We start from the raw sequence: 57,671 nt of genomic DNA, 5'->3' as shown, positions 1-57,671 counted from the left end.
AGGAGATGAGCTGACTTCAGTGATTATGCAGACCATACGGGCTTATCAGTACAACGGGCTGGCTCCTCAGGGGGAGACGCGCAAGCTGCGCCTTGGCTTTTTTCAGGATGGAGGAGACATTCTTATCTCCTTCGAAGGCGAGGGGGAGCATGGCAATCCCGAGCTGCTCAAAGGGCAAATTTATAATATAGTACAAGGAAAAATCATGAAAGCAGAGCAGTTTAAGCCTAGCAGGGCTTATGTAGAGCTGCGATTACCGCTTGAAATGTGAGGAAGGTGAACATTTATGTTCGTAGATAAAGCTAAGATTTATGTTAAAGGCGGTGACGGCGGGGATGGTCTCGTTGCATTTCGCCGGGAGAAATATGTACCGGAGGGTGGTCCTGCCGGTGGTGACGGAGGCCGTGGAGGCGACGTTATTTTCCGTGTAGATGAGGGACTGCGCACGTTGATGGATTTCCGATATCAGCGCCACTTCAAAGCTGACAAAGGGATTAAAGGACGGAACAAAAGCCAACATGGAGCGAATGCGGATCATATGATCGTTCGTATTCCGCCAGGAACCATTCTGATTGACGATGATACGCAAGAGATCATTGCCGATATGACGCGTCATGGACAACAGGTTGTAGTTGCACGTGGAGGCCGTGGAGGCCGGGGTAACACCCGTTTTGCCACAGCTAATAATACAGCACCAGAGCTTGCGGAGAACGGTGAAGAAGGCCAAGAGCGTTATGTGGTTATGGAACTTAAGGTAATGGCTGATGTAGGGCTTGTAGGCTTCCCGAGTGTGGGTAAATCTACGTTGCTGTCGGTTGTGTCCGCAGCTCAGCCCAAAATCGGAGCTTACCATTTCACAACAATTACACCGAATTTAGGGGTAGTGGATGTTGGGGATGGCCGAAGCTTTGTGATGGCGGATCTGCCAGGATTAATCGAGGGAGCTAGTGAAGGCATAGGTCTGGGTCACGAATTCCTGCGTCACGTTGAACGTACGCGTATCATCATTCATGTAGTTGATATGTCTGGCTCTGAGGGTCGTGATCCCTTCGAGGATTGGGTTCTAATTAATGATGAGCTGAAGCAGTACAATGCTAGTCTAATCGATCGTCCGCAGATTGTGGCGGCGAATAAGATGGATATGCCTGAATCAGAAGAGAATCTTATTTCTTTCCGTGAACGCGTAGCTGAGGTGCGGCCGGATTTAGAAATCATGCCAATTTCATCCCTTACCCGTCAGGGTGTTCAGGAGCTCTTATATCGTGCAACGGATATTCTCGACAGTATTCCGGTTGCTCCGGTGGTTGAGGAAGTTGCTGAAACTACTGAACGTAAGGTGTATAAGCTGGAAGCAGAAGAGGATAATTCGTTTACTATTACACGTGATAACGAGGCATTTGTGGTCACAAGCCCACGTATCGAACGTATGCTGAAGCGCATGCAGCTTAGCACACATGATGCGATTCTCAAGCTGGCACGGACTTTGCGTCATATGGGTGTAGATGCAGAGCTTCGTAAACGCGGTGCTGTAGAAGGAACAATTGTCCGTATCGCTGATTTCGAATTCGAATTCGTTGAGAACAGCAGCTACTATTAATATTTAGCTGACTATGAAGCGCCAACTATGGTTTTCCTGTAAAGGGATGGCATAGTTGGCGCTTTTTTTGTGAGGAGATCAGTAATTTTTTTCAATAAAAGAACCCAAAACACGATATATATCGTATACAATAAATATCGAAATACACTAATTCCCATTTGGGAGCATACACGTTATTTATATATAAGATAATGAAAGAAGGAATAGCAGATGGCAATTATAGAAGTGGTGAAGTATGACGGTCCTCCAGGTATATTTGCATGGAAATATCCTAACCAGGAGCTGGGAACATGGACACAACTAATCGTTAATGAATCCCAGGAAGCGATTCTATTCAAGGGCGGACAAGCGCTTGATTCCTTTACAGCTGGGCGGCACACCCTTAGCACCGCTAATATACCTATTTTATCCAATATCGTTAATCTTCCTTTTGGTGGAAAATCACCATTTACGGCTGAAGTATGGTATGTGAATAAGACGAATTCGATGAATGTCAAATGGGGAACAAGCTCGCCTTTACAGCTTCAGGATCCTAAATACAAAATCATGATTTCTGTTCGCTCTTTTGGGCAGTTTGGTGTAAAAATCGATGATCCGCGAAAATTCTTGCTGAAGCTCGTAGGGACACTCCCGCAGTTTGATCATGAAACGCTTATCAGTTATTTCCGCGGACTGCTGATGTCGAATATAAATGAACTTATTTCTTCTTACCTTGTGCACAAGCAAATCAGCATACTGGAGATTAATGCTTATGTTGCAGAGATCTCCAAACATATTCAGGGCCGACTAGCCTCGGCTTTCTTGGATAATGGCATTGAGCTGAATAATTTCTATATTGATTCGATCAATATTCCAGAGGATGATCCGGCAACGATTCGTTTGAAGGAAGCTTTGGCTAAAAAAGCAGAAATGGATATCATCGGATTCACCTATCAGCAGGAGCGTGGTTTTGACACGATGGAAGAAGCGGCAGGTAATCCCGGCAATCTTGGAGTGGGCATGATGAACACCGGGATGGGGCTTGGACTTGGAATGGGATTTGCTGGACCGGCTATGGATATGGTGAACCGTATGACTAGAGGGATGAATTTGGATTCAGGGACTACAGTTATACGTCAAGAGCAGCGTTCCTGCTCTAAGTGTGGAGTTATGAATCCAGTAGAGGGACGGTTCTGCAGCGGTTGTGGGCAGGCGCTTGGAGGCAACCCGCAAGGTTCTCCGTCTGCGAACAAGATCAAATGTTTTGAATGTGGGCATGAACTAAATGCGGGAGCTAAGTTCTGTCCAGGTTGCGGAAATCCTTATCGTGCTTGCCCATCCTGTAAAGCAGATAATCCTGAGGGAGCGGCTTCTTGTGTCTCCTGTGGAAAAGAAATGCCTAAAGCTTGCGGTAAATGTGGGACTATGGTAGCGCCAGGGGTGAAATTCTGTCCTCATTGTGGAGACAGCATGGTGATTAAATGCAGCGGCTGTGGACATGAGCTGAAAGCTGGACAAAAATTCTGTGCAGAGTGCGGAACAAAAGCAGGCTAAGGAGGACCTAATGAACAAAAGCAGGAGATATATATACATTATTACCGTCATTTATGCGGTAGCTATAGTACTGACAGTGTTCTCGTTTATTGGATTAGGTTTCTCCGACTCACTGTTTCGGTTCATAATTTCTTTATCCGCGGTTCTGCTAGCAGAGAGTGTAATCTATGGCTATTGTATTTTTTGGCTCCGAACTGCAAGTAGCATTCAGCAGACTCCGCCTGTTCTTATCAGCGGTGCAATCATTACGGGAATCTATGCAGCGATCGTATTTGTATCGGCCTTATTATTCGATTGGCTGCTGGAGTTACCCGCCTTGTGGTACGCAGCCGAACAACTGCTGATTCTTGTGTTAGGGGCGATCACTTTGGCCGCGATAGGGCTTTACGGGTGGAATGCCGGGGCAGGGGAACAGCAAGCTAATAAGTCTTTACAAAAGTTTCGGCGGTATCAGAACGAATTAACTGAAATGAGTGAGCTGGCTAGTAGCTGGAAGAATTCCGAATCTGGGCAGCTAGTGAACGTGCTAGATATGTTGGAGGAAAAATTTAAGTACAGTGATCCGATATCAGAACCGTCTTTATATGCTACAGAGGATATTCTGCAGCAGCAGATTTCCTTGTTACATGATCACGTGAAGCTACTGCTGGCGACCCAAGAGCCACATGAGGGCTGGCAGGTAGAAATAAATGAGATGTCAGAGAGCATAAAGTCTACACTTCAGCGGCGTAACCGTGAATTAGCGGCACTTAAATAGGAGGAGTTTACTACATGAACAGTTTGAACCTACAAGAGCCGTCACCGCTCCCGAGAGGAAATGCAGCCGTTCCCCGGCTTAAATACGAACGTACCGGGTTTGATTATGTTATTCTCGCGGCGGCTTATCTGCTGATGCCCGTTGGACTTGTGCTTGCCTTGTTACGTTTGATGACAACGCATTACAAAAATTACCGCAGACCGACTAACCTCAACCTGCTGATGCATGTATTTATTGGTGGGTTTGTTGAACTTTCTATTGCCATGTTTTCTAGTGCGCTCAATGGGGAATTTGGAACTTCTGAATTAGTATCAACGCTTATTTTAATTGCAATCATGTTTTTGACTCCAGCTTTTATACTGGCCAGTGTGACAGCGAAAGCTAAATATACCCTTTCTAAGCTTAACACTTCTTATATAGAGCTGATTCAAAATAAGAATATCCGGCATATTGGCAGTATATCTGAACGAATAGGCCAAAGTGAAAGTGATGTACGAAGAGATGTCCAGTATCTGAAGGATAAAGGACTGCTTGATATTGATATCTCGTTATCCGAAGGGCGCCAGACGCCAGAGTCATCAGCAGCTAATCAAGGTTACCCTGGAAGTACTTCGGGCTTCGAAGGAACGGGGAGAACCCAAGCATCGGGGCAGCAGATACCTGCGCAGCCTCAGTCTCCACCGCAACTGCCTAAGTCTATCCGTTGTCCGGGGTGCGGAGCCCAGAATACTGTGCTCCCAAGCCAATCTAAAAGCTGTGATTACTGTGGAACGAAGATCCCGTACAATTAATGCCGTCAACCAATAGATTAGCTGCATCGCATATAGGATTACATAAATAAGGGGATTAAAGACAAAATGAGTGGATTGGATATACGCAGACAGCCGCCGACATCGGGAAAACCCGTGTACAAGCATGAATATGAGCGGACGGCGTTTGATTATACGACTATTGTGTTTGCGTATGTATTTGCTCCGGTTGGCTTTATATTGGCTGCCATTCGGTTATTATCTACACATTCCAAGAGACAGCGCAAAGCAAGCAATATTAACCTGTTTTATCATGCGTGTATGGGTGCCTTTGTAGAATTGGCGATCTATTTCATTATTAGCAAGCTACTCGGTCAAATCGATTATGTCGCACTCTTGATCAGGCTGGTGATTATCTACGCATTGTTTAGGATTCCCGCCATCAAATTATCCGTTAGAGCCGTAGGATGGAGAGAGGGATTCACCTATCTTTGCAATGACTATATCGCATTGGTTCTTGTGGACGGCATAAGGCATATCGGCAGCCTATCCGATATTCGCGGATTCAGTGAAGAGAACGTCCGCGAGGTTTTGGAATATTTAAAAGATCAGGGAGTACTTTCTCCAGATATTGTTTATTATGAAGGACGTGTAGATAACCCATTTGTAAAATTGCCGCCGAAGCTTATTTATTCTAAACGGGCACAAGCACTGGTGCGTGCGCCTGAGAATAACCTTCGCTATCGTAACAAGCGAGACCGGACAGTGTTTGATCGAATCATCATGGCGATTGCCTATTTGTTTGCTCCGCTTGGGTTTGTACTTGCGATGCTTCGTTTTGTAAGCACTCATTATAAGAATGAGCGGAAATCATTTAACTATAAATTGCTCTATCATGTATGTATGGGAGCTTTTATGGAACTTGCCGTCCTCTTCGCCGTGGGGACCTACAAAGGGGATTTTAAGTGGTTCACTTTATTGATCATTCTGGTGGTCCTCTACTTGATCTTTATAATTCCGGCGGACAGCTTTGCAGGGAGGGCTACCTTCGCAACAGAAAACTTTGATTTTCTGTGCAAGAAGTATCTCATGCTGATCATAGTGGATGATGTTAGACATATCGGTAATTTAGCTGATATCACGAAACAAAGTGAAGATGATGTACGTAGAGACCTACGGTATTTAGTGAGATGGGGGTTACTTGCTTCTGATCTTGTCTATTATGAAGGACGTGTTAAGCTCTTAGATAAACAACCGCCCAATCTTGTGCATCCTGACCGGGCACAGCCCTCCGCGGCATCAGAGAACCAGCCATCATCTGGGCGGCAGTCATTGCCGGAGAATAGGCCTAAACCACCTGTCCAACTGCCCAAATCCATCATTTGTCCGAGTTGCGGTGCTAAGAGTAGAGTACTTCCAGGGCAGGATAAAATCTGTGACTATTGCGGGACGACGATTCCATACAGTTAGTGTACATACGATTGCCAACTGCCCCCGGGAATCCGGGGGTTTTATTGCGTCTAACTCCCCGACCTCAGAGTATCCAGATAAAGTTATTGCAATTTACAGGCTTTTTCCGATATAATGTCCACTAAGAAAACACAAAAGTCTTTGAGGTGAGGACGTTCGTGAAAGAACGCTATTATTTGGTCCGGGAGGACATATTACCTGATGCTGTACTTAAGACTATGCAGGTTAAACAATTGCTTGAGGCCGGGGATGCGAAGACCGTAAATGAAGGTGTAGAGCAGGTGGGATTAAGCCGAAGCGCTTTTTATAAATACAAGGATGGAATTCATTTGATCCATCAGCTCGAACGGGAGCGGATCGTTACGATTTCCATGGATTTGGAGCACGAATCTGGAATGCTTTCCAAGGTACTAGGCTCTGTAGCGGGACATGGGGCTAATGTGTTGACGATTCACCAGAGTATTCCGCTGCAAGGGCGGGCAAATGTGGTGATCTCCGTAGAAATTTCACACTTAAATGAGGAACTCGGGGAGATGCTGGATAGTCTGAAAGAGATTCCAGGAGTGAAGCGAGCTTTAATCGTTGGACAGGGATAGGAACTATATTCGTAAACTTTTAGGAGGAGACAGATGAAGCCGGTTAAAGTGGGGTTGCTGGGCCTGGGAACAGTAGGCACAGGTGTAGTTCGTATCGTGGAAGGGAATCAAGAGGATTTAAGCAGCCAGGTAGGCTCTTCAATTGTCATTGAACGTATAGCTGTGAATAATTCTAATAAACCACGCGAAATCGAGGTTGATCCTGCTAAAATAACGACAGATCCATGGGATGTGATTCGTGATCCTGAAATTGATGTCATCGTTGAAGTTATGGGTGGAATCGCGGGAACCAAAGAATATATTCTTGAAGCTTTGGAACGCGGTAAACATGTCGTAACTGCGAACAAGGATTTGATGGCGCTGCACGGATCAGAGATTCTTGCTAAGGCGCAGGAGAAGCAATGTGATGTCTTTTATGAGGCTAGCGTTGCAGGAGGCATTCCGATTATCCGCACACTTATCGAGGGCTTTTCCTCGGATAAGATTATGAAAATTATAGGTATCGTGAATGGAACGACTAATTACATACTAACCAAAATGAGCCAAGAAGGCGCATCCTATAATGATGTGTTAAAAGAAGCGCAGGATCTGGGATACGCAGAGTCTGATCCAACCTCGGATGTGGAAGGACTGGATGCAGCCCGCAAAATGGCGATTCTCGGAACCTTAGGTTTCCGTACTAACGTGGAGCTGCATGATGTAAGTGTGAGTGGGATTTCTCAGGTGAGTAAGGCGGATATCGCCTTTGCGAAACGTCTCGGATATGAAATTAAGCTGTTAGGCATCGCTGAACGTCAGGATGAAGAATTCAGCATCAGTGTTCAGCCAACCTTGATTCGGGCTAGTCATCCCTTGGCTTCCGTCAATGGCGTGTTCAACGCAGTTTACGTATACGGGGAAGCAGTGGGAGAGACTATGTTCTACGGTGCGGGTGCGGGCGCTATGCCAACTGCAACCTCAGTGGTAGCTGATTTGGTAGCTGTCATTAAGAACCTTAAACTAGGTGTTAATGGATTGAAGCAAAAAGTACCTTACAAGCAGAAAAAGCTTAAGAGTGATGAAGCTATCTTTTATAAAAACTTTTTACTTCTGCATGTTGATGATAAAGCAGGGGTATTGGCTAAGATTACTCAAGTGTTTGCCGAATATGATGTAAGTTTGGATTCAGTAGTTCAGCAAGCCAATCCCAATAATCCTGATGCGGAGATCATTATTGTCACTCATAACGCTAGTAAAGCAAGCATGAACAAAGTGCTGCGCCATTTCGAGGAGCTGAAAGTCATCCGCCGGATCAAGAGCCATTATCGAGTGGAAGGTTAACCACGTCACTGAACTAATACTTTCATATTTCAAAACATAGTAAGGAGATTGTACCTGTTATGAGTATTTACGGAAGAGCTAGGGTTAAAGTGCCTGCTAGTACTGCCAATCTTGGTCCGGGCTTCGATACTCTAGGTATGGCTTTGCCGCTATATGCCTGGATTGAGATGGAGGAAGCAGAGGAGACTGTTTTTCATCTATATGGTGATGAGATGAATGGAGTGGCTCAGGATAAGAGCAATTTACTCTATAAGGTCGCTCAAATGGTATTTGCAGAGGCAGGCGTTACGGTGCCTGAATTATCGATATCGATGTACTCGGAGATTCCCCTTACGCGCGGACTCGGCAGCAGTGCCTCAGCTATTATTGGCGGCATGGCTGCGGCGAACACAATGATTGGCTCTCCGCTGGATAATGGCAAGCTATTTGATATGGCTACCCAGCTTGAGAAACATCCCGATAATGTGGGTGCCTCCTTGTTTGGCGGCATTATTACTGCTGTGTGGGATGGTGAACATGCGGATTATGTTCGGCTAGAACCACCACAAAATCTTGAGGTGCTGGTGGTTATTCCTGAATTCGAACTGGAAACCACAAAAGCGCGGGGATTGCTTCCAACAGAAATCTCAGTTAGTGATGCTGTGTACAACATCAGCAGAACCTCTCTATTGACGGCTTCGCTGGCATCAGGTCGGCTTGATCTGCTTAGCAGAGCGATGCAGGATCGCCTGCATCAGCCGTATCGTGCACCGCTTATACCGGGCATGGAGAAGCTGCTTGCAGAAGCTCCTGAACACGGTGCTTTAGGGATCGCACTTAGCGGTGCTGGACCGACTCTGCTATGTTTAGTGGATCGCCAAGAGACCCGCAAGAGTGAGCTTGAGGCCTTCTTGAAGAATACGATGCAGGAACATGGCATTTCCGCTCGGACCTGCTGGTTAACACCTTGTGCTTCTGGAGTGACTACAGAGCTGCTCGAAATAAACGAGATGCAAAACGTATCATTTTTGGATATGATAAAAGGAGTACGGTCATGAAATCAATAGCGGTATTGCCGCAGGGCTCGGTATCCCACGAAGCGCTGCTGCATTTGTTTAACGGTGAACCTGTAAAGCTTGTGCATCACAAGTTAATTTCCGATGTATTTCTCTCTACGGCGGGTGGAACCACCGATTACAGCGTGATTCCGATTGAAAATACCATTGAAGGCTCAGTTAGTCTTCACATCGATTGGCTCATCAATGAAGTGGATCTGCCAATGCAGACGGAATGGATTTTTCCATCGATACAGAATCTTATCGGTAACCCAAGGGAATTCACAGATACAGACGGCAACAAGGATTTCACCAAGATGGTAAAAATCCTTTCGCATCCCGTAGCAATGGCACAATGCATGCAATTTGTTCGTAAGCATGCCCCTTGGGCTGAACTGGAGTCGGTCGGAAGCACCTCTGAAGCTGTGGAAATCGTCAAAAACAATCCCGGCAAGGGCTGGGCTGCTATCGGTACCGCTCTTGGCGCCGCTACGCATGGGCTGGAGATTGTAGATCGGCAAATTACAGATCACAACAACAACTACACACGGTTTGTCCTGGTCGGCCCACAGAAGATAAATCTTCCGCGGAGCAGCACCGGAGTAAAGACGAGTGTTCTAGTAACGCTGCCAGAGGATTTTCCAGGTGCCTTGCATCAGGTGCTTGCTGCTTTTTCCTGGCGGAAACTGAATTTATCGCGGATTGAATCACGACCAACGAAGAAGAAGCTGGGTACTTATTATTTTTATATTGATGTGCTGGAACCGATAGAATCTGTTCTGCTGCCAGGGGCTATTGAAGAAATTAGTGCTTTAGGCTGTCAGGTAAGGATTCTGGGCTCGTATCCCACATACACCTATGAGGAAGAGAAAGCGGAGGTGCAGTAAATTCATGGCTGAGCAATGGATCTATTTGGATGGACAACACGTAACGAAGGAAAATGCAAAGGTATCCGTTTTTGATCACGGTTTTTTGTATGGAGACGGTATTTTTGAAGGTATCCGTATCTATAACGGCAATATTTTTAAATGTAAAGAGCATTTGGACAGACTGTATGATTCGGCAAAATCGATCATGCTGGACATTCCGCTAACGTATGATGAGATGCTGGAAGCTATGGCTGAAACGATTCGTCTTAACGACATGCGTAACGGCTATATTCGACTGATCGTCTCCCGGGGACCAGGGAACTTAGGTCTTGATCCGCGCCGTTGTCCAAAAGCTAGTGTAATTATTATCGTTGAACAACTGGCTATTTACCCAGAACAAGCGTATTTGAACGGACTTCGTGCAGTTTCTGTATCCCAGCGCCGTAATATTCCGGATGCACTCAATCCAAAGATCAAATCGCTTAATTACCTAAACAATATCCTAGTAAAAATCCAATCCAACTTGGCAGAAGCCGACGAAGCAATCATGATGAACGCTCAAGGTTATGTTACTGAGGGATCGGGCGATAACATTTTCATCATCAAAAATGGTGTAGTTTTCACTCCTCCATGTTACTTGGGAGCCCTTGAAGGAATTACCCGTCTGGCGATCATTGAGCTCTGCGAGAAATTAGGTATTAAACTGAAAGAAGAACCGTTCACAATGCATGATGTTTATATAGCGGACGAGGTGTTCTTCACTGGCACAGCTGCTGAGGTTATTGCTGCACGTGAAATTGACGGCCGGATCATTGGTGAGGGACAAGCGGGTCCAATCACTTTGAAGCTGCTCGAAGAGTTCCGTAATGTGGTTGATAAAGATGGCTATAAGGTTTGGGAATAAAGACTAATCATACAACGTAAATAGCATTGAATACGCATCAGAAGTCCTTTTATGCATACATGCAGAAGAAAACGGGAGTCTCCGGTTAATCTTTTCATGGATCATGAAAGGATTTTTTTTATTTCGGGGATGTCATTCGCCCATGGGCTGCATAAGATGTAGTAACGAAGGAGGCGGCTGTACCGCATATAACTTTGTAAGAGAGCAATGTTCCATGAAAAGGGTGTTTGCTTTCGAAGTCAGTTTTGCTGTGTAGCTGTAAAGAAAGCAATACTCCACAAAACTTTTAGGAGGTTAATGCTACGTGAAAATACACATTGTCAAACAAGGCGATAGTTTGTATGCATTATCGCAAAAGTACGGAGTGCCGTTACAAAAACTTATTGAAGCTAACCCGCAGATCAGTAATCCGAACGTATTAGCGATTGGAGACAAAGTAAAAATACCTACGGCCCCAGTATCCGTACCGGAGAACAGTGAAGTTTACTACAAGCACACCGTTAAACAAGGAGATACCTTGTGGAAATTATCTAAAGCCTGGGGAATTCCTTTAAAGGATATGGTTGAGGCCAATCCCCAATTAAAGAATCCAAATGTACTTATGCTAGGGGAAGTAGTTAATATTCCTAAAAAAGTATCCAATACCTCACCCACACAGCCCGGGTATACACCTTCTAACGCCTCAGAGAAAACACAAGTGGGTGGCAAGGAATATACAGGTCCCAAAGAACAGCCTGCTGCTGAAGTAGTGCCTGCACCTAAACCGGAAACTAAACCAGAGACCAAACCAGAGACCAAACCAGAAATAAAGCCAGAAGCTAAACCAGCACCTAAACCAGCACCTAAACCAGTGACAAATATCTCACCTGAATCTAATTCTGCACCACACCCATCGCTAAACATCGCCCCTATTAATACACAAAATATTGCACCAAATCCTGCGCCTAATATGCAAATGGAAGTTGCTCCAGTGCAAGAAATTGAAATGCAGAGTTTATTTGTTCAGATTACGGTTCCAAATCAAGAACCGGTTGCTCAACAAGAAGCACCTAAAGCTGAGAAGAAAGCAGACAATGATTGCTCATGGGATAATTCCAACGGATACCCGGGCTTGGGAGGAAATCCTTATCTCTATGATTCATATCAAAATAGCCCTAATATGAACATGAACTGGGCACCAAGTTATGTTCAGCCAATGGCTTATGCACCAGAATGTATTTCCCCATGTTATTTTTCGGGCAATATGTATTCTAATATGAGCCCAGAACAGTGGAATCCCAATCCCGCGCCTAATATAAGCCCGGAACAGTGGAATCCCAATGCCGCGCCTAACATAAGCCCAGAGCAATGGAATCCAAATGCAGCGCCTAACATAAGCCCAGAACAATGGAGTCCCAATGCTGCCCCTCCAGGACAGTGGAATCCGATGGAGGCTAATGTTGCTGGCATGAACGTAGGCGGGGATTTCTCCCCGTATGCTGTTCCTCAATATGGAGGACAGACGCCGAATCTTCCTTGGCCAACTTGTGGGTGCGGAGGCGTGCATATTCAACCAGTGCAAACTTATTCATATGACATGCCTGTATACAACACCTATCCTGAATATGGGAATCCAAACGCTTTTTCTGCATATGGAGCAGGAATGCCTAATCAGGGAATGGTTCCTACTTCTACGCTTGGAGCATTTGGCGGACAGGATAACTCTAATATTCCATCCAATCCGCAGTATCCAGGGATAGGTAATTATTCGCAGCATAATCGGGTGCCGGAAATTCAAGAACCTGAAGCGTTCGTGCAGGAATCTCCTGAAGCGGCTAGAACAGAGACTGATGAGTCAACTTCTAACGCTTCTCTCAAGAATAAGGGGAGTGTAGTAAAGGAAACAGCAACAGGCAAAAAAGCAAAGACCTCAGGTCAACCTAGCAGCAAGAAAAGCAAAGCTGCTACGAAATCTCAAGGTTCAGCAGCGAGTACTAAAAAACGTAGAAATCCTTGGATTTCAAACTAATAAATTTATAAAACAAGCCGCTGTCCGGACTCACGTGTAGATTCTGTATCCTTAGAATCTACACGTTTTTTATAGGTAGATAGGGATAAAAGATGTTAAATTAAGTGGGGCAAAAGCACTTATTTATAAAATATAAATTTTTAAGTATTGTTTTTATATAGGGATATATGGTACATTATAAATCCAGTCGCAAAGAGGAACTATAAAGCTTTCGGTTGGTGAATGTTAATCTGAATTAGATTGCAAAAAAACTTTGAAAAAAAGAGTTGCAATAAATCAGAAAGCATGATATATTATAAGAGTTGCTGCTGAGACATTAAACGGCGCCAACGAGAACTTGATCTTTGAAAACTGAACAACGAGTGAGTAGGAAATCACGTAAGTGATATCCAAAATTAGAGAATTAATTTTCTCGTCAGATGTTTCAAAATGAGCATATCGCTCTTTTCAATACTAATTGGAGAGTTTGATCCTGGCTCAGGACGAACGCTGGCGGCGTGCCTAATACATGCAAGTCGAGCGGAGTTATTTTGAAAGCTTGCTTTCAAAATAACTTAGCGGCGGACGGGTGAGTAACACGTAGGCAACCTGCCCTTCAGACTGGGATAACTACCGGAAACGGTAGCTAATACCGGATAATTTCTTTTTTCTCCTGAGAGAAGAATGAAAGACGGAGCAATCTGTCACTGAGGGATGGGCCTGCGGCGCATTAGCTAGTTGGTGGGGTAACGGCCCACCAAGGCGACGATGCGTAGCCGACCTGAGAGGGTGAACGGCCACACTGGGACTGAGACACGGCCCAGACTCCTACGGGAGGCAGCAGTAGGGAATCTTCCGCAATGGGCGAAAGCCTGACGGAGCAACGCCGCGTGAGTGATGAAGGTTTTCGGATCGTAAAGCTCTGTTGCCAGGGAAGAACGTCCGGTAGAGTAACTGCTACCGGAGTGACGGTACCTGAGAAGAAAGCCCCGGCTAACTACGTGCCAGCAGCCGCGGTAATACGTAGGGGGCAAGCGTTGTCCGGAATTATTGGGCGTAAAGCGCGCGCAGGCGGCTATTTAAGTCTGGTGTTTAAACCTTGGGCTCAACCTGAGGTCGCACTGGAAACTGGGTGGCTTGAGTACAGAAGAGGAAAGTGGAATTCCACGTGTAGCGGTGAAATGCGTAGATATGTGGAGGAACACCAGTGGCGAAGGCGACTTTCTGGGCTGTAACTGACGCTGAGGCGCGAAAGCGTGGGGAGCAAACAGGATTAGATACCCTGGTAGTCCACGCCGTAAACGATGAGTGCTAGGTGTTAGGGGTTTCGATACCCTTGGTGCCGAAGTTAACACAGTAAGCACTCCGCCTGGGGAGTACGGTCGCAAGACTGAAACTCAAAGGAATTGACGGGGACCCGCACAAGCAGTGGAGTATGTGGTTTAATTCGAAGCAACGCGAAGAACCTTACCAGGTCTTGACATCCCTCTGAATCTGCTAGAGATAGCAGCGGCCTTCGGGACAGAGGAGACAGGTGGTGCATGGTTGTCGTCAGCTCGTGTCGTGAGATGTTGGGTTAAGTCCCGCAACGAGCGCAACCCTTAACTTTAGTTGCCAGCAGGTAATGCTGGGCACTCTAGAGTGACTGCCGGTGACAAACCGGAGGAAGGTGGGGATGACGTCAAATCATCATGCCCCTTATGACCTGGGCTACACACGTACTACAATGGCCGGTACAACGGGAAGCGAAGCCGCGAGGTGGAGCCAATCCCATCAAAGCCGGTCTCAGTTCGGATTGCAGGCTGCAACTCGCCTGCATGAAGTCGGAATTGCTAGTAATCGCGGATCAGCATGCCGCGGTGAATACGTTCCCGGGTCTTGTACACACCGCCCGTCACACCACGAGAGTTTACAACACCCGAAGTCGGTGGGGTAACCCGCAAGGGAGCCAGCCGCCGAAGGTGGGGTAGATGATTGGGGTGAAGTCGTAACAAGGTAGCCGTATCGGAAGGTGCGGCTGGATCACCTCCTTTCTATGGAGAATCGTCTTCTGCAATGAAGACATTCAAATCGGAAGCTAAGCTTCCAAACTCAGGTTTAGGCCTGTTACTCACTCGTTGCTCAGTTTTGAGAGTTTAAGCTCTCAAGTAAGACTTGATCCTTGAAAACTGGATACCGAAACGAATTTGCGTTTTAGAACATCTTTTAGCAACTTGTGTAAACAAGTAAATGTTATTAGTGAGATGATTCCAAAAGAGAATGTCATCGTATGATATTTTCCTGCGGAAGAATCAAGGTTAAGCTAATAAGAGCACACGGAGGATGCCTAGGCGCCAGGAGCCGACGAAGGACGTGGCGAACAACGAAACTGCCTCGGGGAGCTGTAAGCAAGCTTTGATCCGGGGGTGTCCGAATGGGGAAACCCAGCTGTGGTAATTCGCAGTTACTCATACCTGAATACATAGGGTGTGTAGAGGCAGACCAGGGGAACTGAAACATCTAAGTACCCTGAGGAAGAGAAAACAATAGTGATTCCGTCAGTAGCGGCGAGCGAACGCGGAACAGCCTAAACCAAGGGGCTTGCCTCTTGGGGTTGTGGGACGTCTCACATGGAGTTACAAAGGAATATGGTAGGTGAAGAGGTCTGGAAAGGCCCGCGATAGAGGTAAAAGCCCTGTAACCTAAACTGTGTTCTCTCCGAGACGGATCCCGAGTAGTGCGGGGCACGTGAAACCCCGTATGAATCCAGCAGGACCATCTGCTAAGGCTAAATACTACCTGGCGACCGATAGTGAAACAGTACCGTGAGGGAAAGGTGAAAAGCACCCCGGAAGGGGAGTGAAATAGAACCTGAAACCGTGTGCTTACAAAAAGTCAGAGCCCGATCTATGGGTGATGGCGTGCCTTTTGTAGAATGAACCGGCGAGTTACGTTTAACATGCAAGGTTAAGCCGAGAAGGTGGAGCCGCAGCGAAAGCGAGTCTGAATAGGGCGATTGAGTATGTGGACGTAGACCCGAAACCGTGTGATCTACCCCTGTCCAGGGTGAAGGTGCGGTAACACGCACTGGAGGCCCGAACCCACGTACGTTGAAAAGTGCGGGGATGAGGTGGGGGTAGCGGAGAAATTCCAATCGAACTCGGAGATAGCTGGTTCTCCCCGAAATAGCTTTAGGGCTAGCCTCGGTATAAGAGTAGTGGAGGTAGAGCACTGATTGGGTGCGGGGTCCGCAAGGATTACCAAGCTCAGTCAAACTCCGAATGCCATATACTTATTGCCGGGAGTCAGACAGTGAGTGCTAAGATCCATTGTCAAAAGGGAAACAGCCCAGACCATCAGCTAAGGTCCCCAAGTGTGTGTTAAGTGGGAAAGGATGTGGAGTTGCACAGACAACCAGGATGTTGGCTTAGAAGCAGCCACCATTGAAAGAGTGCGTAATAGCTCACTGGTCGAGTGACTCTGCGCCGAAAATGTAACGGGGCTAAACACACCACCGAAGCTATGGCTAGATACGTATGTATCTGGGGTAGGGGAGCGTTGTGTAGGGGTTGAAGGTGTACTGAAAAGAGCGCTGGACACTACACAAGTGAGAATGCCGGTATGAGTAACGAAAAGATCAGTGAGAATCTGATCCGCCGAAAGCCCAAGGTTTCCTGAGGAAGGCTCGTCCGCTCAGGGTAAGTCGGGACCTAAGGCGAGGCCGAAAGGCGTAGTCGAAGGACAACAGTTTGAAATTACTGTACCACCGTAATCCGCTATGAGCGATGGGGTGACGCAGGAGGGTAGTGACGCGGACTGATGGATGTCCGTCTAAGCAGTGAGGCTGATGTGTAGGCAAATCCGCACATCGATAAGGCTGGGCTGTGATGGGGAGCGAAAATTGTAGTAGCGAAGGTCATGATCTCACACTGCCAAGAAAAGCCTCTAGCCAGGAGAAGGTGCCCGTACCGCAAACCGACACAGGTAGGCGAGAAGAGAATTCTAAGGCGCGCGGAAGAACTCTCGTTAAGGAACTCGGCAAAATGACCCCGTAACTTCGGGAGAAGGGGTGCCCCGGTAGTGTGAATAGCACGAGGGGGCCGCAGTGAAAAGGCCCAAGCGACTGTTTAGCAAAAACACAGGTCTGTGCGAAGCCGCAAGGCGAAGTATACGGGCTGACGCCTGCCCGGTGCTGGAAGGTTAAGGGGAGTGGTTAGGGGTAACCCGAAGCTATGAACCGAAGCCCCAGTAAACGGCGGCCGTAACTATAACGGTCCTAAGGTAGCGAAATTCCTTGTCAGGTAAATTCTGACCCGCACGAATGGCGTAACGACTTGGGCGCTGTCTCAACGAGAGATCCGGTGAAATTTTAATACCTGTGAAGATGCAGGTTACCCGCGACAAGACGGAAAGACCCCATGGAGCTTTACTGCAGCTTGATATTGAATTTGGGTACGATCTGTACAGGATAGGTGGGAGCCGTAGAAATCGGAGCGCAAGCTTCGGTGGAGGCGCCGTTGGGATACCACCCTGATCGTATCTAGGTTCTAACCTAGTACCCTAATCGGGTACGGGGACCGTGTCAGGCGGGCAGTTTGACTGGGGCGGTCGCCTCCTAAAGAGTAACGGAGGCGTTCCAAGGTTCCCTCAGAATGGTTGGAAATCATTCGCAGAGTGCAAAGGCATAAGGGAGCTTGACTGCGAGACCTACAAGTCGAGCAGGGACGAAAGTCGGACTTAGTGATCCGGTGGTACCGCATGGAAGGGCCATCGCTCAACGGATAAAAGCTACCCTGGGGATAACAGGCTTATCTCCCCCAAGAGTCCACATCGACGGGGAGGTTTGGCACCTCGATGTCGGCTCATCGCATCCTGGGGCTGAAGTAGGTCCCAAGGGTTGGGCTGTTCGCCCATTAAAGCGGTACGCGAGCTGGGTTCAGAACGTCGTGAGACAGTTCGGTCCCTATCTGTCGTGGGCGCAGGAAATTTGAGAGGAGCTGTCCTTAGTACGAGAGGACCGGGATGGACGTACCGCTGGTGCACCAGTTGTTCCGCCAGGAGCATGGCTGGGTAGCTACGTACGGACGGGATAAGCGCTGAAAGCATCTAAGCGTGAAGCCCCCCTCAAGATGAGATTTCCCAATTAGTAAGACCCCTTGAAGACGACGAGGTAGATAGGTTGGAGGTGGAAGTGCAGCAATGCATGGAGCTGACCAATACTAATCGGTCGAGGGCTTATCCTATACTTAGAATGCAAATTCGTTTCGGATTCAGTTTTCAGGAATCAAGCTCAGATTTATATAGTCCAAGTGACTGTTTGATAATGAATTTGTTTTCAGCATTTGGCGATGCTGAGACCTGAATAATGCATTTGTACCGCAAATGCCCGTTTGGTGGCGATAGCGGAGGGGTTCCACACGTACCCATCCCGAACACGACCGTTAAGCCCTCCAGCGCCGATGGTACTTGGACCGAAGGGTCCTGGGAGAGTAGGACGTTGCCAAGCACGCAAGACCACTGTTGAGTTATCGACAGTGGTCTTTTTGTTGTATGATATTTATCCGCTTATTATAAGGATAGGCAATCATTGTGAGTGATTTCTTCGAATGAAAATTAGTTCACGGAGGCAAATGATCATGATATATGGATCAATGGTGCTTTTGGTTCAGGGAAGACACAAACCGCATATGAAATGTATCGAAGAAAAACATAGCTAGCGAATATGATGGAATAATTATCGTGCCTATGACCCTAATGAATTCGGATTATTGCAGGGAAATCATCGGCAAGTTAATGGATGGAGGTATAGAGCTTTATCATTTTAGTTTGTGTGCCTCCCGAGAGACCTTGCTTAAGAGATTAAGCGTTAGAGGTGAAGGAAAAGACTCTTGGGCTGCTCAGCAGATCGACAGGTGCATCACAGGGCTTGATCACGAGGTGTTTAAGCAGCATCTAGACACGAATGATAGAACTACGGGTGGAATTGTTGAGATAATAGCTCAAAAGCTTCATATCAATCTATTACCTAGTGAAGAGTAGAAAGAAGAATAATTAGTTTAGGTATTGCTATACTTAATAATACATGATATAATCTTTTTTGTTGTCAAAACAATTTATTTTTAAAACGGCCCGTTGGTCAAGGGGTTAAGACACCTCCCTTTCACGGAGGTAACATGGGTTCGAATCCCATACGGGTCACCATTTCTTCTTGAAACGGCATTAGACTTCTAGAAAAAATGGTTGCATTACAGATTTGATTATGTTATGATAATTAAGTTGCTTCTTTACATGGAGGCTTAGCTCAGCTGGGAGAGCATCTGCCTTACAAGCAGAGGGTCGGGGGTTCGATCCCCTCAGCCTCCACCATAACATATCCCCAAAAGTGAAGTTAATGCTTCACTGAGGATTCCGGATACTTTCCGGGGAATCAAAGGAAAGTAATACTTTTTTACTGACGCGGGGTGGAGCAGCCCGGTAGCTCGTCGGGCTCATAACCCGAAGGTCGCAGGTTCAAATCCTGCCCCCGCAACCAATTTTCATTAAGCAATTATTCTTCTGGAACCGTGGTGTAGTTGGCCTAACATGCCTGCCTGTCACGCAGGAGACCGCGGGTTCGAATCCCGTCGGTTCCGCCATTTTCTTGCTTTATGAGCCATTAGCTCAGTTGGTAGAGCACCTGACTTTTAATCAGGGTGTCGAAGGTTCGAGTCCTTCATGGCTCACTTCTTTAGTGAGTCGGACATCAATACATACCGTGTGCGGACGTGGCTCAGCGGTAGAGCATCGCCTTGCCAAGGCGAGGGTCGCGGGTTCGATTCCCGTCGTCCGCTCCATATAAATTTTGCGCCCTTAGCTCAGCTGGATAGAGCGTTTGACTACGAATCAAAAGGCCGGGAGTTCGAATCTCTCAGGGCGCGCCATATTTTAACTTAATACTTTGCCGGTGTGGCGGAATGGCAGACGCGCTCGACTCAAAATCGAGAGGGAAACCGTGGAGGTTCGAGTCCTCTCACCGGTACCAACTAAATCAACTCAAAGTTCATTAGATACTATATCTGATGAACTTTTTTGTTTGTTTTTTTACAATTCCGTTCATGCCTGTGCCGGAAAACTTTTGATACATCCTTCAGTTGTGAATAAGAAATTGGACTTAGTTGTACCGAGAATGATTAATGTAAGAGGATATGTGAATGAGATAGAGGCATTCCTGAGGAAGCTCCACTTCGAAGCTATAAGCAAGCATGATACTAAACAGCGATTGACAAAATAGAGGAACTACCTAATACTAATTGATAATCATTATCATTGTTGTGGAATATAATTAATTCAAATAGATTGTGGAGCAGATCGGAGTGTATGGCAAAGATGAAGCTGGAAGATCATATTTTCGCATGGAATTATGCTGCTGTTAAAGTACTTGATATTCGACATGCTGTGATGGAGCCTGGGGACAATCTGCAAGGCTATATATTACCAGCATGCGGATTTATCTACTGTGTGCGGGGTACGGCCAGCTTGAATCTCAACGGCATAGATTACGACGCAGACCGTCACTTTATTGTGCATGGTGGCAAGGGCATGAGACTAAGTATAGAGACAGGGAAGTTGTTTGAATACTATTTATTATTCTATAGAGCCTCCTTGCCAGGAAGAAAGGATTTAGCAAGACTTTTAGAACGCAGCAATCCATTTCGGATGCAGTATAGCTTCGAGTCTTTGGAGCCATTACCACTGCACTATCAACTAATGGCAATGGAACAACTTTGGGCACAAGGAAGCCAATTGGAAAGAATTCAAGTTAAAGGCTTGTTCTATCAGTTTATACATGAATTATTAAAGCAGTTCACAAAGGATGGAATTAACCTCAGGCAACCGGATGTCATTGGGCAGGTTGTCCGTTATATTGAGGAGCATTATCGTCATAATTTATCACTAGAATCTATAGCGGAGCAATTTAATTACAGCCCTCGTCATTTATCAACCCGCTTTAAAGGGGAGACGGGGTTTAGCTTGATTGAATATTTGATACGATTCCGGCTTAAACATGCAGAAGAGCTATTACGATGTACCGATGCTCCACTTCGCGATATTGCAGAAGAAGTTGGATATAGCGATGTATATTACTTCAGTCGTATGTTCAGTAAATACAATGGTCAATCTCCCATCCGGTTCCGCAAGGAAAGCAGGCAGGTGAGTTCATCGGACAATCGTCCATTTACCACCGCCAAATTCTCCATTGGCGAGCACATATCCTCCCGATATAATGTTATTGAGTATGATAATCATTATCATTACTATTACCAAAATGAAATAACCGGAGGGTCTTCACCTATGAGATTAACAAAGACGTCAAGTTTTATTGTAGCGATGCTGCTTAGCTTTACCTTGCTTTTAAGTGCATGTGGATCTGCAAGCGTTGGTTCTAATGCCACAAATTCTAATGGATCCAAAGCTTCTGAAGTTACATCATCACCAGCAAATAATTCAATTGCAGCTGACAATGTCAATAAGGAGGCTCAGACAAGAACTATCTCTACAATAAAGGGAGATATTGTTGTTCCAGCTAATCCAAAGAGGGTTGTCGTGTTATACCTTCAAGGGGATCTTGTGGCCCTCGGCATTAAGCCAGTAGGTACTTCGAGTGTTTTTGAAGGAGCGGCCTTTGCAGAAGAGCTGGGGGGGATTGAAGATCTAGGTTCATGGTATGAGCCTAATCCAGAGGCTATTATGGCAGTAAAGCCGGACTTGATCATAGCTGCTTCTGAAGAAACTTACGAAATCCTTAAGGATATTGCACCGACCGTTCCAATTCCCTATGAAAAAATGGCGACGGATGAACGTGTAATGAAGATTGGCGAGGTATTTGGCAAGGAGCAGGAGGCACAAGCTCTATTAGATAATTTCCACGAGAAGTTGGAGAAGAGCAAGCAGCAGCTTGATGAACTTGGAATTTTGGATAAGACAGTAACCATTATCGAAGGCGGAAAAAAAGAGATGGCGGTGATCGATAGCAAGCTTTATGGAAGGGGCTCTCAGATCATTTATGAATATTTAGGGCTAAAAGCACCAGAGATTCTTCAGAAAAAGATTGATGGCAGAGAGAAGGCTACTGGAGGGTTTGTTTCCTTAGAGGTGTTACCAGAGTATATAGGAGACTTCGTGTTCCGCTCTGTATGGGATGGTGCTGATGATTTGTCGGACAATCCAATTTGGAACAGCATTCCAGCAATTAAAGAAGGTAGATTGATCGAAATTGGGTTTGATTTTTCATATTATTCCGATATCTACTCTCTTGATAAGCAACTAGATTTTGTAGTAGAGAAGCTAGTGTCAGCGTATGAAAAAAAATAGAAGGCTAGATGATAGAACAACCGTTATCCCTGATTTAAGAGGGAAATCGTATTTCGGTCTGTTTCTACTCCTAGGGATACTGCTGCTGCTGCTTTCAGTAGCAGCTTCTATCTCATTTGGCTCTGCTTCCATGAGCCTGAAGATGGCATGGACAGCGATTTTTAATTTTGATCCTGAACTGACCGAGCATCAGATTATTCATGCCCTTCGTATTCCGCGTACAGCAGCTGATATTATTGCGGGGATGTGTCTCGCGGTAGCAGGAGCGGTTATGCAGGGCTATACGCGAAATCCCTTAGCAGATTCCGGATTAATGGGAGTGAATGCAGGAGCAGCTCTTGCAATGGCCGTTACACTGGTTTTTCTTCCAGGGCAACTGCAGACAACAACCCTGCTGGTTAGCTTTATTGGCGCAGGACTTGGAGCAGGATTAACGTATCTTGCCGCTTCATTGAATCGTTCAGGAATGACACCTCAACGACTGGTGCTAGCTGGAATATCAATTACAATGCTATTTGGAGCTGTGGGGTCATTTATCTCATTAAACTATGGAATTGGTCGTGCCCTTGCTTATTGGACTTCGGGTAGTGTGGCTGGAGCAACATGGGTGGAAATTAGGCTAGTTATACCTTGGTTCTTAGGTGGACTGGCTTTGTCACTATTCATTGCACGCTCTATCACTATTTTAAACTTGGGGGAAGAGATCGCGAAAGGCTTCGGGCAACGGATCGTTCTCGTTAAGATGATAGCTACGCTTGCGGTCCTTTTACTAGCGGGTGTAGCTGTTGCACTTGTAGGGCCAATCGGCTTTGTAGGGTTAATTATTCCGCATATTATGCGTTTTTTTGTAGGTGTAGATTATCGTTATATTATTCCGGCATCAGCCATTTACGGCGGCGCACTTATGGTTGTAGCGGATATCGCTGGAAGGCTGATTAATCGTCCGGCAGAGACAGCACTGGGCATTATTTTTGCAATGATTGGTGTTCCTTTCTTCTTGCTAATTGCGAGCAAAGAGAGGAGAGCCTTCAAATGAATGTTGTTAAATCGCATAAGGCTACAATATGGATTCTATCTCTTTTAATACTGCTTATTGCAGGAGCTATTCTTAGTCTTAATATGGGAAAGGTGTCCCTCAATCCACTTGAAGTATTTCAAGTATTGCTTGGACAAGGTCCAGAGGAGCATAATCTCGTTGTTTATAAGTTTCGTCTTCCTCGGATCGTATTAGCGATACTTGTTGGATTTGGGATGGCACTGGCAGGTGCAGTTATGCAGGCTTTGCTGCGCAATGATCTGGCTGATCCCGGCATGCTTGGTATTAGCTCAGGTTCAGGTCTTATGGTGTTGCTGATTATCTCAACGGTAAGCATTCAAGGCGCCGCTATAACATTATTACTGCCGTCTATGGCATTCTTAGGCGGTCTGCTGGCAGCAGCTCTGATCTATGTTCTAGCCTATAGAAAACGTCGTATGATTTCTTCTACACGACTTGTCTTGACTGGTGTTGCAATCAATATGGGGTTTAGTGCGCTGTCGCTATTCCTGACTTTAAAGCTTGATGACCAGAAGTATGAGTTTGCGCAGCGTTGGCAAGCAGGATATTTATGGGGGGACAAGTGGTCTTATATCAGCTTGTTGGCACCTTGGGTATTGCTGCTATTCGCATATATTCTTTCTAATTTCAGGACATTGAACGTCTTGGTGCTAGGCAACGAAATTTCGATAGGATTAGGAGTCGCTGTAAAGAAGAAATTTTTGCGCTTGGCAATTGCGGCTGTAGGCATAGCTTCTGGCTGTGTAGCGCTCGGGGGCTCGATCTTCTTTATTGGATTGATTAGTCCGCATGTGGCTCGCAAGCTGGTAGGTCACGACTACAAAGTTCTTCTACCTACTTCAGCGCTTATTGGTGCGCTATTGCTGCTTGTAGCGGATACGATTGCTCGAACGGTCAGCTTTAAGTCAGATATTCCCGCAGGAATTATTGTAACAATGCTGAGTGTGCCTTACTTCCTATATCTATTGATGCGTTCAAAATAAATATCGATAGGTTCCATTCCTCTCACCGGTATACTAAAAAGGTCTATAAAATTGCTTAATAAGCGATTTTATAGACCTTTTTCATTTTCAGAGCTTATTGAATTTCTAATAGGAGCATTAGGTTTTCCTCTACTACTACTTCTGAATTACCCTATTTCCAAAGTTCTAGTGTATACCGTTAGCTTCGCATTCGATGATTTAGCATTGATACTATAAAGTGCAAACCTTTTCCTACTTTTCAACGTCTCTAATTTATAGAAACAAAAGAAAAGATGACTTGCATTTTATTTATACAGTTGTATAATAGAAGCAGTTATACAACTGTATAATATGGAGGTTGATTCATGATTAATGAAATTAAGAAGCTACCTGATGCAGAGTTAGAAATTATGCTTGTCATTTGGAAAACTGGGAATCCAGTGAGTTCTTCCTACATATCGAATCAATTACGTAATAAACGAAATTGGGCTTTGGCTACTTTAATGACGGTACTTTCGCGACTCGTTGATAAAGGATTTCTGTATTGTGAAAAGGAGGGACGGAGCAATAGTTATCGTGCAGCCATCTCAGAAACGGATTATAAGGAATGTGAAGGGAAATCTACTCTTGAAAAACTATTCGGTAATTCTATTCAAGATATGGTGATGTCGCTGTACAATGGCAAGGCTATCGATAAAAATGATCTTGCAGAACTGCGTGAAATGCTTGACCGGGTAGAAAGAGAGGATTCCTGATAATGACCAGCCTTTTTTTGGATTTTTTAATAATTTCAGTAACGACAAGTCTAATGATTTTCATTTTAATGTTCTTGTCTCCATGGTTAAGCAAAAACTATTCGGCAAAATGGAAATATTGGATATGGATGATTTTGACTATACGCTTGCTACTTCCATTTAACATTTCGTTTGCCAATAATGTCGTACGGATTCCGCTTCCTGATAGCTCAAAGATAAGTACAGTGTTTCAAGACATTCCCTCCAACAGCATACAAATTGATGTGTCAGGGATTTCTCATCCTGTTCAGCAGGCCGCATCGTTAAATCATATACCATCTCTTATGGACATCTTAACTTGGCTCTGGTTTTCCGGGTTCGTACTTTTTTTGCTTTATCATTTTACCAGTTACTACTTTTTCAGAAAACAGTCTCTTCGTTGGAGTAATTCTCTTTTAAGTGACCAGATGGTATTGAAAATAAACCAAGTTTATAAAGAAATGAAAATAAAATTATCCATCACCGTTTTAATTAGTGAAAAGGTTCCAAATCCAATGTTAGTTGGTTTTTACAAGCCGATTCTCTTCTTGCCGCATGATCAATATAACGATGAAGAGCTTGAATTTATCTTCAAGCATGAGTTAGTTCATTATAAGAGACATGACATTATATATAAGATACTCCTCTTAATTGTACATGCAATTCATTGGTTTAATCCTTTCGTGTGGTTCATGGTACGCCAAGCAGGACGTGAAATTGAAATTTACTGTGATGAGACGGTAGTGGGTACACGAAGCTTATCTTACCGTAAAAAATATTGTGAGGCTATCTTATCTGTCATACAGAATTCGGATCCCCGCTTTTTGGCTTTATCAACTAACTTTTCAGGAGGGGGAATTTCTATGAAAGAGCGATTTATATCTATTCTTAATACGAAGAAAAAACGAAACGGCATCACTCTATTTTATACCGTCCTGCTTTTGATCGGGGTAATCAGCGTGTTGGCGTCGTGCACTAATATAAAAGGCACCGAATTCATCAAACCCGGCACGATCTATTCCATTGGCTTTGATGGGGAGCAAGTTGTTGTTAATGATGCTGGCAATTCGTACTCCATAGATGCAGAGGGGAATGTTTCTGTTTCATATCGGAATGGAGATGTTAAAGCAAATGTGCCATTAAAATTGGATACGACCGGAGGGGTTCTGGGAATGGGGCAAGAGAACACCGGTTATTTTATATCCGAGGATAAAACAGCTATTGTTTATGGTTTTGCAGATGGAAAATCATTGCCGCTGCATGTTTTAATCAGTAATGATAAGGGACAGACATGGAATGACTATCCTATTCCTGGAGCAATGGGATATGAAACAAAATTTATCGGTTTCACGAATAAAAATGATGGTTGGCTGGTCAGTGGTGCTTCACAAGGAGTTGGGAGTGCGCTGAATTATGTATATCAAACCTCTGACGGAGGTAAGACGTGGAAAGAGATAGGCAATCCAAATGATATTTATTCGGAACATTTGACCGGCGTGGGATTTTCTAGTTCGGATATCGGGTTTTTAGGGTACAGATATTATATGGATGAGGGTCCTGTAATTTATTGGACCAAAGATCAGGGGCAAACTTGGGAAAGGCTTGCTGTATCGCTTCCAGAAAAGTTTGATAAATATAAAAAAAATCCCCTTTCTCCTATCTTTAATAGAAAGGAAGGACTGTTCCCTATCTCGTTAATTGATCAAGATACCGGTGTGGCAGGAACTATATATCTTACCAGTAAAGATGAAGGAATCACTTGGGTTTATGATGAAGCTTATGATAAGCTTCTAAATCCTTAAAAAAAGCGGCCATTGGAATGGCCGCTTTTTGATTGTCCAATGGGATCTCAGATAATGGAAAAATAGATACGATGAATACTAATTCCCGAACTAAAGTCAAAAAGGCTTCTATCCTAAAGTATGCCTAAGGATAGAAGCCTATGAGAGAAATATTCGAAAAGAGTATTAGCGAATTGTAAGGGATCCAATTTTGCAACGTTCATTGATTAAAAAATAACATGAATCCAATGAATTAATATGTTGTATTACAGATGCAACTTCTTATAGGATATTATAGGGTATCAAGCGGTACATGCAGCAGTGAGAAAATTCGGAGGCTAAAGGATCCCTTCTATTTGTTTCTCAATTTGAATAAAATAGGTTACTATTTCCAACCCCCTCCTCCATGAGAAGATGACTCTACGTAATCAATCTTAATCTGACCGTTGCCTGAGCCAAGCGTGGTGTTAAAATTATATTGACGTAAGTTCCAATCATTGAAAGTCCCTGCCCAGCTATTATCGACGATAAAAGTATAACGTGTCGTAGCTGAGAAGGAGCCGCGGATGTAGGCACAAACAGCTCTTGAACCGTAGATTCCCACTTTATAACCGTTAGGATTTTGAGTGCTGCTGTTTAGAACTGACATTATCCCTTGGAAATAAGGCACAACATTTCCAGTAATTTGAGTAGTGGTCATATCGCGATCCACGGCGAAATAAATCGGAGTGGCATTCGTTTGTCCGAAGTCATTTGCCAATTCCACAGCATCTTTCGCATCACTAACACCCTGTGCATTCGTAAAGTAACTGACAGTTGTTCCACCTTTGTTTTCATAAAGGGATACTATGAACAGCCCAGCATTAGAAATTCGTGTAATCTCAGCATCTGTAAGTCCGTCATGAGAACCTTCTACACGGTTCAGGTATCGTCCAACAAATGTAAAGTTATTATTTTGAAGTGTCATCAATCTTGCTGAAGTAACGTTTGTTGCAGTATCACAACCCAGTACCAATGTGGTTTCCTTCTTTCAAATTATTAGATAGATTTCTTTAAACTGCATTCATAAGACCTCTATGAGAAAGATTGGCGCCAACCTAAAATAGTATATGAGAAATAGTTCACAAGTTCTTGGGGGAATAAATTAGTAGATATAAAAGAGGCAATTGACTTTAGTTGGATATGAGGTACAACCGTGCTAGATTCATTGTTTGAGGAGTAACTAGCATATTTATAAATCTAATTTAGAAAAAGAAGAACAGATCTGCATTTTTATTGAGATTTTTATTAAATTTCGCTTAAGTTTGTTAGGGGAGAGTTGGTTTTCTCCTAGTGCATTTCGTTCTCTTTCTAATGTCCAACTGTGGAGGTTCGATTCATCTCACTGTTAACTAAAAAAGAACAACCTATTGTACTTACGATAGGCTGTTCCTTTTTTTACAGGCGACCATAAAAAGAACAATTTCGACTTGAAATAGATTATTGTTATATGAAATATCTACTAAGCCATTACTATCCTCTACGACCTTCTGGATACTTTTTAAGCCTATACCATGACCGGATTTATTAGTTTTTGTGGAGCAGATGTCGCCAAAACGATTCGTATGAATTTCATTCACATAAGGATTCTGAATCTGGATGAACAAGCTTTCATTAAGATAATGCATATGTATGGTTATATAGCACTCTTCATTTCTTTTATCGCAACAAGCTTCAATGGCATTGTCCAGTGCATTTCCTAAAATCACACTGATAACTGTGGTGTCGAGCGTCAGCTGTGCAGGGATGTTCAAGTCTAACTTGAAGGGGATTTGATGCTTCTCAGCGGCCTGTTGCTTGTAGTTGATAATGGAATCAATAATCGTATTCCCGCTATTACTAACGCCTATTGGATTGTCTATTTGCCCCAGTAAGTTGTCCAACTCATTCAGATTGGCAGCTTCACCGGATTGTACCTTTGCGCGTAAACCTATGAGAATATTTTTAATATCATGCTGGAACTTAAAAGATTCTTCCTGTATTTCTTTTGTCAAAAGATATTGATTTACATAGTAAGAATTTTGTTGCTCAAGTAAGTAACTTTGGTTCTGCGCAGATTGGATAACTAACATACGGTCGCATAAGATAAATATCAATAAATTTATAATGAGTAGTCCTGTGGACAGGATTGGAACAAGGGTAGGGAAGGACTGCATATAAAGGCTGGATGCGAAGCTGTAGATCCCTAGTGTGCTTATAGAAGGGCAAATAAATAATAGAACCCAATACCATTTAGATAACCCGCCATTTCCAAAGGCTTTAGCTACGCGCACGGACACAAAAGCTAATATAAACATCAGCAGCTTGGAAAGAAACTGGTTCAGAATATATCCCTTTGTCGAGTAAAATAGGGGCAGTGATAACTCACTAAGCGTAATAAGCGCAACCAGAAAAAGAGCGGCAACGATCCGCCATTTGATATTTCCATTGTAAAAAAAAGATAAGAGAGCAATCAGGCCAATATTGAGTGTGAGTAGGATTGAGCCTGGCAGTGAGCTATAGTGCAGAAAGACAATACAGAGGAAATATAGGGAGTACACGATAACAAGATTGGCTTTGGTGGTAAGTCGGCTAACGAAACAATGGCTGTAGAAGTAATGAATAATGATAGGTAAAAGTGGAAGCGTTACTAGATAAAATAACTCCTCCAGAAAGATATTATCCAACAAGACTCCCCCTGAATTTCAGATATTTTTTCTTAAAATCGGCACTGTATTTTGCACTAATGGGTAAGGCTTCGCCATTTAGGAGAATTACTCCCTGGTTACTGATTTCTTTAATAAAGTAAAAGTTAACGATGTAGGATTGATGGATTCGGACAAAATCGCTCACAGGAAGCTTCTGCTCTTCCTCGTTTAGTGTACTGTAGTAGTCATGTTGATCGTTGCAGGAATAAAGAATAATTCTCCGCCGGTTGCTTTCCAGATAGATGATATTTCGATAGGGGATTAGAATTTCTTTTCCTTTTTGTTGTAGTGATAAGAAGTTTTTTTTGCCCTGCTGCAGCTTGCGAATTACTTTTTCAATCGTAGAAATCAGTTTTTGCTTAAATATCTCTGAATCGATAGGTTTCTTGATAAATCCCGAAGGCTGAACATCGAAGAGTTGCAGATGATATTCATCATGACTAGAGACATAGATAAGCTGCACTAGATCATTTTCATCATTTCCCCGCAGTACATACCCAGCTTTTATTCCATCCATATCCGCCATTTCAATGTCCATAAAAATAATATCAAACGCGCAGGCCTCTTGAATGGCCTTAGTGAAGCTTTCTCCGGAATAAAAGATTGACACCTCTATTTTCCTTGTGAAATTCCTTTGAGTCTCCAGAATAAGTCTCTCTATTAATTCAGTAGTGGGAAAGTCATCATCACAGACAGCAATACGTATCACTTTATCATTCCTTTCGACAAGAATTGTCCAAAATATCCGGGAATTTGTCGACCATATAAGTCACATTATACAAATCCTTCTTAATAATTACATTAACTAACTTGATTGTTACAGTTTGAATGTAGTGTCCATGGCAACATGATAGGATGTGGAAAAGTGAAAAGAGGAGTGTTTGATTTGACGCAAACGATCTTTGAGGCCAGAGGTTTAAGCAAACAATACGGAGAGTCTTTTGCGCTTCAGGATGTCTATATGACGATTGGGGTAGGAGATATTTATGGGTTTGTTGGCGAAAATGGGGCAGGTAAAACTACATTAATGAAAATTATAGGCGGATTGGTACATCCGACACATGGTGAAATCTCTCTTTTTGAAAAAAAGGACAAAAAAGCTGTTCACGAGGCGAGGCGAAAGGTTGGATTTCTAATTGAAAGGCCAGCGCTTTATCCTAATCTAAATGCCAAGCAAAATCTTACGTTTTATTGCCGTGCGTTTGGGATTAAGGATAAGAGCAGAATTGCGGAAGTATTGCAGGCAGTTTCTCTGGCAGATGCCGGTTCTAAGCTAACCTCAGAATACTCCCTTGGGATGAAACAACGTTTAGGTCTGGCTATTGCTCTACTTAACGATCCCAAATTTCTGGTATTGGACGAGCCTATTAATGGTCTTGATCCGTCAGGCATTGTAGAAGTGCGAAAGATCCTGGAGAAGCTTTCCAAAGAACAAGGAGTGACTATACTGATCTCCAGTCATATTTTAAGTGAGTTGCAGCTACTAGCGACCCAATACGGTTTTATTCATAAAGGAAGGTTAATCAAAGAAGCTTCTGCGGAGGAACTCTTACATACGGCGGAAACAAAGATCTGTATTCGAACGGCTGATCCCGCAGCGACACTTCAGATTTTAAAAAGTGAACTCCAACTAGAAACCATTACGATCACCGAAGCTGGAGAAATTCAAATTCCTAAAGAGAGTACAAATCTGGAAGAGCTGATGTCTCTTTTTCTGACGCAGGGCATCCATATTGAAGGGATTAACCTGTCGGCTCCAAATCTTGAGAACTATTATATGGATCTAATTGCTGGAGGTAACGAATGAGGAATTTTCTTAAGGCTGAAGCTTATTATGTAACCAAAGATCCTATGTTCAAGGGGATAAGTCTTCTTTTGCTGTTTGGAAGTGCCTTATTACTGGTTTGGATGGGGGTACAAGTAGGATTTGATATAGATGGTCCTTTAGAGCCTTTAATCACTAGCATTCAGTTATCTTTTTTTCTGTATTTCATCATTCCGATTTACGTTTGTTTTTTTGCTACCGAGGGATTTGAGTATGGGTCGGTCCAAACCATTATCGCTTCGGGTCAGCGCAGGTCATTATATTTGCTGGGAAAATATCTAACCGAATTAAAAGTTGTAGTATGGTGGGTAATTCAATTCTTTGGTATTTTTTATGTATTGTATATGCTGGCAGCGTTTGTTACGGGTTCCCATATCGGAAATGAAAGCTTAGAGGGGAAGTTTATCGTTGCTATGGGGGCTATTGGATTCAATATTTTGTATCTCGCAGCTTATTCCGCTGTCGTACTGTTGTTAGGAGTATTGATGAAAAAATCGGCTACCGCTGTAATTGCCACTTTTGTTTTTGTATTTGGCGATTTTCTGCTCAGTGGTTATCTTAAAGACTCTTCGTATGTATATCTGCGAGTGATTTCTGAAAATACGCTAACGACGCAAATTTTTAAATTCTCTGCTGTAAATTCACATGAAATATATACCCTAAACGAGAGTGTTCGTATGATCCTAATCCCTGTTGTAATCATAGGAGTTTGCTTGAGCGTTGCTTTAATTTCTTTTGAAAAGAGAGATGTGCATCTATAGAGAGGAAGGATGGATTATGAAAAAGCATAACAAAAGAATCACTATGATCTTAAGTATTTCGGTAGTAGTTATTATTTTTTGTGTTCTTTTTGTGAGTATACGAATATCTTGACGCTGTCTATCTAGTTTAGCTAGAACGTGAGGATTGAATCGCTCTCTGGCAAAAAAGCCACGGCGTACGTTAATAACGTACCTCGTGGCTTTAAGTGTTTATGGAAGGACATTGCCGGCAGCACGGTAGATTTCATACCATTCTTGCCGAGTGAGAGTTATATCGGAAGCTTTGGCAATATCACGCAAGCGCTGTGTATTAGTTGTGCCAACGACAGGCTGCATATTTGCCGGATGTCTGAGAATCCATGCGATGGCAATAGCTGTATTGGTTACGTCTTTTTCAGCTGCTAAGCGGTTAATGACCTCGTTCAATTCAGGGAACTTATCGTTATCTAAGAATACGCCTTCAAAGAAGCCATATTGGAAAGGCGACCAAGGCTGAATGGTCATGTCATGCAGGCGACTGTACTCCAAAATCCCGCCATCATGGACAACTGAACCGGAGTTAGTCATATTCACATTGAAACCTGTATCAATCATGCCAGTGACCATAATGCTCAATTGCAGCTGGTTGAACAGCAGCGGTTGCTTTACATTTTTCTTCAGCAGCTCGATTTGCAACGGGTTCTGGTTGCTGACACCAAAGTGTTTGACCATACCTTTGCTTTCCAGAATATCAAAAGCCTCAGCGACTTCTTCTGGCTCGAACAGCGTATCAGGCCGGTGAAGCAGTAGGACGTCGATATAGTCTGTTTTCAAGCGCTTAAGGCTGCCTTCAACGGATTGCAGGATATGTTCCTTGGAGAAATCAAAAAAACCGTTGCGGATTCCGCATTTGGTTTGGATCATCATTTTATCACGCATACCCGGATTGTTCTCCAGTACACCTGCGAATACTTCTTCGGCTTTGCCAGCTGCGTAGATGTCAGCGTGGTCAAAAAAGTCTATTCCGAGCTCTAGGGCACTATGTACATGTGTATCTGCTTCTTTTGCAGATAGATCAGCAATCCGCATACAGCCAAGCGAAATTTGTGACACCTCAAGTGCGCCGTTTGCTACACTAATTTTTTTAACCAAAAGTGACTCACTCCTTTGAATGTTAGTAGAACATGCAGTATTCAATCAAACCATATCATAAAGAGGGGAGGTAAGCCAATGTCTGTCTAAAAGAGAAAGAGGTTATCTCATCAGTAGAATTCACTACTTCAGAGACAACCTCATTTGTCTATAGGTCAGTTATTAATACATATTTGGAATGTCGACATTAGGATCAATGTCAGCTTCGTAATCTACACCCTCTGTTCTAAAACCAAACAGGTTAAAGAAATCTTGGCGGTAGCCTTCAAGATCAGCAAGCTCACCTGCATTGTCGGTTGTCAGCTCGTCCCAACGTTTCATAACCTCAGTCTGAACATCCTCACGCATTTCCCAGTCATCAATTCGGATCAAGCAGCCCCCGTCAGCAGTAGCTTCGCCCCCACTGTAAAGATGCTCAGAGAATAAACGGTACATTTGTTCAATACAGTTCTCGTGCAGCCCTTTTTCCTTCATAACTTCATACAATGCAGAGATATAAAGCGGGACTACAGGAATTGCGGAGCTGGATTGGGTTACCAGAGCTTTGTTCACGGAAACAAAAGCACGTCCACCTTGAGTGGACAGGCGATCATTCAATTGGATCGCTGTTTGTTCCAGATCATGTTTGGCTTGACCAATCGTTCCGTCGCGATAGATAGGGTGAGTGATTTCAGGCCCGATGTAGGAGTAAGCAACGGTTGTAGCTCCATCGGCAAGCACGCCAGCTGCTTGAAGCTGATCGATCCACATTCTCCAGTCTTCGCCGCCCATAACTGCGATGGTCTGACGTACTTCCTCTTCTGAGGCAGGCTCAATAGTGGTCATGGAAACTTCACCTGTGTGGAAGTTCAAGGTTTTGTTCGAATAAGCGGTTCCCACCGGTTTAATGACGGAAGAGAAGGTTTCTCCTGTTACCGGATGAGTGCGGCGTGGTGAAGCGACACTATAGACAACTAAATCAACTGTGCCATATTCAGCTTTAATCAATTCAATGGTCTTCTCTTTGATAGCATCGGAGAAGGCATCGCCAACTATGCTGTGAGATTTAAGTCCAAGCTGCGCTGCTTGTTGTTCAAAAGCTGCGGAGTTGTACCAGCCAGCAGAAGCTGTACGTTGACCTTCAGCAGCTTTATCAAAGAAAACACCAATAGTGTTGGCTCCAGCACCGAAAGCGGCTGAAATTCTGGAAGCTAGTCCGTATCCGGTAGAAGCACCAATGACTAGTACATTAGCGGGTCCCTCAATTTTCTTTTGTGCTTTTACATATTCAATTTGTTGTTGTATTTGTTTGGCGCATCCCTCTGGATGGGCTGTTGTACATATAAATCCGCGAGTTTTAGGTTGAATAATCATCAAGGAATTCCCCTTTTTATAATAATTAAAGTCCAATGTTACTTCAGAGAAAGTATAGCAAACAATATTTACTAATACAAAGAATTTAGGATATTGGAGAAGAATGAAGCTAGAATAAAAAGTGGACAGTAGTTAACAGACTGGCGATAATGAGTCCACGGAGGTGTGTTCACATGGGAGAACATCGACAACGGTACAACGAAGAATTTAAAAAACAGACAGTGCAGTTCATTCAAGAGCAAACAAAGACAGTGGGCGACTTGGCGGAAGAGCTCAACATCCCAAAAAGTACCCTGCATCAATGGATGAGCCAGTATCGAGAACTAAAGAATGAACCGGCAGCTAGCGTGGATCGAGTACGGGAACTCGAGGCACAGTTGAAAGAAATGAGCCGTCAACTTCAAGAAAAAGATAACAAGATTGCTGATGTGGAAGAGGAATTAGCGATCGTAAAAAAAGCAGTGCACATCTTCAGCAAACCAAGGAACTGAGATTCCAGTTTATTGAAAAACATCGCTCCGAGTTTCTCTTGGAGAAGATGTGCATGACCCTACATGTGTCACGGAGCGGGTACTACAAGTGGCGGACAGAAAAAAACAGTACGCATATGCTTCGTAAGGCTGCGATAATGAAGCGAATTCAGTATCATTTTGCAGACCATCAAAAGCGGTATGGGAGTCCGAAGATCACTCGCCTGTTGCATCAAGAAGGTTATACCGTTACCGAACGCACGGTGAGTGTGTACATGCGACATATGAAGCTTCGCTCCATTGTCTCCAAAACGTATCGCGTACAGACCACCGACTCCAATCATGACCATCCGATTGCCCCGAATACGCTGAACCAGCAATTTAAAATACTCAAACCCAATTCAGTATGGGTTACCGACATTACGTACATTCCTTGCCGGGGAGGGCGCTTGTACCTGGCTAGTGTGATGGACCTTTGCACGCGTGAAATCGTGGGGTGGCGCTTGGAGGACCATATGGAAACTAGCTTAATTTCGGGCGCCTTACAAGATGCTTACGAAGCTAAACAACCGGAAAAGGGTCTATTACATCACTCCGATAGAGGTTCTCAATATACTTCTCATGAATATACGAAGCAGTTGAAAGCGTATGGCATGGAGTCCAGCATGAGCCGCAGAGGTAACTGTTATGATAACGCCTGTATCGAGTCGTGGCACAGCATTTTGAAAAAGGAGCTCATTTATTGTAATCCACGATTCAAAACTAAGGAGCAAGCCTACCAGACACTTTTTCAATATATTGAGTTTTATTATAACCGCAAGCGAATGCATGGCGCGCTGGGGTATCTTTCTCCAGTTCGTTTTGCTGAGCAATTGACTAGAATGTCTGTTGCGTGACTGTCCACTTTCTTGACAGAGGTCCAGAATGACTGCTCTCCACTACGATCGACTGCCATCCGCTGCCGCTTACGGACCCAGATGACGTTATATGCAAATTTATCGCCTTTTCAGCAGGGTTTCGGACCCCAGAGACGTTATTGCTTAGAAAAAGGTTCATATTAGGTGTATTTTGTGCCAATAGAGGATATGAGGTCCGTTGGAATTCCAAATGTGCAATAATACTGCGTTACGGGTCAACTGTGTCCGATAGGGCATTGTGCGGGGAGCTGTGATAGGTCGATCGAACGAACGTACGAAGGAAATAAAACGAACGAATGACGAATCTTACGAATCATGGCAATCGAACTATCTAACCTGAATCATCGGATGAACCAAAGCACAAAAGGGGCTGCCCCAGCAGCCATTTCGTGGCCATGGGACAACCCCTTAATCTAATGAGGCTAGATTACACCTTAAATATAGAATCTATAGTTTTGATCTCTTCTGGGGTCAGCTGCACCTTCAGCGTCTCTAAGTTGGAAACGATCTGCTCAGGACGTTTGGCGCCCGGAATAAGCACATCGATGGAAGGTACGGTCAAATACCAGGCAAGTACGACATGTGCGACTTCGACACCTTTAGCATTGGCAATCTGGCGGACCTTGTCCACCTTCTCCAGATTCTTGGCAAAGGTCTCCCCTTGAAATAGCGGGTCATTTTTTCTAATGTCGCTGAATGTATCGCCTTGCTTATATTTGCCGCCCAGCAGGCCCGACGCAAGTGGGAAATAGGGCACGAAAGAAATGCCATGCTCCTGCGTATAAGGCAGCAAATCTTGTTCCGCATCACGATGCAGCAGATTGTAGTGGGATTGAAGAACATCCACATGACCGTCTTTGTTGGCTTCTTTCAGCTGATCAATGGAGAAGTTAGACACCCCGATGGCTCTAATCTTTCCTTCATCCTTCAGCTTCTTAAGTTCACCTACAGCTTCGTCCTTAGGTGTGTTTTCATCAGGGAAATGAATATAGTAAAGATCAATATAATCGGTCTGGAGGCGTTTCAAGCTGTCTTCCACAGACTGTCTTAGAAAAGCTGGAGAGTTGTCGAGTGTAATCTTGTCACCGGTAATCACGTGAGCGCCTTTAGTAGCAATGACCACATTGTCGCGGACGCCTCTTTCCTTCAGCACTTCGCCAATCAGTTCCTCGGATCTTCCTGGTCCATAAATAAAGGCGGAATCAATAAAATTAATCCCATGATCCAGAGCGCTGCGCACGATATTTCTGCCGGTTTCATCATTTAAACCCGGAAATAAATTATGCCCGCCAACAGCATTGGCACCCAGACCCAGTGGGAGAACCTGCAGATTGGTTTTTCCTAAAGTTATTATATTAGCCATAATCAATAGTCAGCTCCTTAAAATATAATACGTACTATATTAAGTATAGAGAATAACTGAGGTCAGGACAAATTTTCGCCTTCCAGCTTTATACATGAATATTTAAACCGGATAAGTTATGATAGTAAGAAAATTTTATATTCGCGTTCGTGCAATCATGATGAGGAGAAGGAGGTCCGTCTTATGCTAGTCATTAATCAAAATGAAGTGGCTGAACTATTAGCTATGGAATCTTGCATCTCTGTTATGGAGTCTGTTTTGAAGGATCTGTCTGCTGGACAAGCCGTGCAAAGCTTGAGACAAGTGCTTCCTTTACAAAAGAGCAATCTGCTCGGCTTAATGCCGGGATATTTGCAGCATGAAGAGGTAGCTGGTGCCAAAATCATCAGTGTATTTCCCAGCAATCACGGTTCAGGCCTGCCTTCTCATCAAGGTCTTGTTACTCTATTCGATTCATCTACGGGTGTTCTGAAAGCTATAGTGGATGGACAAAAGATTACAGCCATTCGTACGGCGGCAGTCAGTGCAGCAGCAACCCGATATCTGGCCAGAGAGGATGCCGAAATCCTTGCTCTTCTTGGAACTGGGGAACAAGCAAAAAGTCATCTGGAAGCGATGTTGCGGGTTCGACCCATCCGTGAGGTAAAAGTATGGGGCAGAACACTCGCAAAGGCGCAGGATTTCCAAACGGAGATGAGCCAAAAATATAATGTACAGATCATTGTTGCTGAGACAGTTCAAGCGGCAGTCAGCGCAGCGGATATCATTTGTACCGTGACAGCATCCACCGAACCTGTGCTCAAGGGAGAATGGCTGAAACCGGGTGTACATATCAATGCAGTCGGCGCATGTAGACCCAATGACCGTGAGCTGGATTCGGAGACCGTCCAATTAGCTAAGTTATATGTGGATCGGCTGGAATCCGCTCAGAATGAATCTGGGGATTATTTAATTCCTCTGAACGAAGGCAAAATCACAGCAGATCATATTGTCGGGGAGATTGGTGAGCTGATCAGCGGCACTATCGAGGGTAGAAGGTCCGCGGCTGAAATTACTCTTTTTAAAGGATTAGGGCTGGCCATAGAGGATTTAGCAGCAGCTAATTTTATATATAATGAAGCTGTTAGATTACATAAAGGCACTGAAATTGCATTCTAAGGAGCGACTACACGATGAGCACTTATGAAGGTCTGTATGATTTCAAGTTGACGGAGCAAGAGGAGGAGCGGGCTAAACGCTTGCATGAGCAGAACATTATTATCGATTTGCTGTTTCAAGGCCCCTTATCTCCAAGCGCGATTCCAGACTCTATCTCTGACAGAATCAAAGAATTATGTGAGCCTTATAAAGATGAGCCAATGGTATACAGCAGTATGCCTGCAAAAATCATCACAAAGCTATCTGCGAGCGGAGAGATTCCCGAGTATAAGGAAGAGTGGTACAAGTCCGGAATTACAGCAGGGAACCGCGAACTTCATTTAGAATCCTTAGACAGCATCATTACAAGCATGGCAGAGGTGCAACTGCAGTTCGATTCCGCAGATTGGTTAATCAAAGCCTTAACTGCCGAAGACATACGTGCTGCCAAGCGTAATGGTCATAAAGCGGGCATTATCACAGCACAAGAAACGGATGGTCTGGGTACGAATCTCGATCAAGTAGATGTACTTTATAACTTCGGTTTAAGAATTCTACAATTGACCTACAACAATCAGAACCAGATTGGGGCGGGCTGCGCAGAACAATCGAACGCCGGTGTCACTAATTTTGGAAAAAGATTCATTACGCGCTTGAACAAGCTGGGGATCATTGTAGATACGGGGCATTGCGGGAAACAGACTACGTTAGATGCCTGCGCTTATTCCACAACTCCGGTGATTGCTTCACATACGGGTGTAGAGGCGATCTATCCGCATATGCGCTGTAAAAGTGATGAGGAGATTATCGCGATAGCCAAGACGGGTGGAGTCATTGGTATTTTTGCTATGCCTTGGTTTGTTCATGAAGACCCTAAACATACAACTATTGACCATGTGCTGGATCATATCGAATATGTAATCCGGCTTGTAGGTGTGGATCATGTCGGAATTGGAACGGATTGGCCGATGAGCGATGTGCTCTGGTCATTGGTTTATTTTAAAGAACATGTCGCACCCAAGCTTGGATTCGCCAAAGGAGACGGACCTTCTACAGAAACCGTTGCTGGACTTGAGAAATATAGTTATTTTATTAACTTTACTAGAGGTTTGGTTGCCCGCGGTTATGCGGATGCAGATATTGCTAAGATCATGGGCGGCAACTGGCTGCGCGTATTTGAAGAAATTTGCGGATAGGGGATAAACAGATGACAACCTACTTACACACAACTACATTTAACGTCTACTTTTCTGGTGTTTATACAGGCAAAATTCATTTTACAGAGCAACAGATCATGCTCGCTAAGGTCGATCCGCGCAGAAGAACGCAAATGCAAGACAATGTGCTGGATGGACAGTTCAAAACTGTGCTTCCACTTCAAAAAATCCACAAACATTTAGACGCTTATGCTAAAGCGGAGTGGGTAGATTATGAGGTTGTGCTGAGTAATGGCGATATCTATCAAAAGCATATCCAGTATCAGGCGCAGATTGAAGGCCGCGAACTGACCTCACAAGTATGGGCGCTGCGCAAAGAGACGGCTCTGGACATTGTGACTTTGGATGGGGAGATTATCGCTTTTCTTACACCGAATCGGTATGGTATTGAGCTTATGGTTAAAGCGGGTTATGAGAAGCTGACTCCGTTAGTGGTCTACGATGATCCTCTTCTATCTAAGGCAGAATATGGTGTAAACGATCTGGGCACTGATCTGATTCCGATGCGTGATGGAGTGAGGCTGGCGACAGATGTTTTTTTACCAGAGGGCATTAAGCCGGGAACCAAGCTGCCAACAATTCTCGTAAGAACATGTTATGACCGCAACGGAAAAAAAGAGATTTTTATGAGATGGGCCAATAAAGGTTATGCAGTAGTATCGCAGGATGTTAGGGGGCGGGCGGATTCGGAAGGAGAACTGATTCCTTTTTATAATGAACGGGATGACGGCTATGATACGATTGATTGGATTATTGCTCAGGAATGGTCGGATGGCAACGTCGGCATGTGGGGCGCATCCTATCTAGGTTTTGTTGTTGTGGCGGCGGCCACCAGTGGGCACCCGAATCTGAAGGCGGTTGTGGATGAAGTGAATGTAGGCTCTCCATTTGTTGATACCGTTCGCAAAGGGGGAACTCTTTGTTCTTGGCCGTTGCTCTCTTGGACTCTTGCTCAATCTGTGGGTACTCGGACGGATTTTGATATCTTTGGAGGCATTACGGTGAATCCGGAAGCAGCCGTTGATGCAAGACCGATTAAAGAGATCCCTCAGCAAATGATTGGCAAAACATCAGGTCCATGGGATCTGTGGAGCCAGCATCCCGAGTATGATGATTTCTGGAAAAACTGTACTTTTACCGAGCGCGGAGATCAGGTGCAGGTGCCTATGTATGTCATCTCAGGCTGGTATGACGGCGACAGCGCCGGCGTATCGGAGACTTGGAGAATGCTGACAGAACATGATGTGCCTAATCGCAAAATCCGTCTGGGCGCTTGGGAGCACGGGCCGAACAGAGCCAGAGACTATGAAGGTGTGAGCTTCGGCAATGATGCCGTAGTCTATGATTACGATGTTTCTGTGCTGCGCTGGTTCGACCGCTTCCTCAAAGGCATTCCAAATGGAATAGATCAGGAGCCTAGAGCCTCTTATTATGTTGTTGGTGAAAATCAGTGGAGAACGTCCGCGGATTGGACACCTGCCGAAGCCACAGTTTCTTCCTTCTACCTTTCCAGCGGTGGGCGAGCGAATTCAGGACATGGGGATGGGCAACTGCTCGCAGCGCCTGAGGAACATTCTCCTGAAGATACTTATGTCTATAATCCTCATGATCCTATGAATGATAGCGGTGAACGAGAGCCTGAAAATTTGCGGAAATACGAGCTGCGCAATGATATCCTTGTCTACACTAGTGATATTCTGACGGAAGAGCTGACTGTGGCCGGAGAACTGTCTGCTGTTATCTACGCTGCCAGCACTGGCAAGGATACGGATTGGGTAGTTACGCTTAGTGATGTGAATGGACAAGGGGACTCCATTCGGTTATCGAATTATATTGTCAGAGCTAAATACCGTCATGGATTGGAAGCACCTGAGCTGCTGATTCCTGGGCAGGTGGAGAAATATGATATTTTCATGCCGAATATAGCCCATAGATTTGCTGTTGGACACCGAATTCGGTTCTCGGTTACTTCGTCCAGCAAATTCGTTGCTTTCCCTAATACAAATACAGGTAATAATCCATATGAAGATTCAGAAGCGATTACTGTGCTGCAGACCGTTTACCATAATCGTGAGTATCCGAGCCATGTGAAGCTGCCGGTGGTTCCTAACGCTTAAATATGACTTTAATACGAAGAAGATGCTGAACAAAGGTAAAAGAAATTACCACTTGAAGCTGAGGCAGCATTTGATGACCAATGATGCTTCAAGTGGCTTACCGAGTGAGCACCGAGTGAGGCCTAGGTAAAATAATAAGTGAAGAACGAACTTAAGCTTTAAATGAAGCAAAAGTAAAACACTTATAGAGCGATTAGGGAATTTCTCCCTGAAATTCTTAGGATTCTGGTCGTCAGACATATAATGGGGGAAAAACTCCCTAATATATGTCTGATTCCCGGGAATTAAGGAAAACAGCTTATTTATTAGGGAGTAATTCCCTGATTTCGTTCATTTAGAGCGAATATATGCTATTTTCAGGGAGTTTTTCCCTAATTAGTTTTAGATCCACTCCGCACAACGCGCAAACGTAGAACGCATCCCCCCATCACGCAAACGCAGAACGCCTACATCGCTACCATCCCAAACGCCCAATTCAATGGCATAGCACACTAAGAACTAAATAGTCTATTGGCAAAGCAAAAGTTTTGGTGGAAAAAATGGTCGATCGTCATGAAATAGGTATCACCTAAGGCCGGTATGTGAAACCTCTCCCCAGAATCGCCCTTCCAGACTTACACCATAAACCTTGAACCATACTGCAAGGTCAACCTTGTATTTTTGGAGAAATGTCGATTATTCACAGAAAAGCGCATAAATACTCCCTTCTTAGGTCACAATAGGGAAAAACCAGAATGAAGGGATTAACGTGAACGCGTTTCGCTTAAAAAAACAACTTTGGCGGCGATGGAGACGTTGGAAAAAGGCGCTTTGGGTAGGAGCTGCTTGTATAGCTTTTACTGTACTGGCTTGGCGCAGTATGCAGGTACCTGAGGAAATCAGTGGACTGCTGACGAATTCTAGCTGGGCGGATAGTGCCGATAGTGAGTTAGCCGCAGCTGTCTTTAAAGTAGGCGAGGACAGTGATGGTGCAAAAGAGAAGGGCACTTTAAATAACGAACAACTGCTGCAAACCATCTCCCAAAGTGGGCTCAGCAGAACCGTTCATTTAAAAACAACCTATGTGTCCGGAGAAGAGATTCAGACGTTGCCGGGCGTAAAGAACCCGCTTCAGCTGAAGACTATAATCAATGAACACCCTGAATGGAGCGGTTGGATTAGTTCAGAAGGGGATTTGTGGCTGGAACAAAAAGTGAATGATTTATCGACAATGATAAAAAATGAAGCTTATATTGGTGTAGATGCGTTTGGGAATTTGACCTTGTTTAAAGGTCCGCCAGTTCAGGAAAAGGTACTGAAGACTTTTTTTCAAATGGATATGGGTTCCCTGAAATCCTCATTGCCGGAAAATATTTGGAAAGAGCTTCACGAGGGGATTCGTGTTCAGGATATTGAAGAGTACAACAGTGTGCTGTCTACCTTCAGTGATTATGCCCGCGAAGCTGCTGAGCATGTCATGCAGAACAAGCAATAGATTTGATAAGCTGTCCAAAAGTCATTATTAATGGCTGAGGGCAGCTTTTTTGTGTGAAATGAAACGGGGAAGAGTCTAAGCTGTAGGCCTAAAGTTGCCATTTCGCTGCAAACGGTAAACTTTTTTTCTCCCGCAAGGGGGATTTTTGCTATAATGGTTAGAAGGAATACATATGTTCGCTTCATGGCGGAGGAATGGATGAAAACGGTGGAATAATCTGCCTGTTATAGAGGAGAGATCATGTTTGCGTATTTTGGGAATTGATCCGGGGCTGGCGATCGTCGGCTTTGGCTTTGTAGATAAGGAAGGACATAAACTGACCCCCGTCCAATATGGTTGTATTCAGACTGAGGCTCATACGCCTGAAGAAGAACGACTGCTGCATGTCTATGAAGGCATGGGTCAGCTCATTGATAAATATAAACCCGATGCTGTGGCGATAGAAAAGCTGTTTTTCGCTCGCAACGTTACTACAGCATTGCCAGTGGCGCAGGCCCGCGGTGTGACTATATTAGCTGCAGTACAGCGGGGTCTCCCCGTCTCGGAATATACACCTATGATGGTAAAGCAGGCTGTTGTGGGTTATGGTAAGGCTGAGAAACGGCAGGTCCAGGAAATGGTGAAGCTGTTGCTGAAGCTATCGGCGATTCCGAAACCCGATGATGTGGCGGATGCGCTGGCGGTAGCGGTATGCCATGCCCATTCGAGCAGTCTTAATTCTAAATTAAATGAGGTATTGCGAAAATGATAGATTTCTTAAGAGGACCCGTTGTTCATTTGGAGTCGGAATATGTGGTGCTGGATGTGCAGGGAGTAGGATACCGGGTGTTCTGCCCGAATCCTTATGCTTTTGCCAAAGTAGAAGGACCTGTAACGATCTATATTCATTACCAAACACGTGAGGACGCTACGCTATTATTTGGGTTCCCGACTCGTGAGGAACAAAAATTGTTCCGCAAGCTGATAGAGGTATCAGGCATCGGTCCTAGGGTTGCGCTTGGAATCCTGACAGGTGGAACACCGGATCAGTTAATTTCAGCGATTTATCAAGAGAATATAACGTTCTTAACGAAATTGCCGGGCATTGGCAAAAAGACAGCACAGCGTATGATCCTTGATTTGAAGGACAAGCTGGACGGACTCAGTATGGCTTCAATGCAAACGGGATTGTTTGCAGTGCCAACGGAAGAGGCAACGGACGGATTGGCCTGGCAAGAGGCGCGGGATGCGCTTAAGGGGCTGGGTTATACCGAAAGCGAATTGGACCGCGTGTGGCTCGCTTTGAAGAAAGAGGGAGCAGAAACAGGAACTGTAGATGTGCTGATGAAGAAAGCACTAGGGCTGCTATATATAGCTAAGTAAAGCCGTACACATCCTAAAGAAAGGGAGCGATAGGAAATGGATGACCGGATTATATCCGCGAATTTGATGATGGACGAGCAGGCGGTAGAACTAAGCTTGCGCCCTCGTTATCTGGGAGAATATATCGGCCAGACTCAGGTGAAAGAAAACCTGAAAGTATATATAGAAGCGGCCAAAATGAGAAGCGAAGCGCTGGATCATGTGCTGCTGTACGGACCTCCGGGTCTCGGCAAAACAACGCTCGCTAATATTATCGCCAATGAGCTGGGTGTGAACCTGCGAACAACTTCCGGCCCTGCGATAGAGCGTCCAGGCGACCTTGCCGCTCTGCTGACGAATCTGCAGGAAGGAGACGTGCTTTTCATCGATGAGATTCACCGTTTGCACCGCACGGTCGAGGAGGTTATGTATCCTGCGATGGAGGATTTCGCGCTGGATATCATGATCGGCAAAGGACCAAGTGCCCGTTCGGTACGATTGGATTTGCCGCCGTTCACACTGATAGGTGCCACAACCCGGGCAGGACTATTGTCTGCGCCATTGCGTGATCGTTTCGGAGTGGTCAGTCGCCTGGAATTCTATAACATAGATGAGCTGAGTTACATTGTATCTCGAAATGCGGATCTTCTAGGCATTGAGATTGTTGGCGATGCAGCAGAAGAGATTGCACTTCGTTCGCGGGGAACGCCGCGGATTGCCAACCGCTTATTGAAGCGGGTCCGTGATTTTGCTCAAGTGCGCGGAGATGGAATTATAACTCCTGAAATTTCTGGGGAAGCATTGAAGATGCTTCAGGTGGACCCGCGTGGGCTGGACAGTATTGACCACAAGATGTTAAGTGCTATGATTTCAAGCTTTCGCGGCGGTCCTGTAGGACTGGATACGATTGCAGCTACGATTGGTGAGGAAAGTCAGACGATTGAGGACGTATATGAGCCGTACCTGCTGCAGATAGGTTTCTTGCAGCGGAGTCCGCGTGGAAGAATTGTAACCCCGGCCGCTTATCATCATTTAGGGCTTCCGCTCCCTCCGGAGCAGCACTAGTTCGTCACTACAATTATAAAGGAGGATGCTGGATGAAGCATACGAAGAGGAAATGGAGAGGGGTCGCCCCGCTAAGCAAAGGATTGCTTGCGGCTGCGCTTGCTGTAGGAAGTTTCCTGATCCCTGCGGGTGCCAGTCATGCCGATTCTAATAGCACGATACGAGTTGCTCTTTATGCTGATATTGGAAGTAAATATAAATCCACTGTGCCAGCAGTAACACTGCAATCAACGCAAAGCTTTACTTTGCTGTCGGATCAAGCAGGAAGTGCTCCTTTGGTATCTGTCCCAGGACAGAAGCAAATTCGTATAAGTCTGGACGGATATAGAGTTAAGGTGATGGAGGCTTCAAGCTGGCAGACAGCAGCGGATGCAGCTAAAAAGCTCCAATCCACCTCCGATAAACCGCAGATTTTTGCAATCTCCAGAAATGGAGCGACTGTGTATCAGTTGTACACGGGCGTCTATGCTAGTGAAGCAGCTGCCAAGGATGGGCTTACCCGTGTAGTCAAAGCAGGGCTGAGCATTCCTGCTGACCAAACCCCAGCGGTGAAAGGCAATAAACATTTATCAGCTGGCCGCTATTCTTCGGAGCAGGAAGCAGATGTGGCGCTTAATAGCCTCACTGCAGCTGGTTTAGATGCTTGGAAGGTGTTTCTGGCAGGAAACGACGGCAGTGCACAAGTAGAGGTATGGGTAGGCGAAGCTGCCAACGATAGTGATTTAACAGCTGTTCAGGCCGCTGTGTCTACGGCGGCACCACAATTTACGGTTTCTGTGGCCACCTCGCCCGGATTAATACTGCGTAAGGATGCCGGGCTGGATTTTAGCAGTGAAACTCAAGCCGATCATTATCTGGTTTCTGGAAGCAATGCTAAATTTCTTGCGGCAGGCAGCGAGGCTGGGATTCAGTTAGTGGAAAGATCCAAGCGTACATATCGCGGAAATTTGGAACTGAGCAATTTGAGCGGATCGCTGGCTGTAATTAATGTAGTGCCGCTGGAGCAATACTTGTATGCCGTAGTGGGAGGAGAGGTTTCCTCCAGCTGGCCGGAAGAAGCGCTAAAAGCTCAGGCTGTCGCCGCCCGCAGCTATGCGCTGTCGCAAGGCAACCGTTTTGATGTAGCGAATGTAGTAGATACTACTCTTAGTCAGGTATATAACGGAATCGGGTCTGAAGCTCCCTCCATTATCAAAGCTGTAGATACTACTGCTGGTGAAGTGCTGATGAGCGGTGGTAAAGTTGTTGAGGCTGTATTTTCTTCCAATAGTGGTGGTGTGACAGCTGACCCTTCAGAGGTTTGGGCGAATGGTGGCGATGTATTTGCTAGCGTTCCAAGCGTTGAAGATGTTTCGGCGGCGGCTGCTAAGAAGTGGTATTATGTTCTGCTTGCGAATGGTACCTCTGGTTATGCACGTGAAGATAATATTAAATTAACCGGCAGCAAAACCGCTGCCGGACTTGATATAGTTACCGCTACAACCAAAGATGTGAATATACGTCCTCTGCCAGTTATTGAGAGCAGTGTTAGTGCAGTCGGAAAGCTGAATCCGGGTGAGAACGCTGTGGCTCTGGATAAAGTATATGAGTCTGGCAGCTATAGCTGGATCAAAGGGCCGTATACCTCTGCTGAACTTCTAAAAAGCTTGCAGGGCAAAACAACAAGCACGCTCCCTTCCAGTATCTCTAACCTGCAGGTCACCCAGCGCGGTCCTTCTGGAAGAGCGATTCAGGTGAAAGCTAATGGTCAGGCTCTAAATGTGAAATATCCTGATATGTTCCGCTCCGCGTTTAATGGATTACCTAGTACTTTGTTTGATATTGTGGCACCCGGAAGTTATACTGTATTAGGCGCTGACGGCGCTACCGCCACAATTAGCAGCTCGCAGAGTGCTGGTGTGCTTTCCGCATCGGGGAAGGTTAATGTGAATGGCAGTGGAACTGTAGTGATGGGTGGAGATTCTGCGGCCAGAGTGATCACTAACAGCTCGGGCTTTCTGTTCATTGGGCAAGGCAACGGCCATGGTCTAGGCATGTCGCAGTGGGGCGTGAAAGGCATGGCGGACAGCGGGTATGATTACAAGCAAATATTGCAACACTATTATAAGAACGTTACTATAGTTAAGGAATGAAGACAGACCATGAATGTAGATGCTTATGATTTTCATTTGCCGGAAGAATTGATTGCCCAGACACCTCTCGCTGATCGCAGTGCTTCTAGACTGCTTCTAGTGAATAAGGAGGATGGAGAGCTGGCTCACCGGCATTTTACCGATATTATTGATTATTTTAATCCCGGAGACACGCTTGTTCTAAATGATACGAGAGTCATTCCAGCGAGATTGTTTGGAGTTAAAGAAGATACTGGTGCTAAGGCGGAAGTGCTCCTCCTGAAGAATCTTGGGGATGATCGCTGGGAAGCACTTGTAAAGCCAGGGAAAAAGCTCAAGACAGGCGCGGTGATCATCTTTAGCGATGAGCTTCGTGCCGTTATCGAGGACGAAGCTGATATGGGCGGCCGTACGCTTCGTTTCATATATCAGGGTATTTTTCAGGAGATTCTGGACAGGCTGGGAACGATGCCGTTGCCACCTTATATTAAGGAAACACTGGATGATCGTGAACGATATCAGACTGTGTATGCTCGGCATGAGGGATCGGCCGCTGCGCCTACCGCAGGGCTTCATTTTACCCAAGAATTGCTGGAACAGATTGAGGCTAAGGGTGTAAATATCGCTTATATCACCCTTCATGTAGGTCTCGGTACTTTTCGTCCGATGTCTGTAGAGAAGGTTGAAGAGCATGTTATGCATTCTGAGTACTTCGTAATGTCTCAAGAGACGGCAGATACCATAAATGCTACAAAGGCACGAGGCGGCCGTATTATTGCAGTTGGCACAACGTCTTGTCGGACACTTGAAACGGTCGGAAGACAATGTGAGGGTGGGCCGCTTGTGGAATGCAGTGGCTGGACGGATATTTTTATCTATCCAGGGTATAAGTTCAGTGTAGTAAATGCGCTAATTACCAATTTCCACCTGCCAAAGTCTACTTTGGTTATGTTGGTTAGCGCTTTGGCAGGTCGGGAACATATTCTAGCTGCTTATGAAGAAGCGATAGAGCAGAAGTACCGATTCTTTAGCTTTGGAGATGCAATGTTTATTTATTAAGGTAAGAGGATGGGTTAACTTATGGCAGCAATTACTTATGAGCACATCAAAACGTGCAAACAATCCGGAGCCAGACTTGGAAGAGTCCACACTCCACATGGTGTGATTGAGACACCAGCATTTATGCCAGTCGGCACACAAGCTACAGTCAAGACTATGAGTCCTGAAGAGCTGAAAGAGATGGATGCCCATATTATTTTGAGCAATACTTACCATCTGTTTCTAAGACCAGGCCATGATATTGTTCGTGAAGCTGGTGGACTGCACAAGTTCATGAACTGGGATCGTCCGATTCTGACAGACAGCGGCGGGTTTCAAGTATTCTCGTTAAGCGACATGCGCAAGATTACGGAAGAAGGAGTTCATTTCCGTTCCCATCTAAATGGGGATAAGAAATTCCTGTCTCCGGAAGTAGCGATGGAGGTTCAGAACTCCCTGGGTTCAGATATAATGATGGCATTTGATGAATGTCCTCCATTCCCGGCTGAGTATGATTATGTGAAAAAATCACTGGAGCGCACCACGCGCTGGGCAGAACGTTGCCTGAAAAGTCATGCTCGTCCTAACGATCAGGGTCTTTTTGCTATCGTGCAAGGGGGCATGTATGAAGATCTGCGCCGTCAGAGCGCGGCTGATTTGACTTCCATGGATTTCCCGGGGTATGCTATTGGGGGGCTCAGCGTCGGAGAGTCCAAGCAGCTAATGTATGAAGTGCTGGATTATACAGTTCCCCTGCTGCCACAAGGCAAACCTCGCTATTTGATGGGCGTGGGTTCACCGGATGCGCTGCTGGAAGGATCAATCCGAGGAGTGGACATGTTCGACTGTGTCTTGCCTACTCGTATTGCCCGTAATGGAACAACGATGACCAGTCAGGGAAGACTCGTTGTACGCAACGCTAAGTATGCCCGTGATTTTGGGCCGCTTGATCCGGAGTGCAATTGCTATACATGCCGGAATTATTCCCGCGCTTATTTGCGCCATCTAATCAAAGCCGATGAAACCTTCGGACTTAGATTGACGACATACCACAATTTGCACTTCTTGTTGGATTTAATGCGTAAAGTGCGTGAAGCCATCAAGGAAGATCGGCTGCTTGATTTTCGCGATGAGTTTTTTGCCAAATACGGATTATATGATAATCTTAAAGGCTTTTAGGGTTTGATTTATGAGTTATGCTTTAATGTACTTTGAAAGGGGGGAGAAATATGATTCAATCGTTTCAATATGCAACTGGCGCAGGTGGTGGAGGTAGCATACTAGGCCTGGTAGGTCCCTTTGTCCTTATGTTTGTAGTATTCTACTTCTTGCTGATTCGTCCGCAACAAAAGAAGACCAAAACTCGTAACGCAATGTTGAAAGCTCTGAAAAAGGGCGATAAAATCGTTACTATTGGAGGACTTCACGGTACGATCATGGAGATTTCCGATGATATTGTGGTTCTGCGGGTCAACGATGTAACTAAGCTGACTTTTGATCGCGGTTCCATCAGCCACGCTGTGGCGACGGATGTCGAAGAGAAAGTATAGACTTGTTATTTAAGTACATAAAAAGCGGTGTCTTCTCATTGGAGAGGACACCGCTTTTTTCATCTTTAAGGTTATTACGATTTAGCAGTTTAACTTTAACGTACATTTGTTACGCGGCTCGGAACGGTAAGCGATTCTTCACGTCCCCGCAAAGTTAATTTGGCGAGTTGAACGCCAACTGTAGAGGCTAGCACAGCTAGCAAGGTTCCACCAATCATATCTGTAAGCCAATGAATGCCCAGATAGAAGATTCCAAAGACGATTACAACTGCAGAAATGCTAGTGATGACCATCCAGCGGCGGTTCCCTGAACGGAAGGCCAGAAGTGCCATTGTAACAGATATGGACGTATGTAGACTCGGGAAGCAGTTATTGAGACCGGATAGCGGTCTATATTCCTGTTCGAATTTCGGAAATACATCCAGCATAGTAAATTTGACGCCTGCCGGCAGATAGGACCATACCTCGTTTACCGGGAAGTAAAGATAGAATGGAATCGCCAAGGCATAGTTGATAATAATAGCATAACAGGTTGCGTATAACATCACCCGGTTTTTATCTAACAAATAGACCCCTAATGAAGCTGCTAGAACGGATTGAAGCATGAAAATGTAGAAAAAGACGATGATCGGTGTTAACCATGGACTGTAGAATATATCCTGAACGGCTTGGACAAAATGACCCTCTAGGCCAAATATAAATGGCGTATAATCAGAGGTAAGATGCATTTTTTGTTCAATTTGCAGTTCATATTTATTTATGGCTAATACGCCAAACATTCCTGCAATCAGCAACAAAAACTTATAAGATCGCAGCATCTCTTTCCCAATTTCAACCAATGCCATGATTGGATTACGTTTAGAGCCAATCCATACTAATATCACTACTAATGCAACTGTGTACAAAACAATATGGTTCATTGATTGGTAAAACAAAGCAATCGAAGCCTCCTTGATCTCTTAATGAAGTCAGATGATCACAGTTTAACATATTTTCAAGGAATGTTTCGAATTTAATGGAATTATAATTTTAGCTTTTTTGTAAATTAACGCCAAACATTCCGCCGAGAGCGCCAATTGCTGCAGCTGCGAGAACCCATAGCAGATCTACGCCAGATGGTGCGCTATCCAGTGCCAAAAAACCGATTAACAGAACGATAATCCCATAAAATGCTCCTGTAAGACTTCCTTGATACCAGCCTTTGCTCGTGGCTCTGCGACCGGCGGTTAGTCCTCCGAATGCTGCAGCTATGCCGTGTACAATGTATGTGTACATTGAGAGATCCTGCTCCTTCAGACTGCTGCCCCATAACAAAAGAGAGAGGACAAACGCACCCATCAGCATCCAAAGGAATGATCGACATAGGCCAGATAACACAGGATTGGCTATTCTCCACGAGAACATGCGCCGGATTAAATACATGGTACAACCTCCTAAAGTTTTTTTGAGAAAAAAGAATCAACATAGTTATTATTCATTGTATGGGATGGCTTGCCCCAATAGTACAAGAAAGGGCATTGCAGCCTTTTTACCATTAATTAATATGCCGGCTTCCGAATGTTCCCTGCACAGAGCGGTCAGAATAGGGTTACATTAATCCACCCGAGGAAACAAGTCTGCGGGTGAGAATGGAGGGGAGCGAAGCTATATGTTCCAGCATATCTCTACCCATATTTTCTTGACCGTGCTGATGTATTTCTTCATATTCCTGTGTATGCGCATCATGGGGAAGAGGGAAATAGGTAAGCTGTCTGTATTTGATTTAACGATCTCCATCATGATTGCCGAGATTGCTGTTTTTGTGCTTGAGGATATCAATCGGCCGATCTATGAAGGAGTCGTTCCGATGGCAACATTGGTGTTGATACAGGTAATTGTGGCTCAACTCAGTCTTAAGAGCAGAAAGCTCAGACTTTTAATGGACGGCAAACCGAGCATACTCATTTCTGGAGGCAAGCTGCACCGGGGCGAAATGCGTAGGCAGAGATATAATATTGATGATCTGCTGCAGCAATTGCGTGGACAGAACATCGCCAGTCCTGCTGACGTGGAATTTGCGATCCTGGAGCCTAGTGGACAGCTAACCGTATTCGAGAAAGAGAAGGGGAGTTCATCCTCTAACCAATCAGGCAATAGCAGTGCAGCTGCTGAGCATAAAAAGAGTGACGATAATAAAGGGAACAAGAACCGTAAGATAGAACTGCCGAAGAATAAGATCAGGTATGAAGGACTTCCAATCCCTCTGATTATGGATGGAAAGGTGCAGGATCAGAATTTAGAGATGATTGGAAAAACCAGATTTTGGCTAAGAACTCAAATTCGCCAAAAGGGAGTATCTGATTTCAAAGATGTATTTCTATGCTCCATAGATCATAAGGGCAGAATTTATGTCGACCGTTTGGACAACAGATAACCTTTTAGAGCCTGCGTTTGATAAACGGCAGACGGTCCAAATCACGCAGTGAGATAAGGCCAGCTAACAGACTGATTCCAAAATACAGGACCATTCCTATCGCAGAGGCAAATAAAAATTGAATCCATTGTACATCTGCAATGGGAATGGAAGTGTATACATAATGCACGCCCGCTCCCATAATGAGCATTGCACATAAGGTTTTAATGGTTTCGGTTACTCTTAAAGATAATGAAATGAGACTGACTACACTGTATCCGTGTAGTAACGTAACCAAAATGCTGTTCACAATAATGGCTATGATAGCGCCGTAAATTCCATATTCAGGTTGGGATGCCAATATTACAATCAGAATGATTTTGACTACTGCTCCAATCAAGGTGTTGATGAGTGCCCTGCCCGGTCGATCCATAGCTTGCAGCGCAGCTTGTAAGGGAGCTTGAACATAGATGAACAAGGCGAACGGAGCCATAAGCTTCAGCATAGGGGCTGTATCCGCGTTGCCATATAACAAATTGCAAAGCGGGACCGCCAGGATATACATAAGAACAGCAAATGGGGCACCTGTTACCAGCGCAAGCCGCAACGCTTGATGCATACGCTTGTGAATGGTGGGCAAGTCCTTTCTTGCGGCAGCTTCTGATATGGAAGGAACCAGAGACACAGCAAGTGAAGAGGTTAATGCCCCGGGCAGCAGCAATAAAGGAATAACCATCCCTTGTAAAGACCCGTACTGAGCTGTAGCGGCAGCAGCGGCTATACCTGCCAAGGCGAGACTGCGCACAGTAATAATAGATTCCAGCAGATACGAAAAAGAGCCGACAAGCCGACTTGCCGTAACGGGAATGGATATGCCTAGTAACCGCCGTAATATGGGGGAGTTGGCTTTCACACCTTGTGTATCAGATGAGATAACCTCCGGCTCGAGAGCGGGGTGCTCTGGAGTCGGATTTGTCTGCTTTTTATCTTTTTTAGTAATGACATAATATTGCCACAGAATCGCTAACATTCCGCCAATTTCTCCTACCGTCACACCTAACATCGCTCCAGCCGCCGCCATAGCAATACCCTTAGGAAGCAACAACCAGGAGAACCATAGCATAAAGAATATTCGCACTAAAGATTCGAAGATGGAGGAGAGCGCCGATGGAATCATGTTCTGCTTTCCTTGGAAATAACCACGGTAGATTGCAGATACGGCGACGATCCCAATCATTGGGATCATGGCAATAAACGTATAATAAACTCTATGGTCTGTTAAGATAACATTAGAGACCCATGAGGCGCTTATCATAGCAACCAATGTAAAGAAGATTGCAAGTCCAACACTAAGGGCAAGTCCAGTACGTAAAATCAGCCGTGATTTTTCTGGCCGATTCTCTCCTTCTGCTTCCGCTACCATCTTGGCTATCGCCAGTGGAATCCCGCCTGTAATCACAGTAACCAGCACGAGAAAAAAAGGATATGTGAGCTGATACAGTCCCACACCTTCTGCTCCGATAATACGTGGTAAAGCAATCCGGGGAATAAATCCAAGCATCCGATTAATGATGCCGGCGGCTAGCAAGATTAAAGTTCCTTGTATAAAGCTCTGTTTCTTCAAAGGTCACGCCTTCTTCCCAAAATGAAATAAAACGCTGGCGAACTTGTCTATTCTTATGGATATGCTATACCCCTATCTCGGCATGCCTTGTTTTAGTAGCTTTAACTTTTTGTGACGGAAGAAGGAAAGCGAAGAACAAGAGTCGAATATCTATGGTGAGCATACGAACATGAGCGATCTTTGGAGGTGTCAACACGTGGAATCGGAACAGTGGAATCATGATCAACATAGTGAAGAAATCGAAGCCATGTGCCGCAGCAAAGCTGAAGAATTCCGGCTCCTCGGCTATGAGTATGTAACCAGCAAGGATATCTGGGATTGCATCAGCCGTAATTATGATAAGGAAGGCTTGCCTCCCCTACATAAGCTGGTAAACGACATTTATTCCTTGAAAGCCAATAGTTACATGAATTATTTGACTATTGCGGCCTATCGGGGGTTGAACTGAACAATAAACCACATATTTCTTTTTGCGAACTGCCTGATAAAGCAGTAAAGTAAGAGAATAATAACTCCACATCTCCTATTAAAACGGATGTCTTGCTGATTTAAGCAGGGGCGGCCGTTTCTTTGTGTGAGTATAGCTCTATCAATGCTGTGAATTGACGGTCATTTCGCGTGTAGCTATAATAGGAATATTGAGTTAATGAAAGGGGAACTAGCTAGAGCATGAAGAGACTAATGGGCTTTTTTATTACCGTGCTCGTTTTGACAGGCGTTATGGCATTTACTACTCCTGGACTGCTGGACAAGGTTAGACTTGGTCTTGACCTGAAAGGCGGATTTGAGATTTTGTATCATGCTGAGCCTATGGAAGCGGGAGCAGCATTGTCCCGAGCTTCTCTGCTGAAGACAGCGGAAAGCTTAGAAAAACGGGCGAATGCGCTCGGAACAAGTGAACCAGAGGTAACTACTGAAGGTACGGACCGTATCCGTTTGAAAATTGCGGGCGTAACGGATGAAGCCGAGGTTCGTAAAAAAATGAAGGAACCTGCAGTTCTGACTTTCCGTAGTGCTGCTGAAGGTGACGCTGAGGGAACTTACAGCAAAATCGAACTGGTAGGTAGTGATTTTGTTGAAGGTGCTGCAGAAGTTGGACGGGATAACCTGAATCAGCCAATCATCAGCATCAAGATTAAGGACAAGGACAAATTTGCAGAGATTACTAAACGTCTCTTAGGAAAGAATCTCGCGATTTACTTGGATGAGAACAAACTATCTGACCCTACGGTACAAGCTGTACTTACCGATGGCAGTGCTTCTATTTCGGGTAACTATACAATTAAGGAAGCACGTGAACTTGCAGACACCATTAACCTAGGTGCATTGCCACTGAAGCTGACGGAGAAATATTCCCAAAGTGTGGGTGCTACCCTGGGTAAGCAATCGCTTGATCAAACGATTCGAGCAGGTCTGCTGGCTTCTGTGATTATCCTTATTTTTATGATCGGAATGTATCGTTTGCCAGGTCTTTTGGCTAGTTTTGCATTGCTCTTGCATACATGGGCGCTAATTGCGGTCTTCGTCTTCGCAGACTTTACCTTGACACTGCCTGGTATAGCCGCATTTATTCTGGGTATAGGTATGGCGGTCGATGCCAATATCATTACCAACGAACGGATACGGGAAGAAATGCGCAGTGGAAAAAGTATACTGTCCTCCGTTAAAGCAGGGAATAAATCCTCTTTCCGGACAGTAATGGACTCCAATGTGACTACTATTATTGTGGCAGCAGTTATGTTTGCCTTCGGTACAGGTGCGGTCAAAGGCTTTGCATTGGTGCTGATTGTAGAAATCGTGCTGAGTATCGCCACGAATCTTTATTTCTCCCACTGGTTGCTTAGCCAGCTTGTCAAAGCGGGTAAGCTGAACAAACCGAAGAGCTTCGGTGTTAAGGAGAGTGAAATCCGTGCGCTTTAAGAAAGAGCTTGATTTCGTACATTTGAGTAAATATTTCTATATTTTCTCTATCGCATTGACAGTAGCAGGATTGATATTCCTGGCGACATTTGGCCTGAATTACAGCGTTGACTTCAAAGCTGGATCTAATGTGGACATCTCCCTATCCAAGAATTTGAACTTGGATCAGGTTAAGACTGCAACTAGTGCAATCGATGTCGATCATGAACCAACGATTTCGTTTGGTGATCAGCGTGTGAATATTCGCTATGACGAAGTTCTTGATGAGGCTCAAGATGAGGCTCTAAAAGCTGAAATCCTTAAGCTGGATGACAAAGCATCGTTTGAGATTAACACCGTGGACACTGAAATGGCTAAAGAATTGGCACGTAATGCTATTTATGCAGTTCTGATTTCTTGTCTGGGGATTATTATTTATGTAAGTATTCGTTTTGAATGGCGTTTCGCCGTGGCATCGATTGTGGCCTTGCTCCATGATGCCTTTATCGTAGTCGCGCTCTTCTCTATCTTCCGTTTGGAAGTGGATTTGACTTTCATTGTAGCGGTGCTTACGATTATCGGTTATTCCATTAATGATACGATCGTTATTTTTGACCGTATCCGTGAGAATTTACGTTTTGGTAAACAGAAAACTTATGAAGACTTGAAACACCTTGTGAATAAAAGTGTGGCTCAAACGCTTATGCGTTCTCTCTATACCGCATTTACCGTATTCATTGCGGCGTTCTTCCTGTTATTGTTCGGAGGCGAGTCGATTAAGATGTTCTCGCTTGCGATGGTAATCGGCTTGCTCTTCGGAGCTTACTCTTCCATCTTTATTGCCAGTCCACTCTGGTTAGTGCTTAAAAAGCGTGAGAAGGTTAAAGTGAAGAGCAGCCCGAATAAAGGTTAGAAGAAATTAGCATCGAAGTTCTACTTTTCTTATACGTTTAAGAAAGCCGCGTCAAATGCGACGCGGCTTTCGAAATCTTTAGGGTCATGTCATGTGTATTGAATCATCATGAGATTACTTGCTATTGGTAAGGAGGGCCTCGTATGAATAAAGAACGATCACCGCAAAGCGAGACGGTTGCTTGGACAGGGATCATTAGCGATGTTACTTTGGCAGTAGCTAAGGGGAGTTTTGGCTATATTTCAGGGAGCAAGGCATTAATGGGGGATGCTTTGTATTCCGGAGCAGACGCAGCAGCCAAACTGGCGGATATTCTTCCGTGGCGCTCTGAGCAAGGGAGAAAGAGTAAGCAACGGATCGAAGAACGGCGGGGCACTAAGGAGCCGCTGTTGGCTATACTTTTTTCGGTATTTATTCTTATGGGGGGACTGCAGATCGCATTCTCTGCAATCCGCGACTTAACGGATGGAAAATCATCTACACACGGACAGCTGGCGTTTGTTACCGTCTTAGTATCTATTGTTTTTA

The 57,671-nt window shown here is 44.8% G+C and carries 47 protein-coding genes, 8 tRNA genes and 3 rRNA genes (2 of these 58 running past the window's edge); 49 read left to right on the top strand and 9 right to left on the bottom strand.

Annotated features, from left to right (window positions below; all coding sequences use genetic code 11):
• From MKX34_RS25555 to MKX34_RS25415, 29 genes are all read left to right on the top strand, one after another.
• On the top strand, window positions 1–271 hold the final stretch of the coding sequence (locus MKX34_RS25555) for a Spo0B domain-containing protein (RefSeq protein WP_339205469.1). The gene continues 302 nt to the left of window position 1, outside the view; only the last 271 of its 573 coding nucleotides appear in the window; its start codon lies beyond the left edge, outside the window; its stop codon occupies window positions 269–271.
• 15 nt (window positions 272–286) lie between these two features.
• The gene (gene obgE / locus MKX34_RS25550; protein WP_036685174.1) at window positions 287–1,597 is read left to right on the top strand and encodes a GTPase ObgE; all 1,311 of its coding nucleotides are present in this window, start codon (window positions 287–289) and stop codon (window positions 1,595–1,597) included.
• Between the two features lie 210 nt (window positions 1,598–1,807).
• Window positions 1,808–3,130: an SPFH domain-containing protein gene (locus tag MKX34_RS25545; protein WP_036685175.1), complete on the top strand. Its 1,323-nt coding sequence runs from the start codon at window positions 1,808–1,810 to the stop codon at window positions 3,128–3,130.
• 10 nt (window positions 3,131–3,140) lie between these two features.
• Window positions 3,141–3,887: a hypothetical protein gene (locus tag MKX34_RS25540; RefSeq protein ID WP_036685177.1), complete on the top strand. Its 747-nt coding sequence runs from the start codon at window positions 3,141–3,143 to the stop codon at window positions 3,885–3,887.
• Window positions 3,888–3,901: 14 nt separating this feature from the next.
• Complete coding sequence (locus tag MKX34_RS25535; RefSeq protein WP_036685179.1) at window positions 3,902–4,678, top strand: hypothetical protein; 777 nt, start codon at window positions 3,902–3,904, stop codon at window positions 4,676–4,678.
• A gap of 66 nt (window positions 4,679–4,744) precedes the next feature.
• Window positions 4,745–6,106: a zinc ribbon domain-containing protein gene (locus MKX34_RS25530; RefSeq protein WP_036685181.1), complete on the top strand. Its 1,362-nt coding sequence runs from the start codon at window positions 4,745–4,747 to the stop codon at window positions 6,104–6,106.
• A gap of 158 nt (window positions 6,107–6,264) precedes the next feature.
• Complete coding sequence (locus tag MKX34_RS25525) at window positions 6,265–6,702, top strand: ACT domain-containing protein (protein ID WP_036685183.1); 438 nt, start codon at window positions 6,265–6,267, stop codon at window positions 6,700–6,702.
• Between the two features lie 33 nt (window positions 6,703–6,735).
• Complete coding sequence (locus MKX34_RS25520; protein WP_036685184.1) at window positions 6,736–8,022, top strand: homoserine dehydrogenase; 1,287 nt, start codon at window positions 6,736–6,738, stop codon at window positions 8,020–8,022.
• Between the two features lie 59 nt (window positions 8,023–8,081).
• Window positions 8,082–9,059 carry a homoserine kinase gene (thrB, locus tag MKX34_RS25515; protein ID WP_036685186.1) on the top strand — a complete coding sequence of 326 codons (978 nt, stop codon included), beginning with the start codon at window positions 8,082–8,084 and terminating at the stop codon, window positions 9,057–9,059.
• Complete coding sequence (gene pheA / locus MKX34_RS25510; RefSeq protein WP_076224590.1) at window positions 9,056–9,943, top strand: prephenate dehydratase; 888 nt, start codon at window positions 9,056–9,058, stop codon at window positions 9,941–9,943. The genes thrB and pheA overlap by 4 nt, the downstream gene beginning before the upstream one ends.
• Before the next feature lie 4 nt (window positions 9,944–9,947).
• Complete coding sequence (gene ilvE, locus MKX34_RS25505) at window positions 9,948–10,829, top strand: branched-chain-amino-acid transaminase (protein WP_036685189.1); 882 nt, start codon at window positions 9,948–9,950, stop codon at window positions 10,827–10,829.
• 304 nt (window positions 10,830–11,133) lie between these two features.
• Complete coding sequence (locus tag MKX34_RS25500) at window positions 11,134–12,837, top strand: LysM peptidoglycan-binding domain-containing protein (protein ID WP_076297119.1); 1,704 nt, start codon at window positions 11,134–11,136, stop codon at window positions 12,835–12,837.
• A 454-nt stretch (window positions 12,838–13,291) separates the two neighbouring features.
• Window positions 13,292–14,849 (top strand): 16S ribosomal RNA (locus tag MKX34_RS25495).
• A gap of 262 nt (window positions 14,850–15,111) precedes the next feature.
• Window positions 15,112–18,038: ribosomal RNA gene (locus tag MKX34_RS25490) — 23S ribosomal RNA — on the top strand.
• A 146-nt stretch (window positions 18,039–18,184) separates the two neighbouring features.
• Window positions 18,185–18,301: ribosomal RNA gene (gene rrf, locus MKX34_RS25485) — 5S ribosomal RNA — on the top strand.
• Together the 16S, 23S and 5S rRNA genes form the textbook arrangement of a ribosomal RNA operon.
• 248 nt (window positions 18,302–18,549) lie before the next feature.
• Complete coding sequence (locus MKX34_RS25480; RefSeq protein WP_339203706.1) at window positions 18,550–18,834, top strand: hypothetical protein; 285 nt, start codon at window positions 18,550–18,552, stop codon at window positions 18,832–18,834.
• A gap of 87 nt (window positions 18,835–18,921) precedes the next feature.
• Window positions 18,922–18,996 (top strand) — tRNA-Glu (locus MKX34_RS25475).
• Between the two features lie 89 nt (window positions 18,997–19,085).
• Window positions 19,086–19,161, top strand: a tRNA-Val gene (locus MKX34_RS25470).
• A gap of 89 nt (window positions 19,162–19,250) precedes the next feature.
• Window positions 19,251–19,327: transfer RNA gene (locus tag MKX34_RS25465), tRNA-Met, on the top strand.
• Window positions 19,328–19,352: 25 nt separating this feature from the next.
• Window positions 19,353–19,430: transfer RNA gene (locus MKX34_RS25460), tRNA-Asp, on the top strand.
• A gap of 14 nt (window positions 19,431–19,444) precedes the next feature.
• Window positions 19,445–19,517, top strand: a tRNA-Lys gene (locus MKX34_RS25455).
• A 36-nt stretch (window positions 19,518–19,553) separates the two neighbouring features.
• Window positions 19,554–19,628 (top strand) — tRNA-Gly (locus MKX34_RS25450).
• A 10-nt stretch (window positions 19,629–19,638) separates the two neighbouring features.
• Window positions 19,639–19,715: transfer RNA gene (locus MKX34_RS25445), tRNA-Arg, on the top strand.
• A gap of 19 nt (window positions 19,716–19,734) precedes the next feature.
• Window positions 19,735–19,816 (top strand) — tRNA-Leu (locus tag MKX34_RS25440).
• Window positions 19,817–20,151: 335 nt separating this feature from the next.
• Window positions 20,152–22,146, top strand: a complete 1,995-nt coding sequence (locus MKX34_RS25435) for an AraC family transcriptional regulator (protein ID WP_256717658.1) — start codon at window positions 20,152–20,154, stop codon at window positions 22,144–22,146.
• Entirely contained in the window at window positions 22,133–23,182 is a 1,050-nt protein-coding gene (locus MKX34_RS25430) for an iron ABC transporter permease (RefSeq protein WP_081382417.1), read from the top strand. The genes MKX34_RS25435 and MKX34_RS25430 overlap by 14 nt, the downstream gene beginning before the upstream one ends.
• Entirely contained in the window at window positions 23,179–24,186 is a 1,008-nt protein-coding gene (locus tag MKX34_RS25425; RefSeq protein WP_076098983.1) for an iron ABC transporter permease, read from the top strand. The genes MKX34_RS25430 and MKX34_RS25425 overlap by 4 nt, the downstream gene beginning before the upstream one ends.
• A 344-nt stretch (window positions 24,187–24,530) precedes the next feature.
• Complete coding sequence (locus MKX34_RS25420) at window positions 24,531–24,920, top strand: BlaI/MecI/CopY family transcriptional regulator (RefSeq protein ID WP_036687483.1); 390 nt, start codon at window positions 24,531–24,533, stop codon at window positions 24,918–24,920.
• Window positions 24,921–24,937: 17 nt separating this feature from the next.
• The gene (locus MKX34_RS25415; RefSeq protein ID WP_339203704.1) at window positions 24,938–26,740 is read left to right on the top strand and encodes a M56 family metallopeptidase; all 1,803 of its coding nucleotides are present in this window, start codon (window positions 24,938–24,940) and stop codon (window positions 26,738–26,740) included.
• A 364-nt stretch (window positions 26,741–27,104) separates the two neighbouring features.
• Here the strand turns inward: MKX34_RS25415 and MKX34_RS25410 are convergent, their stop codons facing one another.
• The 3 genes from MKX34_RS25410 to MKX34_RS25400 form a co-directional block, all read right to left on the bottom strand.
• Window positions 27,105–27,734, bottom strand: a complete 630-nt coding sequence (locus MKX34_RS25410) for a glycoside hydrolase domain-containing protein (protein WP_076098986.1) — start codon at window positions 27,732–27,734, stop codon at window positions 27,105–27,107.
• Between the two features lie 400 nt (window positions 27,735–28,134).
• Window positions 28,135–29,424, bottom strand: a complete 1,290-nt coding sequence (locus tag MKX34_RS25405; protein ID WP_076297348.1) for a sensor histidine kinase — start codon at window positions 29,422–29,424, stop codon at window positions 28,135–28,137.
• Window positions 29,417–30,154 carry a LytTR family DNA-binding domain-containing protein gene (locus MKX34_RS25400; RefSeq protein ID WP_076297349.1) on the bottom strand — a complete coding sequence of 246 codons (738 nt, stop codon included), beginning with the start codon at window positions 30,152–30,154 and terminating at the stop codon, window positions 29,417–29,419. The genes MKX34_RS25405 and MKX34_RS25400 overlap by 8 nt, the downstream gene beginning before the upstream one ends.
• 156 nt (window positions 30,155–30,310) lie before the next feature.
• On the opposite strand from MKX34_RS25400, the gene MKX34_RS25395 reads away from it, so the two are divergent.
• Entirely contained in the window at window positions 30,311–31,252 is a 942-nt protein-coding gene (locus MKX34_RS25395; protein ID WP_170914311.1) for an ABC transporter ATP-binding protein, read from the top strand.
• Window positions 31,249–32,031: a hypothetical protein gene (locus MKX34_RS25390; protein ID WP_076297350.1), complete on the top strand. Its 783-nt coding sequence runs from the start codon at window positions 31,249–31,251 to the stop codon at window positions 32,029–32,031. The genes MKX34_RS25395 and MKX34_RS25390 overlap by 4 nt, the downstream gene beginning before the upstream one ends.
• Window positions 32,032–32,241: 210 nt before the next feature.
• Here MKX34_RS25390 and MKX34_RS25385 read toward each other — a convergent pair whose 3' ends face one another.
• Both MKX34_RS25385 and fabV read right to left on the bottom strand, forming a co-directional pair.
• Entirely contained in the window at window positions 32,242–33,162 is a 921-nt protein-coding gene (locus MKX34_RS25385) for an aldo/keto reductase (RefSeq protein ID WP_038573011.1), read from the bottom strand.
• Window positions 33,163–33,324: 162 nt separating this feature from the next.
• Window positions 33,325–34,515 carry an enoyl-ACP reductase FabV gene (fabV, locus tag MKX34_RS25380; protein ID WP_036687496.1) on the bottom strand — a complete coding sequence of 397 codons (1,191 nt, stop codon included), beginning with the start codon at window positions 34,513–34,515 and terminating at the stop codon, window positions 33,325–33,327.
• Window positions 34,516–34,688: 173 nt separating this feature from the next.
• Here fabV and MKX34_RS25375 point away from each other — a divergent pair, with 173 nt between their 5' ends.
• On the top strand, window positions 34,689–35,006 hold the full coding sequence (locus MKX34_RS25375; RefSeq protein ID WP_036683594.1) for a transposase: 318 nt from the start codon (window positions 34,689–34,691) through the stop codon (window positions 35,004–35,006).
• Window positions 34,955–35,881, top strand: coding sequence for an IS3 family transposase (locus tag MKX34_RS25370; RefSeq protein WP_143766613.1), 927 nt, complete (start codon window positions 34,955–34,957; stop codon window positions 35,879–35,881). Before MKX34_RS25375 ends, MKX34_RS25370 begins: the two co-directional genes overlap by 52 nt.
• Window positions 35,882–36,329: 448 nt before the next feature.
• On the opposite strand, the gene MKX34_RS25365 is transcribed toward MKX34_RS25370, so the two are convergent.
• Window positions 36,330–37,265 (bottom strand): aldo/keto reductase, encoded by a 936-nt coding sequence (locus tag MKX34_RS25365; RefSeq protein WP_076297548.1) that lies wholly within the window; start codon window positions 37,263–37,265, stop codon window positions 36,330–36,332.
• Window positions 37,266–37,448: 183 nt separating this feature from the next.
• Here MKX34_RS25365 and MKX34_RS25360 point away from each other — a divergent pair, with 183 nt between their 5' ends.
• From MKX34_RS25360 to yajC, 11 genes are all read left to right on the top strand, one after another.
• Entirely contained in the window at window positions 37,449–38,423 is a 975-nt protein-coding gene (locus tag MKX34_RS25360; protein WP_076297547.1) for an ornithine cyclodeaminase family protein, read from the top strand.
• 14 nt (window positions 38,424–38,437) lie between these two features.
• Window positions 38,438–39,598, top strand: a complete 1,161-nt coding sequence (locus tag MKX34_RS25355; protein ID WP_076297546.1) for a membrane dipeptidase — start codon at window positions 38,438–38,440, stop codon at window positions 39,596–39,598.
• 11 nt (window positions 39,599–39,609) lie between these two features.
• Window positions 39,610–41,736 (top strand): CocE/NonD family hydrolase, encoded by a 2,127-nt coding sequence (locus MKX34_RS25350; RefSeq protein ID WP_081384052.1) that lies wholly within the window; start codon window positions 39,610–39,612, stop codon window positions 41,734–41,736.
• Between the two features lie 748 nt (window positions 41,737–42,484).
• Complete coding sequence (locus MKX34_RS25345; protein ID WP_076297545.1) at window positions 42,485–43,210, top strand: BofC C-terminal domain-containing protein; 726 nt, start codon at window positions 42,485–42,487, stop codon at window positions 43,208–43,210.
• A 244-nt stretch (window positions 43,211–43,454) separates the two neighbouring features.
• The gene (gene ruvC / locus MKX34_RS25340; protein WP_036677679.1) at window positions 43,455–43,958 is read left to right on the top strand and encodes a crossover junction endodeoxyribonuclease RuvC; all 504 of its coding nucleotides are present in this window, start codon (window positions 43,455–43,457) and stop codon (window positions 43,956–43,958) included.
• On the top strand, window positions 43,955–44,572 hold the full coding sequence (gene ruvA, locus MKX34_RS25335; RefSeq protein ID WP_036677675.1) for a Holliday junction branch migration protein RuvA: 618 nt from the start codon (window positions 43,955–43,957) through the stop codon (window positions 44,570–44,572). Before ruvC ends, ruvA begins: the two co-directional genes overlap by 4 nt.
• A gap of 36 nt (window positions 44,573–44,608) precedes the next feature.
• Complete coding sequence (gene ruvB, locus MKX34_RS25330) at window positions 44,609–45,616, top strand: Holliday junction branch migration DNA helicase RuvB (RefSeq protein WP_036677672.1); 1,008 nt, start codon at window positions 44,609–44,611, stop codon at window positions 45,614–45,616.
• Window positions 45,617–45,648: 32 nt separating this feature from the next.
• A complete protein-coding gene (locus tag MKX34_RS25325; RefSeq protein ID WP_076105442.1) occupies window positions 45,649–47,748 on the top strand; it encodes a SpoIID/LytB domain-containing protein in 2,100 nt (699 codons plus the stop codon).
• 9 nt (window positions 47,749–47,757) lie between these two features.
• Window positions 47,758–48,786 (top strand): tRNA preQ1(34) S-adenosylmethionine ribosyltransferase-isomerase QueA, encoded by a 1,029-nt coding sequence (gene queA / locus MKX34_RS25320; RefSeq protein ID WP_038573001.1) that lies wholly within the window; start codon window positions 47,758–47,760, stop codon window positions 48,784–48,786.
• Window positions 48,787–48,807: 21 nt separating this feature from the next.
• Window positions 48,808–49,944, top strand: a complete 1,137-nt coding sequence (tgt, locus tag MKX34_RS25315; protein ID WP_036677666.1) for a tRNA guanosine(34) transglycosylase Tgt — start codon at window positions 48,808–48,810, stop codon at window positions 49,942–49,944.
• A gap of 50 nt (window positions 49,945–49,994) precedes the next feature.
• Entirely contained in the window at window positions 49,995–50,315 is a 321-nt protein-coding gene (gene yajC / locus MKX34_RS25310; RefSeq protein WP_036677664.1) for a preprotein translocase subunit YajC, read from the top strand.
• A gap of 95 nt (window positions 50,316–50,410) precedes the next feature.
• Here yajC and MKX34_RS25305 read toward each other — a convergent pair whose 3' ends face one another.
• Both MKX34_RS25305 and MKX34_RS25300 read right to left on the bottom strand, forming a co-directional pair.
• Entirely contained in the window at window positions 50,411–51,235 is an 825-nt protein-coding gene (locus MKX34_RS25305) for a phosphatase PAP2 family protein (protein ID WP_038572997.1), read from the bottom strand.
• A gap of 109 nt (window positions 51,236–51,344) precedes the next feature.
• Window positions 51,345–51,737 carry a TIGR04086 family membrane protein gene (locus tag MKX34_RS25300; protein WP_036677660.1) on the bottom strand — a complete coding sequence of 131 codons (393 nt, stop codon included), beginning with the start codon at window positions 51,735–51,737 and terminating at the stop codon, window positions 51,345–51,347.
• A 226-nt stretch (window positions 51,738–51,963) separates the two neighbouring features.
• Here MKX34_RS25300 and MKX34_RS25295 point away from each other — a divergent pair, with 226 nt between their 5' ends.
• Window positions 51,964–52,728, top strand: a complete 765-nt coding sequence (locus MKX34_RS25295) for a DUF421 domain-containing protein (protein ID WP_036677658.1) — start codon at window positions 51,964–51,966, stop codon at window positions 52,726–52,728.
• Window positions 52,729–52,732: 4 nt separating this feature from the next.
• Here MKX34_RS25295 and spoVB read toward each other — a convergent pair whose 3' ends face one another.
• On the bottom strand, window positions 52,733–54,331 hold the full coding sequence (spoVB, locus tag MKX34_RS25290; RefSeq protein ID WP_076297544.1) for a stage V sporulation protein B: 1,599 nt from the start codon (window positions 54,329–54,331) through the stop codon (window positions 52,733–52,735).
• Window positions 54,332–54,527: 196 nt separating this feature from the next.
• On the opposite strand from spoVB, the gene MKX34_RS25285 reads away from it, so the two are divergent.
• The 4 genes from MKX34_RS25285 to MKX34_RS25270 form a co-directional block, all read left to right on the top strand.
• Window positions 54,528–54,779 (top strand): post-transcriptional regulator, encoded by a 252-nt coding sequence (locus tag MKX34_RS25285; RefSeq protein ID WP_036677655.1) that lies wholly within the window; start codon window positions 54,528–54,530, stop codon window positions 54,777–54,779.
• A 221-nt stretch (window positions 54,780–55,000) separates the two neighbouring features.
• Complete coding sequence (secD, locus tag MKX34_RS25280) at window positions 55,001–56,251, top strand: protein translocase subunit SecD (RefSeq protein WP_036677653.1); 1,251 nt, start codon at window positions 55,001–55,003, stop codon at window positions 56,249–56,251.
• Window positions 56,241–57,143 (top strand): protein translocase subunit SecF, encoded by a 903-nt coding sequence (secF, locus tag MKX34_RS25275; RefSeq protein WP_052097271.1) that lies wholly within the window; start codon window positions 56,241–56,243, stop codon window positions 57,141–57,143. Before secD ends, secF begins: the two co-directional genes overlap by 11 nt.
• Before the next feature lie 143 nt (window positions 57,144–57,286).
• Window positions 57,287–57,671, top strand: partial view of a cation diffusion facilitator family transporter gene (locus MKX34_RS25270; protein WP_036677651.1) — the 5' portion only. The gene runs 566 nt beyond the window's last position; 385 of the gene's 951 nt are visible here — the first part of the coding sequence; the start codon lies at window positions 57,287–57,289; the stop codon falls past the right edge of the window.

The sequence above is a fragment of the Paenibacillus sp. FSL R5-0636 genome, assembly GCF_037974255.1.
Classification (GTDB): domain Bacteria; phylum Bacillota; class Bacilli; order Paenibacillales; family Paenibacillaceae; genus Paenibacillus_AQ; species Paenibacillus_AQ odorifer.
This window is presented reverse-complemented; position numbering and strand designations above follow the sequence as displayed.

Excerpts from the sequence above, each read along its gene's own strand:
- obgE (WP_036685174.1), top strand. The coding sequence starts at position 287 with ATGTTCGTAGATAAAGCTAAGATTTATGTTAAAGGCGGTGACGGCGGG.
- MKX34_RS25545 (WP_036685175.1), top strand. The coding sequence starts at position 1,808 with ATGGCAATTATAGAAGTGGTGAAGTATGACGGTCCTCCAGGTATATTT.
- MKX34_RS25540 (WP_036685177.1), top strand. The coding sequence starts at position 3,141 with ATGAACAAAAGCAGGAGATATATATACATTATTACCGTCATTTATGCG.
- MKX34_RS25535 (WP_036685179.1), top strand. The coding sequence starts at position 3,902 with ATGAACAGTTTGAACCTACAAGAGCCGTCACCGCTCCCGAGAGGAAAT.
- MKX34_RS25530 (WP_036685181.1), top strand. The coding sequence starts at position 4,745 with ATGAGTGGATTGGATATACGCAGACAGCCGCCGACATCGGGAAAACCC.
- MKX34_RS25520 (WP_036685184.1), top strand. The coding sequence starts at position 6,736 with ATGAAGCCGGTTAAAGTGGGGTTGCTGGGCCTGGGAACAGTAGGCACA.
- thrB (WP_036685186.1), top strand. The coding sequence starts at position 8,082 with ATGAGTATTTACGGAAGAGCTAGGGTTAAAGTGCCTGCTAGTACTGCC.
- pheA (WP_076224590.1), top strand. The coding sequence starts at position 9,056 with ATGAAATCAATAGCGGTATTGCCGCAGGGCTCGGTATCCCACGAAGCG.
- ilvE (WP_036685189.1), top strand. The coding sequence starts at position 9,948 with ATGGCTGAGCAATGGATCTATTTGGATGGACAACACGTAACGAAGGAA.
- MKX34_RS25480 (WP_339203706.1), top strand. The coding sequence starts at position 18,550 with ATGAATTCGGATTATTGCAGGGAAATCATCGGCAAGTTAATGGATGGA.
- MKX34_RS25435 (WP_256717658.1), top strand. The coding sequence starts at position 20,152 with ATGGCAAAGATGAAGCTGGAAGATCATATTTTCGCATGGAATTATGCT.
- MKX34_RS25430 (WP_081382417.1), top strand. The coding sequence starts at position 22,133 with ATGAAAAAAAATAGAAGGCTAGATGATAGAACAACCGTTATCCCTGAT.
- MKX34_RS25425 (WP_076098983.1), top strand. The coding sequence starts at position 23,179 with ATGAATGTTGTTAAATCGCATAAGGCTACAATATGGATTCTATCTCTT.
- MKX34_RS25420 (WP_036687483.1), top strand. The coding sequence starts at position 24,531 with ATGATTAATGAAATTAAGAAGCTACCTGATGCAGAGTTAGAAATTATG.
- MKX34_RS25390 (WP_076297350.1), top strand. The coding sequence starts at position 31,249 with ATGAGGAATTTTCTTAAGGCTGAAGCTTATTATGTAACCAAAGATCCT.
- fabV (WP_036687496.1), bottom strand. The coding sequence starts at position 34,515 with ATGATTATTCAACCTAAAACTCGCGGATTTATATGTACAACAGCCCAT.
- MKX34_RS25375 (WP_036683594.1), top strand. The coding sequence starts at position 34,689 with ATGGGAGAACATCGACAACGGTACAACGAAGAATTTAAAAAACAGACA.
- MKX34_RS25365 (WP_076297548.1), bottom strand. The coding sequence starts at position 37,265 with ATGGCTAATATAATAACTTTAGGAAAAACCAATCTGCAGGTTCTCCCA.
- MKX34_RS25360 (WP_076297547.1), top strand. The coding sequence starts at position 37,449 with ATGCTAGTCATTAATCAAAATGAAGTGGCTGAACTATTAGCTATGGAA.
- MKX34_RS25355 (WP_076297546.1), top strand. The coding sequence starts at position 38,438 with ATGAGCACTTATGAAGGTCTGTATGATTTCAAGTTGACGGAGCAAGAG.
- MKX34_RS25350 (WP_081384052.1), top strand. The coding sequence starts at position 39,610 with ATGACAACCTACTTACACACAACTACATTTAACGTCTACTTTTCTGGT.
- ruvA (WP_036677675.1), top strand. The coding sequence starts at position 43,955 with ATGATAGATTTCTTAAGAGGACCCGTTGTTCATTTGGAGTCGGAATAT.
- ruvB (WP_036677672.1), top strand. The coding sequence starts at position 44,609 with ATGGATGACCGGATTATATCCGCGAATTTGATGATGGACGAGCAGGCG.
- MKX34_RS25325 (WP_076105442.1), top strand. The coding sequence starts at position 45,649 with ATGAAGCATACGAAGAGGAAATGGAGAGGGGTCGCCCCGCTAAGCAAA.
- queA (WP_038573001.1), top strand. The coding sequence starts at position 47,758 with ATGAATGTAGATGCTTATGATTTTCATTTGCCGGAAGAATTGATTGCC.
- tgt (WP_036677666.1), top strand. The coding sequence starts at position 48,808 with ATGGCAGCAATTACTTATGAGCACATCAAAACGTGCAAACAATCCGGA.
- yajC (WP_036677664.1), top strand. The coding sequence starts at position 49,995 with ATGATTCAATCGTTTCAATATGCAACTGGCGCAGGTGGTGGAGGTAGC.
- MKX34_RS25305 (WP_038572997.1), bottom strand. The coding sequence starts at position 51,235 with ATGAACCATATTGTTTTGTACACAGTTGCATTAGTAGTGATATTAGTA.
- MKX34_RS25300 (WP_036677660.1), bottom strand. The coding sequence starts at position 51,737 with ATGTATTTAATCCGGCGCATGTTCTCGTGGAGAATAGCCAATCCTGTG.
- MKX34_RS25295 (WP_036677658.1), top strand. The coding sequence starts at position 51,964 with ATGTTCCAGCATATCTCTACCCATATTTTCTTGACCGTGCTGATGTAT.
- secD (WP_036677653.1), top strand. The coding sequence starts at position 55,001 with ATGAAGAGACTAATGGGCTTTTTTATTACCGTGCTCGTTTTGACAGGC.